Origin of the sequence: Trichocoleus sp. FACHB-591, assembly GCF_014695845.1 — a bacterium.
Lineage (GTDB): Bacteria > Cyanobacteriota > Cyanobacteriia > FACHB-46 > FACHB-46 > Trichocoleus.
Map to the genome: position 1 here is coordinate 56,664 of NZ_JACJPA010000110.1, position 56,981 is coordinate 113,644.

Here is a 56,981-nt window from a genome sequence, read left to right on the forward strand (position 1 = left end):
CACCGACAACTAATAACTGCATGAAGGGTGAATGATAGTTTGTTAACTTTTTATAAGATGTTATCAGAAATTGTTGGTTTCTTGACAGCGATTACAATTCGCTATCTCAATGGCATCGTCTACCCTCAACGTATGAGGCTGCCTTTAGGGATCAGGAGTCGATTAAGATGAAAAATGAGAGGATATAACAGGCGATCGCTGTTAATTCAGCTTGTAGAGTTTGGTGCGGAGTTTTATGGTAGCTTAGCCTGCGATCGCAGCGCTGATGTAAATAGAGCCAGCACGATTCGTTGGCTTCCTGCGATAACGTTAGACTGGACAGAACTGCTGGTTCCTACTGGTCCCTGAAACAGCAGAAAACAAATAAAAATTGAGCTTTTTCTGTAGCCTTAGCGTTGCAAAAGTTTATTCTTCGAGCTCTACAATCAATCCACGACTGAGTTTTTAACCCGCTATGTCTAATCTTGAGTCTCTGTCTGTTTGCTCCGCCCCAGCTACTACAGCACCAGTGGCAGACGATCTCAATTGCAAAGACCAGCACCCGGTGAATCTGAGCCATGTGCGGCAACTACATCGAGATATTCTAAGCGTGGATAAAGCCCAACGCATGGCAGAATTTTTTGGGTTATTAGGAGATGCTAACCGCCTGCGAATTGTCTCGGCTTTGGCAGTCCAAGAGTTATGTGTGTGCGATCTCGCTGCTGCTGTCAAAATGAGTGAGTCAGCGGTATCGCACCAGTTGCGGGCTTTGCGGACTATGCGCTTGGTGGGTTATCGAAAGCAAGGTCGCAATGTTTTTTATTGCCTCAAAGATAGCCACGTGCTGAACTTATATCGAGAGGTGGCTGATCATTTGGATGAACCGGAAGACTAAATTAAGCTCCACTATCACCGTCTTGTAAAGAGCAGTGAGCTATCTCAGAGGGCCAGACTTACTCTTCGCCGCCTTGGATTTTGAGCAATAGGAAACCCATGCCTAACCCGACCAAGATCAAGGTAAAGGACAAAACAGCTGCATTGAGAATTTCACCATTCATTGCTTTAATGCTCCTTGTTAAACCCGCAGTCAGTATTTTAGAACAGTTTGACCCCTAATCCTTGCTCTGAGTATCGGCAAGCTCCCAGGTTCTATGAGGATTCAATCTACTCCAATTGCTCTGCCTACAACAGCGTTGCCACAGCGTCCTCGGTTGGCTGTAACGTTAGGTGATCCGGCGGGAATTGGTCCCGAGGTTGTTTTAAAAGCATTGGCTGACCCTAGTCTGACCTCAACCTGCGAGATCACGGTGGTAGGCAGCCAAAGATTACTACGCCAAGCCTATCTGCAATTGAAGCGGCAACAGAGTTTGGGCGATCGCGAAGCTGAACCCCTAGCAGATCCAGATCAACTTTTGATTTTAGATTTGCCTCTGGATGAAGCAACTGAGTGCCAAATCACGGTAGGAACTGGCAATGCTGCTAGTGGAGCTGCAAGTTTTGCTTATTTAGAAACGGCAATCGCTCGGACGTTGGCAGGAGAGTTTGATGGTATCGTCACAGCTCCCATTGCCAAGTCAGCCTGGAAAGCAGCAAGGCATGAGTATCCTGGGCAGACAGAATTGCTGGCAGAGCGCTCTGGAACTCAACGCTTCGGGATGTTGTTCGTAGCGCGATCGCCTCACAGTAATTGGACCCTACGAACGCTGCTTGCAACCACTCACATCCCGCTCCGTCAAGTGCCTGATGTTCTAACGTCAGAGTTGATGACCGCTAAGTTAGAGCTATTAGCAGCATGCTTACAACAGGATTTTGGTCTCAGTAACCCTCGAATTGCGATCGCTGGTCTTAATCCTCATAGCGGTGAGCAAGGCCAGTTAGGTCGAGAAGAGCAGGAGTGGCTGATTCCGTGGTTAGCGCAAGCCCGTCGTCAGTGGCCGCAGTTACAACTCGAAGGTCCAGTCCCTCCGGATACGCTTTGGGTGAAGCCTGGACAAGCTTGGTATGGTGCCGCTGGTGCAGATTCCTCGGCTCATGATGCTTACTTAGCGCTGTATCACGACCAAGGCTTAATTCCTGTCAAGTTGCTAGCTTTTGACCGAGCTATTAACACAACGATTGGTCTACCCTTTGTCCGCACGTCTCCCGATCACGGTACTGCTTTTGATATTGCGGGTCGAGGAGTTGCCAACGCTAACAGTATGAAAGCTGCGGTGCAATTGGCAGCGGAATTAGCGAGGCGCAGAATGAAGTCTTTTCCATCAACCTAAATAAACGCACCTGATCTGGGTATTGCTAATGAAGCCCAGACAATGATGGCAGTACTAGCTCGATCCAGTGCAGCGATCGCCCTGCCATTTGTTAAGACAGATTGAGTGCGGTGTAGATATGTTAAGTTGGCGCTAAGTTTTTGGAACTTGAGGTCATTCTAGACCCATAAGACTCATAAATCTGAAGCTGCAAACTTGCTCCAATCAAACTAAATCTGTCTCAAGACAGTGTAATTGCGAAAATAAACATGCAGAAAACATCAACCTTTAATGACTTTTGCAATGTTTATTAATATAATCGAGTAAAAACTAGCGTGAAAATAAAAAACATTCAGTATAGCTGATTACAAAGTTATCTGAGCTACAAATTTTCTAACTACGTTATTTTGTTTGGATCCTTTGTAGTTTTCCAGTTGCGCTCAAAAGGGTAAATATGATTCAGTCCATTCAATACTCTATTAACTTGATTCAAGATGAAGCATTGCACCTGGTGCAGCAAGGCGTTGTAAGTCGTCAGCAGCCGATTTATGCCCTGTGCAAATACATTCCAGCCCGTGAATGGGCCTTGGTGGAATGCGAACTAGAGCGCAGCAATTTCTTGCTCAGAGACCGCATTGGAGATCTGATTAGCTGCGAAAGTTGGGAAAACGACTAAATAATCCCTAAATATCAAGTCTAGACGTCTGATCCGAAGACGCCTCACTCGCTATATTTCTCCTGTGAGATGAGCCAGTTAATTTGAAAAGGCGATCGCTACAACCCTACTATTCGGCTGGGTTTTGACTCCTAAGTTTCTCCAATTCAGTTCGAATTGCAGCAATTTGGGCAGTTAATTCTTGCAACTCAAGCTGCACATCTGGAGGGGCAGCTGGGGTAGCTGTACCAGTGCTTGTCTGAGCTTGAGTCGTAGCATCGTAAGGCGGCTGAGCTTGTTGACGCTGGCGCTGCTCTAAGATCGTATCAACAAAGTTGCGGGCTTCTTGCTCGGTCATAGCGCCCTTAGCATCCCATTCCTCTGCCAACTGACTGAGGTCAGTTCTTAGCTGGCTCAAGTTTTGCTCCCGCTTTTGGGGATCTTGCAACACTTCAATCAAGGAAGTAGTTGCCCCGAGGGTCACCCGTAATCCTTTTTGCAGTAAGTAAGTCAGATTATTAGAATCCATTGGTAGGAATTAAGTGCTAATGGTGATTGGTTGCCTCGATTTTACTGTAAGTCACGATTAGGCAACCTGCTCTAGGTACTGATTTACGTCTTCGACTAAACGCGTTAGTTCTGTTTCGGTTGTTAAACGAATGCGATCGTCGCGTAACGTGACTAGTACTTTGGCGGCAAAGGGAGTAGGCCAAATGTTGGGATTACAAAAGATTTCTAAAAACACATCCCCGGTGTAACGATACTCGACTGATTTCTGTGGATTAGGTCTGCCACCTGGAGTAGTAGTTGCTGAAACAGTTTTCAAGCTTTCTAACAGTCCTGTTAAAGTAGCTTTTAACTCTTGGGCCGCCTGAGCCGTAAAACTAAAAGCAACAGAGCCTTCGCCCAAATTGAGAGTGAGTAGAGTCGCAGCCATAATCGGTCTATTTTGAGAGTCTGAGTGTTTATCGTACCGGGGAAACGGTCTGCACAATACTAGTGATCTGAACAGATATCTCATTTAGACTGAAGGCCAGAGAACTCTGATCCGGTTTCAGGAGAGTTCGATCATGGTCGTTGACAACCGTTCACAAGTTCGCAAGGTATTGCTCATTACCTTGGTGCTCAATCTATTTGTGATGCTCTTAAAGGCAGTGGTGGGATGGTCCACAGGTTCGCTGAGCTTGCTGGCTGATGCTTTGCATAGCGTCACAGACAGCGTCAACAATGTTTTGGGATTAGTAGCTAGTCGTTTTTCCTCTCCCGAACCCGATCGCGATCATCCCTATGGTCATCAGAAATTTGAAGCTGTGGGTGCTTTAGGAATTGCAGCTTTTTTGGGGATCGCTTGCTTCGAGATTTTGCAAGGAACGGTCGAACGATTACTCCAAGGTAGTCAGCCCGTCACAATCTCAGCCTCCGAGTTGTGGCTCTTGCTGGCGGTATTGGGGATCAATATTTTTGTCACTTTTTATGAGCGGGCAGTCGGGCAACGAGTCAACAGCCCCATTCTGATTGCTGATGCCCAACACACCATGAGCGATGTTTGGGTAACGATTAGTGTACTGGCTGGTTTGGTCGGGATTTGGGCTTGGAATCTGCAATGGCTAGACTTGGTATTGTCGTTTCCAGTGGCGGTTCTAGTATTTAGTAGTGGTTGGTCAGTGTTGCGGTCTAACTTGCCTTGGCTAGTGGATGAAATGGCGATCGCTCCAGAAGCCATTCACGCGATCGCGGCCCAAGTTCCTGGCGTGATCAACTGTCACAGTATTGCTTCAAGAGGAGTCTTAGGTCGGCAAGTCTTCATCGAAATGCATTTGATTGTGGATGCTGCGGATGTTGAAACCGCCCACCAAATTACCGAAGCCATAGAAGCACGACTCGAAGAACGATATGGTCCAGCGCGAATTAATATTCACGTGGAGCCTCCTGCCTACATGTCTAACCAGATTAGTTACGAAAATGATTTGTCTTAATTACCGACTTGGTGCTTAAAAACAAAAATCTGCATCTCATGAGGAAAGGCAAGGGTTAGATTTCCCATGGAAGCTTTTAATTAATTTTTAATAAACAGTTAATAAAGACTATAGTTTTCCACAGATCAAGGGGTTTTTCCACAGATTTAGCCCTGTTTTCCACAAAAAATTTATAAGAGTTATGGTGCCGCTATTTATTTCTTTAATAGCAGCACCCTATTTATTAGCAGTGATTAGCGAGATGGATCTGTAGAGTAGAACCTAGCTGATAAGCAGAATTAGCTATCTCGGGTCATCTCGGCATCGCAATAAGTGAACCAGTAGAAGCTAGAGCGCATCTATTCCCACTCGATTGTGCCGGGGGGCTTAGAGGTAATGTCATAAACTACCCGATTGACGCCGGGTACCTCGTTCACAATCCGATTGGAAATGGTTTCTAGCAGATCGTAGGGAACGCGAGACCAGTCTGCGGTCATGCCATCTTCGCTGGAAACCAATCGCAGGACAATGGGGTAAGCGTAGGTTCTTTGGTCACCCATGACACCCACACTGCGAACTGGCAGCAATACAGCAAAGGCTTGCCAGAAATCATGGTAAATGCCGCGCCGATTAATTTCTTGACGCACAATTAAATCTGCGTCACGGAGAATTTCTAAGCGCTCTTCGGTGATTTCTCCTAGGATGCGGATGGCGAGACCAGGCCCAGGAAAGGGATGCCGCTGCACAATTTCTTCAGGTAAACCAACGGAGCGGCCCAACTTCCGCACTTCATCCTTAAACAATTTGCGGAGGGGTTCAACCAGCTTGAAGCACAAGTCTTTAGGTAAGCCACCGACGTTGTGATGACTCTTGATTTTGACTGCTACCCGTTCGCCTGTCTTTGGATCGACATTAGTATCCGCAGACTCAATCACATCCGGGTAGAGAGTACCCTGAGCTAAGTAGTCGAAAGGCCCTAGCCGTCTGGATTCTTCTTCAAATACGCGGATGAACTCATGACCAATCCGCTTGCGCTTTTCTTCGGGATCGGTAATTCCATCCACTGCGGCTAAGAAGCGCTCGCGGGCATTGACGTAGGCAACATTGATGTGGAATTGCTCCTCAAACAGCTTCACCAATCGTTCTGGCTCATACTTCCGCATGAAACCTTGATCGATAAACATACAAGTGAGCTGATCGCCGATGGCTCGGTGCATCAAGAAGGCTAACGTCGAAGAGTCAACGCCGCCAGAGAGAGCCAGCAACACTCGCTTATCACCAACTTTGGCCCGAATTTCCCGAATCGATTGCTCAACGAAAGCAGCCGTGGTCCAAGTCGGTTCGGCTTGGCAGATGTGATAAACAAAGTTGCGAATCAGCGGCATGCCGCCGAGGGAATGCACCACTTCTGGGTGGAATTGCACGCCATACAGCTTCCTCTCGTGGTGAGCGATCGCCGCACAGGGAGTATTATCTGTGTGCGCCAGCAACTCAAAGCCATCTGGTAACTTGGCTACCGAGTCACCATGACTCATCCACATCGTGGTGCCATCGTCCACATTGGTCAGCAAGTCCGTGGGATCATCAATCACGAGGGCTGCTTTGCCATATTCCCCGCGCTCGGCCCGTTCCACTTCGCCACCGAGCTGTTGCACCATCAACTGCATGCCATAGCAGACTCCCAGAACTGGGATGCCTAACTGCCAAATCTCTGGGTCACAGTGAGGAGCGCCCTGGTCATAGACCGAGCTAGGACCACCAGAGAGAATAATGCCTTTGGGGTTGAGCTGCCGTAGCTGTTCTGCCGTAGTGCGATAAGAGATCACCTCAGAGTAAACCTGAGTTTCGCGAATCCGACGAGCAATCAGCTCTGAGTACTGAGAGCCGAAGTCTAAAATGACAATAATTTGCCGATCCAGCTGTTTTAAATCTTCAGCTTGAATCACTGGTTCAGTCTGTAGAGTCACGGACGTATCCTGATGCAGTTGGGGTAGATGTAGAGTAAACCCTTGCTATGGCGTGCCTAAAGCACAAAAGCAATGCCAAAAACGAATCCTAAAAATTTCTTTACTTTTAAATCAAGTGTACGCGCATTTAAGCTAGATTAACAGACTTGGGACAATAATTTCTGCGCGATTTCGCTTTGCACTAAAATCTGGCGATCGCGACCGAACAAAATAGAACCAACTTCGACTGGACGCTCGCTGTGGGTGTAGATGTAGGCTTGACAACGTTGATCAATTTGTTGGGCGATCGCGCCATAAACTTGTTGCACCCAATTAGTGCCAGAGCTGGTGTCGAGCGATCGCAAATGGTTTAAGGCAGCTTCAGCCGTAGCGCTGGCAAATATGGTGGGTAGAGTTTGACTGGGTAGGCCTAGATTAGCGCAGTGAGCGGTCAAGATTTCTAGTCGTCCGTCAGCAACGTGGTGATGCGTGTGAAAAATGCCGCCAGCCAACTTGATCAACTTGCCGTGGTAGCCAAATAACAACACCGCTTGCACTCCTGCTAAGCCTGCTTCAACTAGCATGGGGCCAATCCAATTCGCAGTTTTAACCAAGCGATTCCGATTAATGCCTATCTGAGTGGCTAAGTCCAAGCCATTTTCGCCCACGCAAAAGACCAAACCATCGAAATAAGATTGCTTGGCATGTAGCGCTTCCCGAAAGGCTTCAAGTTGTCCGGGAGCGCTCAAGGGCTGGGAAATACCTGTGGTGCCAAGAAGAGATAATCCTTCCACAACCCCAAAAGCCGCGTTAGAAGTGCGTTCTGCCAAAGTCCGTCCCTCTGGCAAAATAATCGTGACTCGAATTTTTTCACCTGACGTTAACTGCCGCTCCAAGTTAGTGTGCAGAAGCCGCTGAGCATAGGCATAGATCGCCGCCTGATTCTCTTGGTCTTCTGCCTTAATCTGTCGCCCTACCCCTTCTCCACCCTGGAGCACAACTGCCTCTGGCTGATTTGGCTCTCCCCGCTCGACTAAAGCCCAAATAGGGGTATCGCGAGTCAGGTCTAAGTTATCGCCGGGGTCACTATGGGCGATCGCTAGAGCCGCGTTGGACGTGAGTCCAGCCACCTGAGCAATGGGAATTGTCACCGTTTCAGCAGGCTCAACTAAATCTAGGTCAACGGAAGGGATGCTTTGAGGGCCTCGGTGGAGCCATCGTAAGGCAGCGATCGCGGCAGCGGTAGCAAAAACAGGCAGCGTGTATCCAGCTCGTAATTCGGTCAAGTAAAAAATCCTCAGTCCAACTCCGTGAATATACTTTTGTGACAAAAATCACGAAAAGTAAGTGATTGATCACAGTTTCTTTATAAGAATTTTAGGTTCAGATTGGATATGGAGGAGTCTGTCCTCTGGCAGTTGGGGTTTCAACGTCCAGCCTCAATGCCGCCTCTCTTGTGACGTTTCCTGGAGACCCCAATGAAAACCGTCATAAACTCGACTACGAATACTCTTAACTCCGATGCGATCGGCGTAGAAGAGGAGGCAACAACCCATACTGTTGTGCTGCAACCCCAGGGTTGCTTAAACACGGCTAGTAGTCCAGGATTTCAACAGGAGCTAGAGCAGGCACTGGCAGGGACAGCGAGTGCAGTGATTGTAGATTTGTTGCATGTAGAGGCAGTAGAGCCAGCAGGAGTGAGCGTCCTGTTAGCAGGAATTAAGCTGGCGACGAGCTTGAACAAATCTCTATCTATCTGGTCTATGAGCCGGGTGACGCGGGTGGCCTTGGAAACGGAGTGGGGCCGTCAGCGTGCCGTGACTTTGGGAACTTGGAGCGACTTGTGCAAGCAGGAATTTGAGCTGTTTTTGCGTACCAACAGTTGGGCTCGGAAACAATCAGTGGCAGCTCAAGCAGTAGCGGCTCAATCGGCGGCTAAAATCCCGGTAAACATCCCTGTTCCGCGACGCATGAGTTATGTAGCTGGCAATACTGACCTAGAAATGCGAACGCAGCAGACTGCTTAGGACCATGTACAGCCTAGAACCTTTGGGCAAGCGGCTGAGAGGTTTAGGAATTATTGCAATAGTTTGAGAAAGATATCTTTCGCCTGGATGGTGTTTAGGAGCGATCGCCCAAAATACTGTCAAAAGAATTGAGCAGCCTTAACCACAGGCTGATGGTATTGTGCCTACAAACTTAGTAAAAATATTTAACAAATCAAGATTTCTAGCTTCAGCATGCTGAGACAAGCAGTGGATTTGACAACTGTTGAGGTGGCAGCGGTTCCTGTGTCTGGGATTTTAGATCCGGTTGCCTATCCGGAACCTATAACGATCTCTCGCAAACCTTCTAAGCAAGCAATTCGGACTAGCCTCAGAGCCTCCACCCTAGATGGTGTTTTTGCGACCATCTTCTCTAATGTCGCAGGTGGGGTTTTACTCAGCAACTTCTTGGTAGAGCTGGATGCCAGCCCTGTCGAGCTAGGAATGTTGGCCTCAATTCCACTGCTAGCAAATCTGCTGCAACCTTTGGGAGCTTACTTAGCCAACCGCACTACCAGTCGCCACCGCTACGGTTTGTGGATTTATGCTCCGGCTAGATTGCTCTGGTTAATTCTTGTCCTGGGCATTGGAGTCGCCAGTCTTCAGCCAACTCCTCCCCATCTTTTAGTGCAATGGGCTTTGGCGATCGTCGTGCTGACTCATTTCTTAGGGGCTCTGGGGGGAGCCTCTTGGTTCAGTTGGGTGGCAGCTCTAGTGCCTCGGCAATTGCGCGGTCGCTATTTTGGCATTCGCAATAGTGCCATTAGCTTGACTAACCTGCTTAGTGTCCCTTTAGTGGGGCTGGCGGTGACGGCTTGGCCAGGAGGTAGCATCCAGGGATATGGAGTGTTGCTATTCTTGGGCGTGATTGTCGGGCTGGTTAGCATCGGGTTTCAGTACTGGATGGTGGATGTCAATCCTCAAGCGCAGCAACAGGAACATGCTGAGTCATTGGCCCAGGAATCTGCTGATTTGGATGCAGTTGCAGCTGAGACTTCTAAGAGTAAAAGCTTTTGGCAAGACAGAAACTTCTTGATGTTCTTGCTCTACTTTGCCTTGTGGAGTTTCTCAGTCAACTTAAGCGCTCCTTTTTTTAACATTTATCTGTTGGATACCCTGTCCTTAGATGTCAATTGGGTGACTACTTATACGAGCCTGGGAGCGGGAGCTAATTTACTCATGCTGGTGCTGTGGGGCAGATTAGCCGATCGCATTGGGAATCGACCCATCCTTGTATTAGTGGGCATTTTAGTTGCGGTTACTCCCTTGCTGTGGCTGGGGACAGGGACTGATTTAACATCCCTACTCGTTTGGTTTCCGCTACTGCATATTCTGGCGGGAGGTACTTGGGCCGCGATCGATCTGTGCATCAATAACATTCAGCTAGGAGTTGCACCCGTCCAGCATCAGGCTACCTATTTCGCGATCGCCGGAGCCGTAGCAGGAGTCAGCGGAGCCTTAGGAACAACCGCAGGAGGATTTCTGATCGAGTTCACCAACTCTGGTGGCATCTTGGGACTGTTTGCCCTCTCCAGCGTCATTCGCTTAGCGGCAATTTTGCCCTTGCTGTTTGTTCGGGAGCAACGTCCACGTTCAGTTCGCCAGGCGGTGCAAGCTCTCGCACAGGGTTTGAGTAACGCCTTGAGAATACCAAGGCGCTCGCCCTTGCTCCTCAAACCACAAGCTGTAGCAGTAGAAGCCACGACCTTCCCAGATCAGGCACAATAAAGACATCCATTACCTATTCCTGACTCAATAGAATAGGTTGTCTGGGGATACCAGTTGTAGATGAATCAGGTAGATTACCTTCGCATCAGCTTGATCGATCGCTGCAACTTCCGGTGCCTTTACTGCATGCCGGAGGGTACAGACTTAGAGTACGCACTTCAGCAAAACTTGCTAACTCATGCTGAGTTGCTCACTTTAATCAACGAAGTGTTTGTTCCAGTTGGGTTTACTCGGTTTCGCTTGACCGGAGGCGAACCCTTGATTCGTCCAGGGGTGGTGGATATTGTCAGGGCGATCGCGGCTTTGCCAGAAACTCAGGATCTGTCTATGACCACCAATGGTTTCTTGTTGGCAGATTTAGCGCAGGATCTTTACGATGCGGGTTTACGGCGAATCAATATTAGTTTGGATTCTCTAGAGCCAGAAACCTTTGACAAGATTATTGGCCATCGGGGGCGATCGCGTTGGCAGCAAGTTTGGGATGGTATTCAAGCGGCTCATCAAGTTGGGTTTAACCCACTGAAGCTGAATGTCGTGGTGATTCCGGGCGTAAATGACCAAGAAGTTTTAGACTTGGCGGCTCTGAGCCTCGATCGCGAGTGGCACATCCGGTTTATTGAATTTATGCCGATTGGCAATGCTTCTTTGTTTGGCGATCGCGGTTGGATTGCTTCAGAGGAATTAAGACAGCAGATTCGCGATCGCTGGGGTCTGACGGAAGGGGAAGTGCGAGGAAATGGCCCTGCTGATGTCTTTCGCATTCCTGGCGCGCAAGGAACCCTGGGCTTTATTAGTCAAATGTCTGAGTGTTTTTGCGATCGCTGCAACCGGATGCGACTCTCTGCCGACGGTTGGCTCCGCCCCTGCCTGCTGAACGAAGATGAGCAAGTTGACTTAAAAACTGCTTTGCGTTCTGGGGTCCCTACCGCTCAGCTACGCGCCCAAGTCAGAAAACTTCTGCAACTGAAGCCCGAAATTAACTTCAAGCAACGCGACTCTGGAACTCAATCGGGTGCTTATAGTCGCACCATGTCGCAAATTGGCGGCTAATCCAAAATAATCCAAAAACTAAGGTTTAAAAAATCAAAAGCTCCCAAATGACGGTTCGGGAGCTGCTGATCAAATATTTCAATGCCGCGGTAACACAAGAATGCTGAAAAGAGTTCTGAACGATTAAGCTTGGCGAGAGTAGTACTCAACCACAAGCAGTTCGTTGACTTGGAGTGCGATCCATTCCCGCTCAATCACACCATTCACCTTGCCAGTGAGTTTGCCTTTGTCGAACTCTAAGTGGCTAGGTAGGTGAGCGAGGCCAGGATACTGTAGATTTTGTTCAATCAACTGACGAGAGCGATCGCGGTCTCTAACACCAATGACTTCGCCGGGACGGCACTGGTAGCTAGCAATATCTACGGGACGACCATTCACAGTGATGTGACCGTGGTTGACCAACTGACGTGCAGCAGGAATCGTAGGAGCCATACCGAGACGAAAAACGGTATTGTCCAGGCGCATTTCTAGCAACTGCAACAGGGTTTGTCCGGTAGAACCCGCAGCCCGACGAGCTTTCCGCACATAGCGAAGCAGCTGTCTCTCGGTGATACCGTAGTTGAAGCGCAGCTTTTGCTTTTCTTCTAGACGGACACCGTATTCAGATTTCTTCTTGCGTTCTTGACCGTGCTGTCCAGGTGGATACGCCTTTCTGGGAGACTTCCGAGTCAAGCCAGGTAGGTCACCCAAACGACGCACAACTCTGAGGCGAGCGCCTCTATATCGCGACATGTAGCTTCCTCAAACTAAAATTTACCCAAAGATCCCAGTATAGACCCTGTTTTAAGAACAAGAAAGAGGCTATGTCAAATTAGTCTGTAGCTGCTTGTTGTGCCGTCGTTCAGGACTGTCAGCGAGAAATACAGACAAAACCAAGCGACTTAAAATGGAATTTATGAAGCGCTTAGTCATCGGCTTGATCCGGGGTTATCAGATTTTAGTTTCGCCACTGCTGCTGCCTGCTTGCCGCTTTCACCCGACTTGCTCTCAGTATGCGTTGGAAGCGGTAGAGCGGTTTGGCCCTTGGCGAGGTGGTGGATTAGCACTGCGCCGAATTGCTCGCTGTCACCCTTTCCATCCCGGTGGCTATGATCCAGTCCCTCCCGTAACGCCTGCTACTGATATCAATACTGATGCAGATGATGAACCCAGTCTCTGAGCCGATCGTCAAAGACTTGGTGCTAGTGGGTGGAGGTCATAGCCATGCGCTCGCCTTGCGCATGCTGGGTATGCAGCCTCTTTCTGGAGTGCGGATTACGCTCCTGACAGAAGCCTCAGACACTCCCTATTCTGGGATGCTGCCTGGACATATTGCAGGCTTTTATGGCCACGATGAATGCCATATCGACCTGCGGCCCCTCGCTCAGTTTGCTCAAGCGCAACTGTATCTCGATCGCGTGGTGGGCTTGGACTTACCAAACAAGCGAGTGATTTGTGCCCATCGTCCGCCTGTAGCTTTTGATGTCGTTTCTATTGATATTGGCAGTACCCCGACGATTCCAGATATTGCTAGGGCTGTGGAGTCGAGCATTCCGGTCAAGCCAATTCGTCGCTTTTTAGAACATTGGGATCAGCTGATTGAACAGGTGTCAGAAAATCCTGAGCAACCAATCTGCATCGGAATTATCGGAGGTGGTGCAGGTGGCGTGGAACTGTCGCTAGCAGTCCAGCGGCATTTGCACAAAGTTTTGAGGCGATCGCAACAAGCCACAGAAAATCTAACCCTACACCTATTTCAGCGTGGAACCGTCTTGATGCCAGGATATAGCCGTTGGGTGGGCGATCGCTTCCACAAAATCCTGACTCAGCGAGGCATTCATCTCCACCTCGGAGAAACGGTCGTTGAAGTTCAGGCGCATCAAGTCAAGTGTGAGTCGGGGTTGACGGTGGCTTGTGACCATACTTTTTGGGTCACGCAGGCTGCGGCACCAAATTGGGTCAAAGCATCTAGCTTAGCCACCGATGCTCAAGGCTTTATTGGAGTAGATGAAAATCTGCGATCGCTCTCTCATCCCTTTGTGTTTGCGGCAGGCGACATCGCCACAGTGAAAAATCATCCCCGACCCAAAGCTGGGGTGTTTGCAGTGCGTCAAGGCAAGCCACTGTTTGAGAATTTGCGCCGCACCTTACTGGGTCATCCGCTCAAGCCCTACATTCCCCAGAAGCGTTACCTCAGCTTAATCGGCACCAGTGAGGACTCTGACTCTAATCAACACAATCGCGCGATCGCCTCATGGGGATCGTTGGGGTACGAGGCTCCTTGGTTGTGGCAACTCAAAGACGCGATCGATCGGCGGTTTATGGAGCGCTTCAGTCAACTGCCAGAAATGACTCACCAACCAGCGACAGGTGTAGCAGACCCATTGGTGCCAGAACCTAACAGTAAAATTCAAAATCTCATGCGGTGTGGTGGGTGTGGGGCCAAGGTTGGTAGCAGCGTTTTAGAGCGAGTCCTCCAGCGCATTCAGCAAGAATACCCCCAGCCCAGCGATCGCGCCGATATTCTCATCGGGTTAGATGCCCCGGATGATGCAGCCGTCTTGCAAATACCTGCTGACTGCGTTTTGGTACAAACCATTGATTACTTCCGTTCCTTAATCAACGACCCATTTGTGTTTGGTCAAATCAGCGCCAACCATTGCCTCAGCGATATTTTTGCGATGGGAGCCATGCCTCAAAGTGCTTTAGCGATCGCGACGGTTCCCTACGCCCTGGAAGCCAAGGTGGAGGAAACGCTCTACCAGTTGCTAGCGGGTGCTTTAAAGGTTTTACATCAGGCAGGAGCAGCTTTAATTGGTGGTCACACGACAGAAGGAGCAGAATTGGCTTTTGGCCTAACTTGCAACGGTTTGGCTGAGCGCGATCGCCTTTTGAGAAAAACGGGAATGCAGCCCGGACAAGCTCTGATTCTGACAAAAGCGTTGGGGACGGGAGCCTTGTTTGCAGCAGATATGCAGCGCCAAGCCAAAGGTCGTTGGATTGATGCCGCCGTTGAGTCGATGTTGCAGTCGAATCAAGCGGCGGCTGAGTGTCTGATGCAGCACCAAGCCAGCGCTTGCACAGATATTACGGGGTTTGGGCTGTTAGGACACTTGGCTGAGATGACCCAAGCTTCTCAAGTTGCGGTGGAACTAAAGCTGGAAGCGATCCCATTGTTGGCAGGGGCCAGAACGGTTGTAGAACAAGGTATTGTCAGTTCTCTGCAACCCCAAAACGTACGAGCCGCCTTGAAGGTGCAAAATTGGTCTAAAGTTAGCGATCGCCCAGAAGCCACTTTATTATTTGATCCCCAAACTTCCGGGGGTCTGCTTGCTGCTGTTCCGGCAGAACGAGCCAGCGATTGTATTAGCGCTCTCCAGTCATTGGGTTATCAGCAAAGTCGGCCGATCGGCGGCGTTCTCTCCTCCATTTCATCCCCTGAGCCGATTACGATCGAACTGTAGGGTTGCTTGCTGTTTGGTTTGATTCATGCCCCAAATCGTTGATGTTGCTGAGTTTTTGCATTGCCCTGGCCTGATTCTGGATGTTCGCAGTCCAGGGGAATTTTTTCAGGCGCACGTTCCGGGTGCGCAGAGTTTCCCGTTGTTTAGTAATGACGAACGGGCCGAGGTGGGTACGTGCTACAAACGGCAGGGACAAGAAACAGCGATTGAATTAGGACTGGCGATCGTCGGTCCCAAACTCGCTGGTTTTGTGACTCAAGCCAAAGCCCTAGCCCCTGATCGTCGGGTGCGATTGCACTGCTGGCGAGGCGGGATGCGGAGCAACAGTATGGCTTGGCTCTTGGAAACGGCAGGATTTCAAGTCACTCTGCTGCGCGGTGGCTATAAAGCTTTTCGTCATTGGGTGCGCTCCACCTTGGCTACTCCAAAAACTTTGGCAATTTTGGGAGGGATGACAGGCACTGGCAAGACAGAAATCTTAGCGGCCCTGGCAGAACAGGGAGAGCAAGTTCTGGACTTAGAAAACTTAGCGAACCATCGAGGCAGTAGCTACGGCAGTTTGGGGTTGCCCGCTCAACCCACGACGGAGCAATTTGAGAATCACATTGCTTTGGTTTGGAGCCAATTTAATCACCAACGGCCTGTGTGGATTGAGGCGGAAAGTCGGCGGATTGGGCTGTGTCGGATTCCAGACGAAATCTTTCAGCAAATGCTCCAAGCCCCTGTGTTGCAAATTCTGCGATCGCGCCCTAAACGAATTGAGATTTTGCGCCAGGTCTATGGTTCGGTCAAATCAGAACAACTCATAGAAGCCACGGAACGTCTACGAAAAAAGCTAGGTGGCTTGCGGACTCAACAAGCCGTTGAAGCGATTCATCAAGGTGACTTGACTACTGCAATTGATTTAGTTTTGGACTATTACGACAAAACCTATACCCATGATTTGCAACGGCGAGGTGTCCCGATTCATTCGATAGACATTGCCGATGCTTCCCCAGCCACTAGCGCCACGCTGTTAATGGAAAAAACTCAGGATTGGTTGATCACTTCTCAAACAACGCCTATCAGTATTACTGCCACTTAATGACCTCAGACGTTAAAGTCCACAATCTACCTCTGGAATCGCGCTTCTCTCTTAGTGATTTAGCTATATTGATTTGGCTATATAGGGTGTTATGGAAAAGCCTTCTAATCTGTTGGTTAAATTTAGCCAGCGCTTATTCAAAGATGAAGTTTATCAAGAGAAGTTTATCGATGCTTTGGTGAATCCTAAGCCCTTCAATCCAGCAATTTTGTGGTGCCAGTCCCAGCCTGAGATATCACCATTTAAATTAGCGCCACCGACGCTTTGGCAACCAAAATTCATTGAACGATTGGTCTTAGATGAAAAGCCAGGCAAGCATCCTCTCCATGATGCTGGAAATTTCTATTGCCTAGATTTTTCTTCAATTTTTGCTGCTTCTACCTTATTGACCATCGAGCAACCTGTTGATCTAATTTTGGATATGTGTGCCTCACCGGGAGGCAAAAGTGTCTTTGCTTGGACTGCACTACAACCTCGGTTGCTGATTAGTAATGAGGTGATTGGTAAGCGTAAGGGAGCTTTGATTTCTAATCTAAAACGCTGCCATATTAGCCCTGCGATCGCCCTTAGTTTAGATTCGCAAGTGCTGGCTGAGCTAGCTCCTAATACTGCTCAAGTGGTGTTAGTAGATGCGCCTTGTACAGGTCAATCTTTATTGGCAAAAGGAAGTAAAGCCCCTGGCTGCTTCCATCCGATTTTGATTAATAAAAATGCCAATCGGCAAAAGCGAATTCTGGCAAACTCAGCAAAGTTGGTCGCTCCTCAAGGCTATTTAGCTTATATGACTTGTGCTTACTCACCGGAGGAAAATGAGCAGGTGAGCGATTGGTTCTTAACTAAATTCCCTCAGTTTCAAGCTTTGGTCGTCCCCCATTTGGTTGCGGCTCAGTCCCACTTAACAGATATTCCTTGCTATCGCATGTGGCCACATTCAGGTTTAGGGGCAGGAGCCTTTACAATTCTGTTCAAAAACATGGAAGAGGGCACAAGGAGCGAGCTTCCTACCGAATTTTTGGAACGTCCTGACTTTATTTATCTTTAGCCACTCGCTGAGGCAATCCCAAAGGACTGCCCCATAGTTTTGCCCTCAGCTTGCCAACCAGTAATTAACTAACTATGGCTGCTAACTGAGCTAGCCAATCGCTGGTATCTACCAGTAGAACGGGGCCGAGTTGGAGTAGTTGCTGTAGGCCATTTAAGTTAATAGGGGTTGCAGAATCTTTGAGATGGAACTGGAGTTTATCTCCGTTCTGCCCCTGAGCCTGTCGCTGCAGTAAATCGACACAGACAGGCAAAATGTGACTTTGCAAAAATGAGAAATAAAGCTCTTGAGCCCGGTCGATTGAGAGGGCCAGTTTCAGTTGCTTCCCAGTTGTTAGCAAGCGTTGTAGTTGCTTCATCTCATCTGCGATCGCTTCTGGAGTGAAGTTGTGCAGCATACTCCAGAGCGATCGCAAGATTAAGCGCTCCAGAATTTCTTTGCCTGCGGTCAGGTTCAAGTGGCAGTGCAAATGGTTCGCTTCAGTCGCGATCGCTTCTAGTTCAGCGATGTGACTGAGACAAGGGGGCGGTGCAGTTGTAGGATCGCTCATTTCCTGCTCTAGGGCTTGGAGGGACGCGATCGCTCGGTTCGTCAAGGCAATCTCTGCGGCAACTTGCAATTCTTGAGGTACCTGCAATTTGTCACGATGGAAGGCCATCAATACGCCGTAGTTATCTCGATAAACCTGCGTATAAAGCTGATCTAGACGGAGCAGAGTTTCTTGGGTCAGCAACTGCATAATCCGGTGGCGCTCTTCCTCAAACAGGTTCTGTAAGTTGTAGGACTGATCCCCAAAAATGCGATTCATCGCCAAAATCGTCTGAGCAGCGCTGGCCTGTTTCAAGGCAGCAAACAAACTGTCTTTGAGCCGACTGTAGTCCCGCCGTCCCGAAAAGTTTTGAATGCAGCAGTGGAAGTCCCATCCGCCTAGATGCAGCACTGCGAAGGTGAGGTGAGTGCTTTCCCAGGTGATTTCAGAAACTAACTGCACCTGCCCAACAGCCAGAGTCAGCGATCCCATGCGCTGCAATTGGTAGTCGAGTTGATGAGCGGTGTAGCAGTAAACTCGATGCTCTGAGGGATAAGTGGTGAACAGAGAACTAATGGCATAATGGGCTGCCACCTGCTCTAGGGTAATTTGCGCGGTTGTCACCAAATGGCGGTACACGCCCGACCCATGCCGGAAGTACTCAATATTGCTAGGCGCTGTGCCTAAGCGCTTGATAAATCCCTTCTCTAGCTGCACACCCGCAACATCACCTGCCAACTCTAGCGCTCGCGCCGCATAGCGAAGAATTTGCACTCCTTCCGGTCGGGACAACTCTTCAAAAAACCAGCCGCAACTGGTATACATCAGAAGAGCGTGACGCTGCATTTCTAACAGGCGCAGGGCATCCACTTGGTCGGCAGCGCTTAGCTTGCGGGTGCGATGGCGGATCATGAAGCGCTCAATATTGCTGGCACTGCGATCGCGCATCACCTGAATGTATTCATCTCTGGCAAGCCAGGGGTCACGGAAAAACTTTTTGCCGCTGTCCTCGTAGACCTTAATCAACTGCTCCCGTAGCCAATCTAAGGCATCGCGCAAAGGTCGTCGCCATTTTTGGTGCCAAACCCCACCTTCACCACCACAGCCGCAGTCGTCTTGCCAGCGATCGACCCCGTGGGCACAGCTCCAAGCAGTCACAGGCTTGAGTTCTACTTCCCAAGTCGGGGGATTAATACTGAGGTAGTGAGCAAAGTTAGTGACAGTCCAACCACGATTGGCGAATTCTTTCAGGAAGGCATAGGCCAGGGTTTTTTCTGTGCCGCCTTTGTGGTGGCCGAAGGTTTCGCCATCGGTCGCAACCGAAAGGACTTGAGCAGGCCGTTGATCCCCACGTACGGCTTGACCAATCCGCCCCACAAAATGGTTCGAGTTGTAGAGCACGTCGCTAAAGCCCATATCCCGTGAGATGGGGCCGTCGTAAAAGAAGATGTCGATGTAATCGTAATTGGGATTGCCCCCCGGTAAAAAGCAACGATAGGGACGGGTGGGATCGATCTGACCACCGCCCACTTCATGCCATTGCGGGTGCGGTTGATGCTCACGAGGGAAGGGGCGGCAACGTTCTGCTTGGGAAGGAGCCAACACAATGAAGCGAATCCCTTCGGCAATCAAAGCCTCAACAGTCGGGTAATCTACCGCTGCTTCTGCCAGCCACATCCCTTCGGGATCACGACCAAAGTGAGAACGAAAATCTGCTTTGCCCCACCGAATTTGGGTGTACTTGTCTCGTTCATTTGCCAAAGGCATGATGATGTGGTTGTAGACCTGAGCGATCGCATTGCCGTGACCATTCAGGCGATCGCAACTTTTGCGGTCTGCTTCCACAATCCGTTGATACACCTCCACGTCATGCCGCTCTATCCAGTTCATCAACGTGGGGCCAATGTTAAAGCTCAAATACTCATAGTTATTGACGATCCCAGTTACTTCACCCTGGTCATTCAGCACTCTGGCAAAGGCGTTGGGACGGTAGCATTCATGATGAATCCGCTCATTCCAATCGTGAAAAGGCCCCGCACTGGGTTGCCGCTCGATCGCATCTAGGTAAGGGTTTTCTCTGGGCGGCTGGTAAAAATGACCATGAACTGTCACGTAGACTCCCAATGCCGTTTGCAGGGGATCATTTCCAGGAGACACCTGAGCAGCAACGGAGCCAGAATGAGTGGCTTCACCCTTACGAGATGGTGAGAACTCAGCTAAATCCATCAGCCCAGATTCCTCATACTCTGAGGTGAAAGCATCGGAGTGTGAAGTCATCTTAGGTCTATCCAAATAAAGAAGGGAGCGAGACAGAAATAACTTACCTAGCCACCACGGAACCACGGTGTTATGGCAGGAGTTAGCAATCGCAGCAAGCCTTGTGAGATGTGCTCCTGTGAGATGTGAAAGGAATAACTAATGGGTGTTGGCTTGGCTTGACCCGTGGTTTCTGGAGAAGGTAACGCACAGAGAACGACAGGTAAGCTGCGATCGCACCACGGCTGTTCGGAGATTCAGGTAGCACTCTATCTAAGAGTAAACGACTAAACAATCTGACTAAAAGCACAATCTAAGCGTTCTGAAACTGAGCCTTGAGAATTAGGCTTTTCGGGGATCAAAGACCAGACAGCGATGCAAGGCGCGAAAGTTAGCAAAGCACTGCTTGGCAACATAGCCCGATTGAACCGCAAAGGCTAGATAAATTTAACAGTCAGTTAAGGATTCGCAATAAGAATTGCGCGTAAAACACCAAAAGCAAGGTTTTGTTACTTAATTTGGTCTTGAAATAGTGGCTTGTGGGAAGATAATGAGCCGAAATTAGCACGCGGTGCGGTGTTGGGTATTCTAGAGTCGGGATTCGTTCACCTAACTGCAAATCTATAGCGTTCAACCTTAATGACAATTAAAGACATAGTTTTTACTGGATTACTGATCTTTGTGCCCATTTCGATCGCCGCTCATTTGTTGGACTGGGGATCGCTAGTGGTTTTTATCACCGCTGGGTTAGCAATTCTACCCCTAGCCGCTTGGATGGGCACCGCTACTGAAGAAATTGCGGTAGTGGCTGGGCCTTCTTTGGGTGGGTTGCTCAATGCTACCTTTGGCAATGCCACGGAACTGATTATTGCTTTAGTCGCCTTGCGGGCAGGATTGATTGATGTCGTTAAAGCCAGCATTACGGGATCAATCATTGGCAACTTACTCCTCGTCATGGGCCTCTCGATGCTGCTGGGTGGGTTGCGTTACAAAGAGCAGGAATTTCAACCTATTGTGGCGCGGGTAAACGCGTCTTCGATGAACCTAGCCGTGATTGCTCTGCTGCTACCCACCGCAGTGAATGTCACCTCAACCGGGATCAGCCCCATCACTATTCAGAAGCTATCGATCGCTGTGGCTCTAGTTTTAATCGTGGTTTATGGCCTGACTCTCTTGTTCTCCATGCGGACCCACACCTATCTCTACGATGTGGGACTGGCAGAACTGGCCCCCGAAGAACTTGCCGAGGCAAACTTAGCCCCGGATGGCTCTGAGCATAAAGTCAATTTACCCTTGTGGATCGGAGTCTTGTTAGGTGCCACGCTTCTAGTTGCTGTGGAATCAGAGTTGCTAGTGGACACCCTAGAAGTCGCTACAACTCGCCTGGGCCTGACTTCTCTCTTTACAGGAGTGATTTTATTACCCATTGTCGGTAATGCCGCAGAACATGCAACGGCTGTGACCGTGGCCATGAAAAACAAAATGGATCTTTCGGTATCAGTAGCGGTCGGTTCTAGCTTGCAAATTGCTTTATTTGTGGCTCCGGTGTTGGTTTTAGCCGGATGGCTGATGGACCAGCCGATGGACCTAAACTTCAATCCTTTTGAGCTAGTTGCCGTTGCCGTTGCTGTTCTAATTGCCAACTCGATTAGTTCGGATGGTCGCTCTAATTGGCTAGAGGGGACTTTGCTCCTAGCTGCTTACTTAGTTCTAGGATTTGCTTTTTACTTTCACCCTGTAGTCGAGGGTCTGATCTAGCGAAATTACAAGACGAGCTATAGCTTCTCAATCTATTTCTGGAGGTAAAGACGCAACTTAATGTCTTTGCCTCCTAGTTTTTAGGAACAATGTCTCATAAGGACAAACTCATGAGTCTGGCACTGAGTTGCTTAGTAGTTTATTAAGTCAGTAGTGAAAAATTTAGGTAGCAGATTTTACTAATTTATTGGGAAACATACATATAGTTTGCCAGGTGTGTTTCTGACAAAAACCTGGCTGAGCCTTTAGAAAAGCTCTGAAGCGTGTAAATCTTAGCTGAGCGCTCAAATGCGATCGCCGAGTAAAACCGGATACTCATTGTTCAGGCACCCAATCTACTTCTGACTAGTGAGTGGCTCAGGGCATTTCTTTGAAAGTCTGTCTTCCTCACCCTTGATTCATTGGAGTAACGAGCCTGAATGACTGGTAAGCAAATTTCTCAGAAGAGTGGTCTAGTAAGTTTAAAGGCTTGGACTGCTTCAGAACTAAAGTCAGGAATGACTCAAGCCGTTCTGGATGCCCTAAAAGGCAATGGCTCAGTGGTTGGGAACCAAGTAGGTTCAGCTTGGCAACAGGCTCAGCTCCAGTCCACCTTCTCGGTCTATCCAGCCTTGGTGTCATCTGTTGCTTTTAGTGCAGATGGACAGACCTTAATTTGTGGTCATTCTGCCTGGGGTGGGCAACCTGGTCACACCATTAAAGTGTGGCACCGACAAACCCGAAAACTTCTTAATAGCTTTCCGAGTCATATTGGTTCTGTCAGTTCCATCGCTGTTAGCTCTATAGCTATAAACGCTAAGCTAGCCAGTATTGGCACCGCTCCAGATGACCAGCTAGAAACTGGCCAAGGAGTCCATCCCTGCTTAGTGAGTAGTAGTGCTGAAGAGGACGCCATTAAAGTTTGGGATCTACGAACCAGGACTCTATTACATACCCTCAGGGACCATACAGCTGGAGTTAAGACTGTCGCGATCGCTCCCGATGACCAAATAGCAGCTAGCGGCAGCTATGACAATAGCGTTAAACTCTGGGATCTCTCTACAGGCACGTGGCAGCAAACTTTCTTGGGCCATACAGATACAGTCAGTGGCGTCGCGTTCGATCCCCAAGGCCAAGTTTTGGCGAGTTGTAGCTATGACCAAACTATCAAGCTTTGGGATCTTAAGACAGGAGAACTCTCAAGTACGTTAGTCGGTCATTCCCATCGAGTTACTTCTCTTGCCTTCAGCCCCGACGGTTCTATCTTGGCGAGTGCTAGTGAGGATAAAACAATCAGGCTGTGGAACTGGGCCAGCGGTGAACTGCAAATAATTCTGAATGGACACGCAGGTGATGTTCTATCTGTTGCCTTTAGCCCTGATGGACAAACCGTAGCTAGTGGTAGTGCCGATGCAACGGTGAAGCTTTGGTGTCCTCTAACTGGCAGATTACTTCGAACCTTCGGTAAGTCTTGGAGCCGTCTACTGCCTGGTCATGCCAAATGGGTGAGTACAGTTAGCTTTAGCCTGGATGGTTGTTCTTTAGCCAGCGGTTGTACCGACGGCAGTATCAAAATCTGGAGCTGTACTAAATAAGCGGCAACACAAAGCGATCGCCCACTGTTTACGTTGAAGTTACGTTGCAGGAGGCGATCGCTTACCGTTAAAAACCTTGAGTTCAGTTAAACCGCTTAACGATGCATGTGCTGTTCTAGCAATTGCTTAGCTCTGGGTTTAAAGAGTAGGTAGAACAAAGACTCCAAGTAGCGGAGCATATCTTCTCGGTCTTCCTGAGAAGTGTAATTCCAGAAGCCATAAATCTTAGCCAGCGACAACAAGCGCGTGGTATGAATTCTCCAAGTGTAAGTACTGTAAACCCGCTCTACGCCTCGGCTAGAGATTTCTTGCCAGTAATCAGGATTTTGCTCGCACTTAGAAACAAACTCCAGAATCTTCTCAGCCATTTCGTCTAGTTTTGTCGGGTTGATGTAGAAGCCATTCACCCGATCCTGAATAATTTCTAAAGGTCCACCAAACTGAGTGGCAAACGTGGGTATACCAGAAATCATGGCTTCTAGAATCGTCAAGCCGAATGCTTCAAACAGCGCTGGTTGCACAAAAATGCCTTGGTGATCCGCGATGACGCGATAAATTTCACCGGAGTCAGTCTTGGGCAAACGCACCCCCAACCAACGAATCTTGCCGTGAAGATTGTATTCATCAATGATGCGATAGAGCTTTTCCATCTCGCTAGCTTCTTCGCGATCTGCTGTATCCTCTACCCGCAACTTACCTGCCACCAAAATCAGATTGCAGCGCTCCTGTAGTTCTGGACTGCGACCAAAACACTCGGCTAACCCAGTCAAGTTTTTAATGCGATCGAGTCTCGCCATGGAAAACAAAGGCTGTTTGCTCGGATCATCAAGCTTGCCATAGACCTGCTCTGGGTCATCCAGCGTGAAAAGCAAATCCTCTAAGCGATCGCGATCGTCAGGTAAGCGATCTTCGCTGCGGGTATAGGGGAAGTAAACCGCTTCATTTACTCCTGGCGGGACCACATTAAACTTAGGGCTGAACAGCTCCACACCATTCACCACATGGTAAAGCTCTGGCATAGTAAAGCACTTGTAAGACTCATACTGACCAATGCTGTCAGGTGTCCCTACAATTTCCTGATAAGTGCTACTGATAATGAAATTCGCAGCGTTCATGGCAATCAAGTCTGCCGTGAACTGGAGCGAGAAGTGGTATTGCTCCTCGGAATCTTGCCAGTAGAGGTTGCTGAACAGGTACTTTGACTTTTCCAAAGCATGGGCAACATTACATTGCGTGACTTTCAGACGACGGGCTAACAAAAAGGCCACTAAATTGCCGTCTGAATAGTTGCCTACAATCAAGTCAGGTCGGCCTTCAAACTCTGCCAGAAGCTCTCTCTCAGAATCGATCGCGTAGGTTTCCAAATAAGGCCAGATTTCAAAGCGGGAAATCCAGCTTTGAGTCAGATTTGGATTGAAATCCCGGAAAGGAACTCGCAAAATCCAAGCATTATCCGTACCGTGGACTTTTTCTAAGCGCTGATTACAACGAGTGCCATCACTATTGGGGATTAACCGACTGAGAATAATGACCTTAGGTTTTACCTTTGTCACATCCAATCCAGCCAGACACAAATCCTCTTGGAGTTGCTTCTCTAAACTTTTGGCTTGGTCGAGCACGTAGACAACTTGACCGCCTGTGTCTGGTCGTCCCAATACGCCTTCTTGACCAAACCAACCGTGAGGAGACACTAAAACCACCCGGAACACCATTGGAATCCGAGAGATGAAAGCTTCCAAAGTTTGGTGGTCTGGGGAATCAACTAATTCGTCTAAAAGCTCTAGAGTCTCCTTAACCCGACCCGCTGTGTTCCCCCAACCGGGTTCAAAACCCATTGATTGAAAATCAAAGCGAAAGGTTTCGTACGCAGCCGTATCTGGACGCCCACTGACAAATTGCAGAGCCTTTTTGACCTGGGAAGAAAGCTCACCCTGACTTTTGATGCGTTCGTTAATTAAGAGCTGGGTTCCGTTGTGACGGTGGAGACTCAAAAACTTAAATAGCGCTTCTAACCATTCCTGAGGGTCTTGAAACAACTTACTGGATAGAAAGCGGTTGAGAAACTGAACGCCTTTACCAATATTCTTGGGATCGCGAATGCTTGGCGAGTAGTCGTAAAAAGGTTGGAAATCTAGCTCTAAGACATCCCCTTCGTTGGGATGGAAGCGATTAACCAAGAGGTCACGAATATCTAACAACTCTTGTACCGTCATCACATCAACGGTGAGGTCATCTTCAGAGAGGCGAAAAACTTCTTGGCTGGCAATTTTGGGACGAACAATGAAACAGAAGCTGCCCTCATCCAAAATAATTTCTTGCGTGTAAGCAATCAGCTTACCGAGATGAGAACCATGGCAAAACTGTTCAGGTTTTTCATGATGGCTACAATAAGCCGAAAATGCATTCAAAATCTCGTTGCGTAATAGGTAGCGCTGCTCTTGCTGGCGTAGGTCCCTAAGAAATTGGCGCAGATCCGTCTTCTCATTGTTGTCTAGAACGGCCTGAATCAGTTCTGACATGTCAACTCCCTTTACTCCCTTGTATCAGTGTCAATAAATATGTATTGATGTTTTGCTGAAGTAATTTTTAGCTAGATGTTGTCTGAGAAAGCTTGAGAGTCTCCAGCCTCGCATCAGCGGCAGCACATCCCTTGATCAGCAAAACAGATAGCCGATGTTACGACTCAACCAAGTCCTAATTAGGTTTAGTTCTCAACCCTGGCAGTAGAACACTACAAGAAGCGTCTTGCAGGAGTCACCCAGACTCGAGTCTGAGATCAGTGTTTTTGGGGTGGCTTACCTTTGCTATGAGAGATGAACCCTGCGCCTAGACCAAAAATAAGGCGGCACGCCTTGCTTTGTAACTCTAGAGCGAATAAACTACCCTCCCTCTAAAGTTCGAATTCAAAACGATTGAGGGCTAGGCGCGCCGTCGCCTGAAGTATTACAGCGACCCTGAAGTGAAAGGTGACCTACCAGGATGCAGAGCGGTGAATTGAGTAAGTTCAGGCTCTGGTTGCGTAAGTCCAACATCTCACAGATTGCTGGTTTGATCCGTAAAGCTACTAATAAAAGGGTGGACTTCTAATAAAGAAAACACGAAGAACAGCCGCCTGCAAGTATTAATCCGGACTAGAATCCAGTGGTGGTTGGGGTGAAGTAAAGTACAAAGCTCGGACTTGAGGTCCGAATACCACAACATCGTCATGAGCTAAATCCCACGCTCGATGCTTACGACCGTTAATCATTAGGCCATTTGTGCTGCGTTTACCCCCTAAGGCACCATCTACAATCTGGTAAATATAGGTACCGTCATCTCGAAGAATCTTGAGCAAAGTTGCATGTTGCCGAGACACAAACTGGGAGTGTAGGCAAATATCACTTTTAGGGTCGCGACCAATGGAGTAGGAAGATTTCTCAAGAGTGATTTCTCTTGTTCCCTGCTCATCTTCTAGGACAAAAATTGGTTGCTGCTGGGTATGGTTGGTGCCTGGATGAGCAATAAAAACAGATGTTTCATTTGCTTCGATCGCAGCTTCATCTAAGGGGTTTAACTCTGAATACCCCCGACCATACCAAACAGGATTGGTAGTTGGTTGCTTGTAAGCTAGACCCGATCGCTCAAGGGCACAGCTACGACCATAACTAGCAGCTTGGTCGTTAGGTTCAATTTCTAGCGCTCGATCATAGCTGGCGATCGCCTCACTATATCTAGTAAGTTCAATCAAAGCATTACCGCGATTGCGCCAAGCTAAGTAATAATCTGGCTTGAGCTGTAACGCTCTATCATAGCTAGCGATCGCCTCGGCATATTGGTTGAACCCATATAAGAGAGCATTGCCGCGATTTTGCCAAGCTTGGTAGTGTTCTGAATTAACTTGTAATGCTCGGTCATAGCTGGCGATCGCGTCGGCATACTGCCCCAAACCATATTGCTGGGCATCGCCGCGATTTTGCCAAATTACGCAAGCTACATCTTTGGGGGGTTGCAGTTGTAGTGCTCTATCGTAGCTGGCAATCGCGTCGTTGTAAGTACCTAAGTTTTCTAATGCCAAACCACGTTCATACCAGACATCAAAACAATCTGGTCTGACTCTAAGAACGCAGTCATAACTCACAACCGCTTGCTCGTACTCTTTTTGGGTTGCAGAGAGAAGACCCTGCTGAAACCAGAGTAGAGGTTCGCCACTGAGGGGAAGTTGACCTGTGTCAAGCATGGCTTGAATTATTCAGTAAATCTGAGCTGAATGCTAATAGGGCAGTAAGGCTCAGATGGGACAAATTTCTATCAAAGGAAGTTAATCCTGACAGAAGCAAAACTTGCCAGGGCTTTTACGTCTTTACCAGTATAAGTAAACCTGGAGACTACTGTCTCTGCCTTAGGTCACTGCTTTGACTGTCACAAATACATTAATTTATATAGCGATCGCGATTCCACATGGGGTGTGCCTCTCACAGCCCACCAATTTTATAAATCATTTTAAGACTGCTATAGTCGCTGAGTGACTGCTTTAACAGGAAAACTTAGCAAGAGTTGAGTTTTGGATCTAAAAAAGTACTTAAAGCTAACCAATAAAACACTTCTTTAAACTAAGCAACCTGAAAGTTGAATAATCTGGCCGATAACTAGAGCCGATAACCAGAATTGGCCAGCAAAGAATTCTGACTCATTGCCGAGCCTAGCCTGCTCAAGTAACTGATCAGCAGCTCGTGCTACAAACTTGCAAGCCTCAAAATAGCGCTTGATACTCCGCATATTGCTGCATCTCGTTAAAAATGGGCTCTGTTTTAGCCATCAGTCGATGCAGGTTGGGGCTAAGGTCAAAAGCTCGATACAGATTGTTGATGGTTAACTCTACATCCCCTAACAAAGCGTAGCAACAGGCTTTGCCATACCAGGCATTTGGATTAGAGGATTCACTGTTTAGAGAGTGCTCGAAGCTAGCTAGAGCCTCTTGGCAACGTTCTAGCTTGATTAGCACAATGCCCCGGTAGTTCCAAGCATAGTGACAACGGGGTTTGATCGTCACGGCATTTTCAAGGCTGGTGAGTGCATCCGAGTAGCGCCCTAGATATGCCAACGCTACACCGCGCTTGTACCAGGCCTGGTACTTGTCAGGCTTAAATTCTAAAACTTTGTCAAAAGCCGCGATCGCTTCTTTATATTGGCAAAGATGACTGAGAGCATTGCCTTTGTTGTACCAAGCTCGGTAGTCATCGCGACTCCATTTAATAATGCGATCGAAGCAAACCACCGCTTCTTCGTAACGGTTCAGTCTACCTAGGGAAATGCCTTTGCCATGCCAGGCTGGAGCAAATTTAGGGGCTAATGAAATAGCTCGCTCAAAACTTACAAGTGCTTCTTCGTAGCGCTCTAAATGTTCTAAAGCATAGCCGCGATCGCACCAAGCCTGATAATTGTCTGGTTTTAGCTCCAACACGCGATCGTATCGATCGATCGCGCCTTCATAGCGTCCGAGTTCACTCAAAACATGCCCTTGACTATACCAAGTCTGAGACCCTTGACTCTGGTCCATATCACCGAGATTGGAATTAAAACATTACTGAGTCAATTCCTGTATAACATTATCCCTTCCGGATTAATTATTTCTTCCTAACACTAAAATTTGGAAGTCTAGACTTTGGCGGATTGGCTTAAAACAAGCGTCTATCTTAGCCATTGTTCGGTATACATTCGGGCTTTGCTCAATTGCCTTCTGTAAACATTTAAACGCTTGATTGAGATTTTCCTGGGCAATGTAACAGCGGGCCATGCTGTACCAAGCTCCTGGATTATGCGACTTCGCCGCAAGTGATTGGTCAAAGCTATCAATCGCTTCGCTGTAACGTTTTAATTTCGCTAAGGCAATCCCCCGGTAATTCCAAGCGTAGTAGCAATTCGCTTTAATCATGAGAGCCCGGTCGAAATTGCTAATCGCATCTTCATAAAAAGTCAGCTCGGCTAAAGCGGTTCCTCGGTGATACCAAGCTCTGTAGTAATCAGGCTTGAGATGTAGCGTGCGATCAAAGCTGAGGATGGCTTCGGCATGTCGGCGCAGGCGCACTAAAGCATTGCCGTGGTTATACCAAGCTTTCGGATCTTCTGGTTCTAGCTCTAAAGCTTTAGTAAAGCTCTCGATCGCGCCTTCATATTGATGGCTTTGAGCTTGAGCAATGCCTTTGCCATGCCAAGCCAGGACAAAATCTGGTTGCAGAGCAATGGCTTGGCTAAAACTGGCGATCGCATCTACATAACGCCGCAAGTGGGACAAAGCATACCCGCGATAACTCCAAGCCTCAAAATCATCCGGTTGCTTCTCTAGCACTCGGTCATATCTAGTGATGGCCCCTTCATAGCGGCCTAACCCATAAAGGGTATTTCCGTGGTTATACCAGGCACGAGAGTCTTGATCTGGACTCATATTGCACCGCAGCATGGGGTAGAGCCTGCCTTAATCATAAGAATGTTTGGTGGTGACCGAAAGCTAGACTTCAAATTTAGCCTAGGTTATATCAGTTTAGTGGTGGGGCTTATAAGCTTAAGCTACCCAACTTATATGAGTATCCAACAGAACTTATACCTTGCTTAGAGCTTTCAGGTTCGCTGCGTGTATTTACAGGTTCTGCTAACAATTCATCGGGCTAGAGAATGCAGGAAGGGACCCCGAAGCGATCCGAGCTGTTTCAGGGTTAGGTTTTGGGGCTAAGGCGATCGCTTGGAGCAATTGAGCAACTGTTTGAGCAGTTTCGGCGTGAGAGAGCGTTGCTTTAGCGATCGTTTGCATTAATTGGTCAACCTGGTGAGATGCCTCCAAAATCTGTTCTATGCTGCTGCGCTGGGCATCTTCCATCTGGATACCCTTCATTAAGTTCATTAACTCCATGTCCAGTTCTATTGATGCAGGATGCAGTTCCAGACCCCCAACTTGAGGCGGTGCTGTCTCCAAAGTAGGGTTGATGCTCAATGAGGAGGTTTGTTGCGCAATTTGGTGAATCAACGAAACGACTTGCGAGATTTTCTGAGAAGACTCATCAAGTTGCTGCACTTTATTAGCTGTATGAGCCATCGTTTCGCGTAGTTTGAGGAGACGCTTGACAGTTTTATCTATGGCTGTTCCTTGCAGTCCAGTCGACGTTGCAATTTCGGTAGCTTGCTGAGCGTTGACAGCTACTGCTTGAACAGATTGTGTGATTCGTTCCCCAGCATTAAGGGTTTGAGCAAGCTCTGCGGTCTGTCTCGTTGCAACCTGAGTGAGCTGAAGAGTAACAGATTCATGCTCGCCTGCGGCAGGATTAATTTGCTCTGCTGTTCTTACCATTTGAATAATCATGCTCCGCAGTTCTTTGCCAAACCTATCTAGTCCTATCAAATCGGCTCTGTCTGTAGCCTTCTAGAGATTACAGGTAGGTGCTTTGGCGCCAGGCCCATAACTCCAGATCGGGCATAAAGCTCACACCTGATTGAGCCTGAAATTTTAGATACAGCTTGGGTACTTCTATAGTGCAGGCGGAGACAGATAAACTAATCAGACAAATGTCTCAACTGTCTCAGGCATTTTGCGGATTTTAAGCTTTGGCCGCTGCTTACACCAGGATTGAATGGGGAAGTCATGATGAATGCACTAGGGAATATGTCTTTCCGGATTGAGCGCGACTCGATGGGAGAGCGACAGATTCCAGCAGAAACTTATTATGGAATTCAGACTCTACGAGCGATCGAGAACTTTCCCATTAGTGGTCTCAAACCCTTACCAACTTATGTTGATGCTTGCGTGCTGATCAAAAAGGCAACTGCGATCGCCAATGGTGAGCTAGGTTGCATTACGCCAGAGGTCGCTCAGGCGATTGTGCAAGCAGCCGATGAAGTGCTGTCTGGGAAGTTGCGCGATCAGTTTGTGGTGGATGTGTATCAAGCAGGCGCAGGCACCTCGCACCACATGAATGTGAATGAAGTCTTGGCGAACCGAGCCTTGGAGCTTTTGGGTGACGAGAAAGGCAATTATAAGCGGGTCAACCCTAACGACCACGTCAACTATGGCCAATCAACCAATGATGTCATCCCCAGTGCTATTCGGATTGGTGGATTGCTGGCGCTAGAGCATACTCTGTATCCTGCTTTGTCTGGGGCGATCGCGGCACTGGATACTAAAGCCGAGGAGTTCCAAGATATTGTGCGATCGGGTCGCACCCACTTACAAGATGCGGTTCCGGTCCGCTTGGGTGAAAACTTTCGAGCTTGGGCGCAGATCCTCAGCGATCATTTAACTCGTCTAGAAACTGCCTCGCAGGATCTAATGGTATTAGGTTTGGGCGGCAGCGCTGCGGGTACTGGACTGAATACGCATCCCCAGTATTGCGATCGTGTAGCTCAGATTTTGTCCCAATTGCTCGATCAACCGCTGCGTCCTGCGCCTCACTTGATGGCGGCGATGCAGAGCATGGCTCCGTTTGTGAATGTTTCGGGAGCTTTGCGGAATTTGGCTCAAGATTGCGTCAAAATCTCTCACGACTTGCGCCTGATGGACTCTGGCCCTAAGACTGGCCTTAAGGAAATTCAACTTCCCCCAGTGCAGCCTGGTTCCTCGATCATGCCTGGGAAGTACAATCCGGTGATGGCTGAGATGACTTCGATGGTTTGCTTTCAAGTCATGGGCTACGACACCGCGATCGCTCTAGCCGCTCAAGCGGGACAACTGGAACTGAATGTAATGATGCCGCTGATTGCTTATAACCTGATCCAAAGCATCGAAATTCTAGGCAACACATTGGCAGCTTTGACAGAACGTTGCATCAACGGCATTACTGCCAATCGCGATCGCTGTGCCTACTACGCCGAAGGTAGCCTCGCCTTGGTGACTGCTTTGAATCCCCATATCGGCTATCTCAATGCCGCTGCTGTCGCCAAAGAGTCTTTAGAAACAGGCAAATCCCTGCGTCAGATTGTGCTGGAGCAAGGTTTAATGAATCCTGAAGAATTGGCTAAAGTTCTAGATCTAGAGCAAATGAGCGCCATGCCTAACCAGAAAGTGCATGATAGCGATCGCCTTCGTTAAGCTGCTTAGAGAATCGTGACCGAGAAAGCCCATAATTCCCAAAGAAAAGGTACGAAAATCCCCATCCCCGAACGGTTCAACCTAAGATGAATCATTTCTGGATTGCAAACACTAGTAAGAGGGCCTATGTATAGCCAGGAATCCGAGCCAACTCCGACTTACATTACCTTTCACTACTTGAACGGTCAGTCAGACTCTTTCAATATTCATCACTTGACTGAGCCTGGCGTAACGCGACAAGACATTCGGCAAGAAATTCGGCGGTTTCTAAGTGAAGGGTGGTGGGTTGTCAAGCTTCCAGACGAAACCCTCTTCATCAATGCCAGCCAAGTAGTGAAAATTGAGATGAAGCCACCGATTACTTCGCTCGAAGGGGAAGGGGTACTCTCAGAAGCCCAGTGGGTGACTGCGCTAAATCGGCCTCGGTAGGGATTGACTGTCGAGATGGATCAGGGCTGAAATCTAGATTGGCTCTAAGCTATCTAACAGCCCGTTCTCTCTGTTTCACCCCTTATTCTGCTTCACTATGACGCCATTACAGCCTTCTGTCAGTTTATTGAGAGCTGACTCCTACAACTTGCAAGAACTCCGAACCAGTTTGGAGCAATTACTAGAGCCTCTAGGTGGCATGAACGCCTTCGTCAAACCGGGCGATCGCGTCTTGTTGAAACCCAATTTGCTGACAGGGGCACGTCCTGGCAAAGAATGTATTACTCGCGCCGAACTGGTTTACTGTGTTGCTGAAATGGTTCAGGCCGCAGGTGGTCAGCCATTTTTAGGAGATAGCCCCGCCTTTGGTAGCGCTAGAGGAGTTGCCGTAGCCAATGGCTATTTGCCCTTGATTGAAGAACTGAATCTACCCATTGTGGAATTTAGTGGCAAACGGTACGAAACCGTGAGCGAAAACTTCAATCATTTGTTGCTGTCTAAGGAAGTGATGGATGCAGATGTGGTGGTTAACCTGCCAAAGGTGAAATCCCACGTCCAACTGACTTTGACACTCGCAGTCAAAAATTTGTTTGGCTGTGTCCCTGGCAAGATGAAAGCTTGGTGGCACATGGAAGCAGGCAAAGATAGCCAGCGCTTTGGTGAAATGTTGGTCGAGACGGCACGAGCGATCGCCCCTGACCTCACGATTGTCGATGGCATTATCGGTCACGAAGGCAACGGCCCTAGTGGTGGTGAACCTCGCCATCTGGGTGTGATTGGGGCCTCCACCAACGTCTTCGCCCTCGATCGCGCCTTGCTGGAGATCCTCAATGTTGATCCAGCGACAGTGCCCATTACAGCAGCAGCGCAGCGGCTAGGGTTAAACGTAGAGCCAGCCGATATGCAGTTTCCGCATTTGTGCCCCGAAGACCTCAAGATTCTAGATTGGCAGCTACCCACTCGCATGATGGCGATCGACTTTGCCATGCCCCGCGTGCTCAAGTCTACGTTTAGGCATTTCTACATTCGCTTCATCAAGGAGCCAATGAGTGCGTATGCTGGACGCTAAATCTGAGCGCTAATTCATGGAATACTCCACCGCTTTCGCGTAATCTCCCAAGGCATAGCAGGCGATTTTTAAGCTGCCAAGGGCTTGACGCTCTGCCTTAGAGTCACAGAGTTGTCTGGCGATCGCTAAGCGTTGCTCATAATATTCCACCGCTTTGGCATAGTTGCCGAGGGATTCGTGGGCAACCCCCAAACTACCCAGCGCTTGTTCCGCGCCCCGATGGTCTTTGGCTGCTTGAACGAGCGCCAGCCGCTTTTGCAGATACTCGATCGCCTTAGGGTAGTTCTCTAAGGCAGAGTAGGCACTCCCAAGATTCCTTAAAACTTGTCCCTCAGCCTTCCGGTCTTGCGTGGTTTGAGCGATCGCTAAGCGCTGTTCGTAGTAGGCAATGGCTTGTTTGTAGTCACCAAGCGCGTAGTAAGCATTGCCCAAGTTGCGCAACACTTGGCCCTCAATTTGGCCATCTTGGAGGTCTCGTGCGATCTGCAAGCTTTGCTGCTGGTATTCAATGGCTTTACTGCAATCTCCTAAAGCCTTGTAAGCCAAGCCTAAATTGTTGAGAGCTGCCACTTCGGCGCGACGGTCTTGAATTCCTTGAGCCACTCGTAAGCTTTGCTGAGAATATTCGATCGCTTTAGGGTGATCTTTCACGTGGCGGTAAGCATTACCGAGATGGCCTAGTGCTTGGCCTTCGGCGCGGCAATCTTGAAGTTGACGGGCGATCGCTAACCTTTGCTGAGCATACTCAACCGTTTTGCCGTATTCGCCCAAGTCGTAATGAATATTGCTAAGGCTACCTAGGGCTTGCCCGATCCCTCTTAGATCTTTCAAATCTTGGTAGAGGGTCAAAGCTTCGTGGCAAAATTGCAAAGCTATACCAGGCTGATTGACCTGGAGCTGCTCAACTCCTTGCCTGAGTAAATTGTTGGCAACTAGCTGTTGAGGGTTATCTCCAATGGTTTGAATCCCCTCATTCCACTCGGTTGCTGTCAGAGTTCCTTGAGCATCTCTCACAAGATCACCCATTAGCATCTAGCGCCTTGGTTAGTAGTAGCACTATTTATACCCGGAGCATAACTTATACTCAGAGCGTAACGCGTCGGATGAAGCCTAGAACTCAGTACCATCCTCAGGCTTGATCATTAAGTGTTTGTCAAATCGCTAGTATTTATACTGAAAACCCTAATTTTTGGCTCCTGAGATTGCGATTCTCTCTGTACTTATAACTTAGAGCGCGATCGCCAGTGGGGTAATACCGGAAGCCTCTAAGTGTGAGACGCTTGCCAATATAAAGCGCACTCAAAACTATGAGTAAAAATTAAGTAGTCTTGTAAATGAATCTTAGAAAACTTGAAAAGTAAGCCTGCAAGGGCAGGCTAGTTGGCTCCAACTCGGCCTAAGTGAGAACTCAGCACCTGTCTGGCTCCTCCGACAAACTCTAGTCTTCGTGATCTTCAAAGGGATCGCTCAATTCCTTTGAAGGCGGACCAAAAGAGGTATAGATTGAAAGCCCTGTAATGGCGATGACAATGGCACAAACGGAAATGCTAAGAACTGTTGCGGGTTCCATAGGTTCGATCGATTATGAGGACTCTCCCTCTATAATATTACGAAGCATTAAAAAGTTCTGTCGAGATCCACATACAGGTGACCCATGGCTCAACGCACTTGGTTGGGAGATGTTCTCAAACCTTTGAATTCTGAATATGGTAAGGTCGCGCCCGGCTGGGGTACCACGCCATTGATGGGCGTTTTTATGCTGCTATTTTTTGTCTTCTTGTTGATCATCTTGCAGGTTTACAACTCCTCGCTGTTGATTGAAAACGTCGATGTGGACTGGAGAAGCTTAGGCGGCTAGGGCTAGCGAATGCCTAGAGCTTAAAGTTCAGTATCTAGATGTTCCCGGCTTCGACCGGGTTTTTTGTTGGCTTTATACTATAAAGAAGGCCAAACTGAGCAATGCTCCACAGAGAAACTGAGCCGTCCGGGATTTGACTAGGAGGAATCTGCGTGAATATTTTTGGCATCGGTCTACCGGAGATGGCGCTGATTATGGTTTTGGCTCTGCTAATTTTTGGGCCAAAGAAGCTGCCAGAAATCGGTCGGAGTTTAGGAAAGGCGATTCGCGGTTTTCAAGACGCCTCTAAGGAGTTTGAAAATGAATTTAAGCGAGAAGCCGAACGACTGGAGCAAATTGTCACTGAGCCAATGGAGGCCAAGCTGGAACCTCCATCTCAGCCCGTGCTCTCTCCTGCTGTTACCGAAACTACCGCTCAAGCAGAGACGGATGAGGTCGTGGCAGCAGTTTCTCCAGACGAAGTAAAGAGCTAGCCTGAATTTTTAGCGTCAAGATTTACTGCCTGTAGATTAGTAATTGAAAGCCAATGACAGAGCCTGCTTCGACACCCAAACTGGTGGTGCCGCAATTAATTGTGGGGTTAGGAAATCCGGGCGCTAAGTACGAGCAAACCCGCCATAATATTGGTTTTGCTGCTATTGATGCTTTAGCCCGCACCTGGCGCATTTCGCTATCGGAAAATCGTAAGTTCCAAGGTGTATTTGGCGAAGGGCCAGGTCTTCAAGGCAATAAAATTCGCTTGCTCAAGCCGCTGACTTACATGAATCTTTCAGGACAGTCGATTCGAGCTGTGTTGGATTGGTATAAGTTGCCCCCAGAGTCCGTGCTGGTGATCTATGACGATATGGATTTGCCTGTGGGTAAAATCCGTTTGCGTCTGTCTGGCTCGGCGGGTGGGCAAAATGGGATGAAGTCAGCGATCGCTCACTTAGGTACCCAGAATTTCCCGCGTTTGCGAATTGGCATTGGTAGTCCCAAGGACGAAAATACGGCTACTCAAGATGCCGTGTCTCACGTCTTAGGTCGGTTTGCGCCTACCGAGGCCCAAGTCATCACTCAAGTTTTAGAGATGACCGTAGACGCTGTAGAACTAAGTCTCAAGCAAGGCTTTGAAAAAGCCATGAGCCTCTACAACGGTCGTTCTGTTGTAAGTACCAAAGTTTGAACGACTTCTGTATTAGACGCTGAATCTGTGTTTTAACTGTTGGCTGAATAAACTGAACTCCGGTACATTGGCATTTACTGGATGGCCCCACTAAGTCGAACTAGCCTCAGATGGGGGTTAGTTCAATTCGTACCAAAGGCAGATCAAATCAGGTCTTTGGTTTTGCCACCATTGCAGGAGAAGCCTTTATGCTGGATAGTTCCGATCCTCTCTTCATGGCTGAGAGCGCTGCTACATCACTGGCGATTTTAGATCAAAGGCTGGTGAAACGGTGCCATATTCAGCTGCCTGACATGCCTAATCCGATGAGCGCCATTTTTTATCAAGGGTGCTTTTATAGCTATGTTCGGTTTTTTCCCTCACTGGAAACAGCTCAAAAGGCGGCTGGACGTTTGCTTACCAAAGGTAATGCGGTTGTCTTTACTCAGGTAGCGAAAGGTTTGGTATTGTGGGTGCTGGAAGCGGAGGCCCAGTTGGCTAGTAAGCCTGTAGTGAGATAAGTAGAGACTGTGAGTGCTAACCGTCTACCTGAAACCATTGCTCATGTCCGGATCACGCATCAGTCGTGGAATCAGGGCAAAATTGAGGGGGAAGTCAGAGCTAACCAATTTGAGTGGCAGTTTCAGTGGTGTTTTAAGCAAGGCAGCTTGTTAGTGCAGCCTTCTCTCGGTAGAGCTTTGATCCAAGAACCTCTAGGGCGCTTTTTAGAGAAATGTGACTATCAGCTAGAACCGGGTGGTGACTACTCATTCACGATTCGCGCTCAGCTCTAAGCTTAAGTTTAAGCAGATGCGACTAAGCGTTCTAAATAACGCTCAATCAATAGAATTGCCACAATATCATCAAGCGATCGCGGTGGGGTTCGCATCCCTTGAGGAATTAAACGATACAAGCCTTTAGGGGGGTACATCTTCCAGTAGCGATCGCGAGCTTCTAAGCTGCTGTAACGCTCGTCTACCAAGACGACCCGGAGCGGATCGGGTAAATCATCACTTAGCTTTTGTTTCCAAGTTTTCGCAGTCGTTTGATCCCCCATCACTACGATCGAGATGGGTAGCTGTTTTTGGAGCTGTTGAATCGTAGCTACCACTTCATCCGCTGCAATAACTTGGTGGTAATGTAGCGTCCGGTCTACTCCCATCGCAGCTAAACCACATTTGTGGCGACCAGGATCGAAGCCTAAGATGATCGGCTGATCAGGATTGGGGGGAGGATTTAAGACCATGAAATTCTAATCATTTGCCAGCAGAGCGAGGAAACAGTTCAACTTGTCAGCGTTACTCTGCTTTATTGTAACGAGCTGCCGTTACAAATCGTCAGGACTGACGAAGGGACTGGGAGAGGAATCTGACGGCTTGGAATTGGGGGCCTTTCCAGGGTAAGGGTCTGAATGTTGAAACTCAAAATTAGCGTCCTCTTGAGTCACGCTGTTGTTTGGATTGTTTGGATTAGGAGTGGCATTGTTGGGTTGAGGAGATGGACTGCTGTTGGGTATAGGACGATTGGGTTGAGGAATGTCCCGACTAGTGCTCAGCACCACTTGGCCATTCTGAATCGCTAACAACTCCACCTTCAGCGGACCTGCTGTGTAGATCACACCCGTGGTTACAACCTTTAAATCCAGCGGCTGGCGATACTGCTTCAACTGCTCGGCAAAGCTCAAAATTGCCGTGACGCTAGGACCATTCGCAGCGATCTGCACTCCTTCCGTGAGTACTCCCGCGCCTCTGGCTCGAAACTCCGTGGCGGCTAGCAACAGTTCGATCCGCTTTTGAATGTCGGCTTCAGTTAGGGTAGATGGATCAACTGAAGCGGCAGCAATGACATCACCAGACAGAAATGCCACTTGGTTGAGCGTAGCGCTCGCCACCACCTGAACGCTCTTTTCTCCTAGCACATAGTTACCCGCTGAGAGAATTCTAATGACGTAATCGCGACCATCTTCAATTTGGTCAACCAGTTGTTCTACTTCCGGTCTGGTGATTTGAATAATCTGCTCGCTGACTTGACCAGTACCAGGACGGGTCAACTTGATAGCGTTACGATTTGCTTCTCGCAGTAACTGGTCTATTGCTTGCTGAGCGCCTGTGGGAGAAACGATCCGCACGATGCCTGCTGACAACACTTGTCCTCGGAAGAGAGCGACGTTGCCTTGGCGTAAGGTTTCATACTGCGCTTGATAGTACTGGTAGTACCGCTGCAAGGTTTGGACAGCTTTCTCTAGATTGGCCTGTTGAACCTCTAAATCTTTAGTTTCTTTAATCAAGTTTTGGCGCTCGCTATCCAGTCGGTCGATCTCGGAGCGGAGTCCCGTTGCTTGCTGAGAAACAGTGCTTAGTTGCGTTTGAGTTCGGTTTAGTTCTGCTTCGGTGCGGTCTTTGGCATCTTCAATCCGATCCTTTTCTGCTTCCGCGCGGCTCAGTTGGCTCTGAGTTTGATCGAGCTGAGCTTCGGTTCGGGCTCTTTCAGCCTCGACTCGGCCTAGCTGGGTTTGGGTACGATTTAGCTGTGCTTCTGTCGTCGCTTGCTTGGCGATCGCGGCCTTAAGAAACAAATTAATTCGATCCAGCCGTTGTTGGGCCGAAACTTGCTCGGCGCGAGCTTGGGTCAGCTCTTGCTCAACTTGATTTTTTTGGACCCGCGTCTTTGCTAAATCTTCTCGCGCCCTAGAGAGGTTTTTCTGAATTTTGCCCAATTCAAAAACGCCAGTCCGGAGTTGATCGCTCACAGCAAACAAAATGGCGAGTGTAGAAGCAGAAATGATGCCACCCGTGACAATCGTCACTAAGACCGCGGTTTTGCGGGGACGCAAGTTAAACAAGCTGAGGCGAGCCTTGCCTACGCGCGTGCCGATGCGATCGCCCACCGTTGCGATCACACCCCCCAACACCAAGATTGCCACAATTAAGATGTACCCGCTGGTCATCTACCCTCAGGAAGCCATTTGGCTCACACCCAACTCAGATACAGCCTATCTCATGCCCTGGAAGTTTTGTGTGCCATCACACCTGTAGGACGACAACAAGTAGACCCAGCTCGCAAAAGTGGCTGCCTTGCCTCAGCGTCAGGAGAGCATCACGGCTCTCTTTGTTTCCTCGCAGGAGTGCCATGAAGCACCTTCCTAGACCAGAGAGCTGTATTCAAGTCGCTGTAAGCGCTTGTTATTACTAGAGGTTAACCATAGCAGATCAACTGAACTGTTGACTGAGGGCGACGGGATTATGAACCGTAATTTTTTTCTTATGGATGGAAATCATCTTCTCCTGCCGCAGATCCCCGAGTAGGCGCGTGACTGTGACCCGTGTGGAACCAATCGCCTCTGCGATCGCCTGATGCGACAATTTCAAGTCAATTGTGATCCCGTCAGGGCCAGGAACGCCAAAGTCACGACAGAGGATGAGCAAGAAGCTGACCAAGCGTGATCCCATATCCCGGTGGGCCAAGGTTTCGATCATCATCTCAGTCTGCAAGATGCGCGAAGACAACCCTTGCAACATCAGCATCGACAGCTCTGGGTTATCCTTGAGGGCTTTTTCCACTTGCTCAATGGGCACCGAGAGCAATTCCGCCGGAGTGAAAGCAACTGCGTGATAAAAGCGATCAGAACGATTGCCTGTAATCAGCGAGAGAACCCCAAAGACACTATTTTCTCGCAGCAAGGCTACGGTGATTTCTTCGCCCGCTTCATAAACGCGAGACAGTTTGACCGCACCTCGGACCAAAAAGTAGACACGCTCCGCTGGATCACCGGGGAAGAAAATCGTCTTGCCTCGATCAAACGTTTCAATCACGGGAGGAAATGCTCCGCCTCCCAATTGACGAAACACAGATGCTAACGGCCTATCCTGCGTCATTACCATATCCTTTTACCTTTTCGATGCCCTTCTCCAACCTTCATGGGCCGCTCGTCTGGAGATGAACCTTACGAAGGTGAGCCAACTGTAAGCAATTGATGACTTTAGAACACTTAAACTTACTCTAGAGTCATTTTTTGTTCTATTTGATACACAATCGGCCAGCGATCGCCAATGGCTGAAGAATTTGGCTGCTGTTTCGAGGACTACAAACGAACGGATCTTAGCTGTAAGCGGTCTATTTAGACCCTATCTTACTCCCCCTAAAGACAGATATCTTGTGATAGGACTCAAGGCAGCGTATCACCCTACAAGCGACAGTCGATGTCAATATCTTTAAGCCCCCATCTTTGAGTATTCTCGTAATTGCCCTTAACGAAGAGATTGCCATGCTGGATCTGACCGGAAAAAATGCCTTAGTCACAGGCATTGCTAACAATCGCTCGATTGCTTGGGGAATTGCCCAACAACTCCATAAAGCGGGTGCCAACCTAGGGATTACCTATCTGCCCGATGAGCGGGGCAAGATGGAAAAAAAAGTAGCAGAACTGGTTGAACCGCTACAACCCAGCTTGTTTGTGCCCTGCAATGTGCAAGATGATGCTCAGATTCAGTCCACCTTTGAGACTGTGAAGGAGAAGTGGGGCAAGCTAGATATCTTGGTTCACTGTCTGGCCTTTGCCAACAAAGATGACTTATCTGGCCACTTTAGCAACACTTCGCGGCCAGGATTTACCACAGCCTTAGACATCAGCACTTATTCGTTGATTCAGCTCAGCGGTGCCGCTAAACCCCTGATGACAGAAGGCGGCAGCATTGTCACATTGACCTACTTGGGCGGGGTGCGCGTGGTGCCCAACTATAACGTTATGGGCATTGCCAAAGCGGGCTTAGAAATGAGCGTCAAATACTTGGCGGCAGAACTCGGACCCCACAATATTCGAGTCAACGGCATTTCTGCTGGCCCGATTAGAACTCTCGCTTCCTCTGCGGTTGGGGGAATTCTGGACATGATTCATCATGTGGAGGAAGTGGCACCCCTGCGTCGCACTGTGACTCAACTAGAAGTTGGCAATACAGCGGCGTTCCTATGCAGTGATTTGTCCAGCGGTATGACAGGGCAAATCCTCTATGTTGATTCTGGCTATGAGATCATGGGGATGTAGTGGTTGCCCTTGAGTGACTACAACCGTTTGGCCTGCCTGCGCAGGCTCAAAGTTTCTTACTTCCTGTTTCTACTTCTCAGTTTTTACTTCCCAGTATTGAGTAGGGCCTATGCAGACTAGCATTCATGAAGCGTCTTCCCAAGAGAACCGCACAGCCTTCGAGCAGGCCAACGGAGCATCATTAGAACCCGTATTTTCAGGACGAGTGGCCTCAGTCAGCCGCAAAACGGGTGAGACAGATGTGCATGTCACCATTAATTTGGATGGACAGGGCCGCTGTGTAGCCGCCACAGGTATTCCATTTCTCGACCACATGTTGCATCAGATTGCTTCACATGGGCTGTTTGACCTAGAGGTGCGAGCGACGGGCGACTTAGAAATTGATGACCATCACACCAACGAAGATGTGGGCATTACCCTGGGTCAAGCTCTGGCTAAAGCGTTGGGCGATCGCAAAGGCATTGTCCGGTTTGGTAACTTCCTCGCGCCCTTGGACGAAGCTCTAATTCAGGTAGCTCTAGATTTATCTGGTCGGCCTCACATTAGCTATGGCCTGCAAATCCCCACCGAACGAGTCGGCACTTACGACACGCAACTAGTACGGGAATTCTTTGTGGCAGTGGTGAATCACAGCCAGATGACGCTGCACATCCGTCAGCTAGATGGCATCAACTCACACCATATTATTGAGGCTACTTTCAAAGCCTTTGCCCGTGCTTTGCGCGTTGCTACAGAAACCGATCCCCGTCGGGCTCACACCATTCCCAGTTCCAAAGGCGTTTTGTAATCTATCCTTGCTCTGGGGATTGGGCTCGGGTGCGATTGCTCAAAAACTTTAACTGTTGGTAGAGCATGGCAATCTGCGGAAGCTGCACTCCTGCGGCTTGGGCAGCTCGGAGTGGGTTGCCAAAAATTGCCTCAACTTCCAGAGATCTGCCTTCGTCATAGTCAATTTTCATGCTGGTGCGGTAGGGCTTCATCTTCACCGTGTCATCCAGCATTTTTTGAATAAAATCATCAGCGATCGCGCGACTCTGCACTTTTGCTCCTAAGGCAACTTCTCGCATCAATTGCTCTGCCAAAGCATAAGTGTAGCGATCGGCCATCAGCGCATCAGTTGTGGCGTTGAGGACCACTGACAAGCCGTTGAAGGGAATATTCCAAACCAGCTTGTGCCAGCGGGCGAGTAGCAGATCTTCAGCCAAGTGGATCGGGATACCAGCTTGGGTAAAGTCTTGAGCGATTTGGGACATGCGCTCTGTGATACCACCCGCTTGATAGTTCGCTGCGTACTCGCCTAAGGTGATGGCTCCATAGTCCAAGTGGCGAATGTGGCCAGGACCTACTTTGTTGGAACAAATAAAGCACAGCCCACCCATGACGCGCTTCGCACCTACGATTTGAGCCACTTCTGCTTCTAAGCCCAAGCCATTTTGCAGCACTAAGACAACGCCATCTTCTTTGAGCACCCGAGGAAGTAGGGCTGGCAACAAGTGATTGTGGGTACTTTTGAGTGCGACCACCACTACATCGCAGCGAGGCATCTCCTCGACTCGACGGTAAGCATAGACCTGAGACAGTGTGAAATTTCCCTCAGGTGACTCGATCACTAATCCTTGCTGCTGCACCTGTTCGTAATCACTTCTGAGCAGGAAATGAACTTCTGTGCCTGCTTGCTGAAGCCGCGCCCCATAGAAGCCCCCTAATGCTCCTGTACCTAAAATTGCATAACGACGATTGGACGCAGCACCCAAAGAGGCCCCCATTGCTCCTAACTCCCTGCTTGCTCCTGTTCAAACATACTGTAATGAGGGGATGTGGCCCTAGGCTGACTAGAGCTTTATGGGTCGCAAGGCGGATTTAGAGACAGCCTAGAGAACAGACGGCTATCATGGTAGGCATTGATATTTATGAACAATTATCAATGATTGTTTCTGAATCTGGTTGGTCCAAAATCAAGTCATCTTTCACAGAAAAAGTTTTCTTTGGGCAGGAGCCAAGCGCAGAGTTAACAGCGATTTTGTTGGTTTACTTTGTGCAAGGCATTCTCGGCTTGGCTCGCTTAGCCATTAGCTTCTTTCTCAAAGATGAGTTAGGGATTGGTCCAGCGCAAGTATCAGCTTTGATGGGGATTGCGGCGCTGCCCTGGATGATTAAGCCTGTCTTTGGTTTTGTTTCCGATGGGTTGCCCATTTTTGGCTATCGTCGCCGTCCCTACCTAATTTTGTCGGGGGTGCTAGGAGCAAGCTCCTGGATTGCTCTAGCGACGGTGGTGCATACACCTTGGGCTGCAACGCTTGCGATCGCCCTTGGCTCGCTGTCTGTAGCGGTTAGCGACGTGATTGTGGACTCGCTGGTGGTAGAACGGGCCCGCGAGGAGTCGGTGAGTACTGCGGGCTCGCTGCAATCTTTGTGTTGGGGCTCTTCGGCGCTAGGGGGGCTGTTGACTGCTTACTTTAGTGGCTCCTTGCTACAGCGCTTTGATGCTCATACCATCTTCGCTATTACCGCTTCATTTCCTCTAATCGTCTCAGCGGTAGCTGGCCTGATCGCTGAGTCCCGCGTCAGTGCTAGGCCTAACTGGTCAGTGGTGAGTCATCAATTAGGTCAGTTGCGCCAAGCAGTGACGCAGAAGGCAATTTGGTTACCCACAGCTTTCCTCTTTCTTTGGCAAGCCACCCCCACGGCTGATTCTGCTTTTTTCTACTTCACAACCAATGAGCTGGGATTTCAACCTGAGTTCTTGGGGCGGGTGCGGTTGGTCACGAGTTTGGCCTCTTTGGTAGGAATCTGGCTATTTCAGCGTTTTTTCAAAGAAGTACCGTTTCGCGCCTTTTTCGGCTGGACGACATTGCTCTCGGCTGTGTTGGGCATGAGTATGCTGCTGCTCGTAACCCACGCCAACCGAGCTTTAGGAATTGATGACCATTGGTTTAGCTTGGGCGACAGCTTGATTCTGACGGTGATGGGCCAGATTGCCTACATGCCCGTCTTAGTGTTAGCGGCGCGTCTCTGTCCTGCGGGGGTAGAAGCGACTCTGTTTGCCTTGCTAATGTCAATTACAAATCTAGCAGGGCTGGTGTCCTACGAGCTGGGAGCCGTGTTGATGCACTGGTTAGGGATTACCGAAACCAATTTCAGCTCTCTCTGGTTGCTGGTGCTAATTACCAATCTCAGTACCTTGTTGCCACTGCCATTTTTAGGTTGGCTGCCAGGAGCTGACCCGAAGACAGAGTCTGGGACTGCCAGTTTGCAAGCCAAACCCGCTATGGAGCGAGACCTAGCGACTACCAAGCAATTAGGTCAGCCATTTTTGCCAGATTTGATGTCGGAATGGGTACCGCAGTCGATGCGGGAGCCTGTGGAAGAAACCATTGATTAATCATTTGGTTTGCAAGTTTTGAACTCGTTTTAATTAAACTTCGCTGATTACGGACTATGCAAAGTTTTCAGCTCCAAGAGCGCGCCACAACTGTCCCAATTGATCCTTACAATCCTCAGGATTGGCAAAAAGGCTATCGTTCCTTACCTAAGGAGTACGACTACCGCATTGATGAAGTGGAGGGCGAAATTCCTCCCGAGCTCCAAGGTACTTTGTTCCGTAACGGCCCAGGATTGCTTGACGTCAATGGTCAGTTATTGCATCATCCTTTTGATGGCGATGGCATGATTTGCGCGATCGCCTTTAAAGACGGTCAAGCCCATTTCCGCAATCGCTTTGTTCGTACCGAAGGTTTCCAGAAAGAACAAAAAGCTGGCAAGATCCTCCATCGCGGCGTATTTGGCACCCAAAAGCCAGGGGGACCACTGGCGAATGCATTTGACTTCAACCTCAAAAATATTGCCAACACGCAAGTGATTTACTGGGGTGGCAAGCTGTTGGCACTATGGGAAGCAGCCGAACCACATCGGCTTGATCCGCAGACGCTAGAGACTTTAGGCAGAGAATATTTGGATGGCGTCTTGTCTCCGGGGTCAGCGTTTGCTGCTCACCCGTGGATTGATCCGGGCTGTGCTCAAGATAATGGCGCTCCCTGTTTAGTCAACTTCGCGATTAAACCTGGGCTATCGACCAACATTACGGTCTATGAGCTGAATCCAGACGGTAAAGTCGTGCGGCAATCGGTCCACTCAGTGCCTGGATTTGCCTTCATTCACGATTTTGCGATTACACCAAACTATTGTGTGTTTTTCCAAAATCCGGTGCACTTTAATCCCTTGCCCTTTGCCTTGGGTTTACGCGGAGCCGCTGAGTGCATCACTTTCCAACCAGAGCAACCGACCCGAATCTTGGTAATTCCTCGACGCGCTTCAGAGTCGATGCAGATCTTAGAAACCAAATCGGGATTTGTCTTCCACCATGCCAATGCCTTTGAGCAAGATGGGTCGATCTACATTGATTCGGTTTGCTACGAAGCTTTTCCAGAAGTAGAACCTGGCTCGGATTTCCGAGAAGTGGATTTTGCCAGCTTAGCGCCGGGTCATCTGTGGCGATTCCACTTAGATCTCGTAGGTAAGCAAGTTGAGCGGCAACTTATAGAGAGTCGTTGTTGCGAGTTTCCCTTTGTGCATCCATCCAGAGTAGGCCGTCCCTACCGCTATGCCTATTTAGGTGCAGCTCATGCAGCGATTGGGAATGCGCCTTTGCAAGCGATCCTGAAAGTAGATTTGGAGTCGAGCGATCGCCAACTTTGGAGTGCAGCGCCCCAAGGCTATGTCGGTGAACCCGTGTTTGTGCCCCGCTCGGGTTATAACGAGCAAGGATTACCGCAGGCTGAGATGACTGGGGAAGAAGATGACGGTTGGGTGTTGACCTTGGTTTATGACTCGAAGCGGGAGCGATCGGATGTCGTGATTCTGGATGCTCGTGACCTCAACCAAGGACCCGTCGCGCGGTTGCATCTGAAGCATCATGTGCCCTACGGCTTGCATGGTACCTTCACCCCTGCATACTTTGGACGCGATCGCTAGCCTGGAATGCCTCGCACGCGCTGGTTTCTACCCAGTTGCGATCGCCTAGCTGGCACCACCTCAAGGTCATTAGCACTGATGGCTTATCTTAAAGAGTTGATGAACTTTGTGTGCCCGCTATGGCTGATTCTCGGTACTTGGATGAAGATGGGACAGAAAAGCCCGTATAGATACTTAGGTATTTGTAGCTAAAGCAAGGTTAGAAAATAACTGCTTGCTGCTAGTAGGGTTTCAGCGCCATAAGGGCTGCTTCTAGAACGAGTGAGCTGAAGATGTGTTAAGACAGTGTTACGAAATTCTGCCTCGCTAATTTAGCCCAGCTCAAGCTAAGGTCCAACCCTGTCCTTTCGTACTGATTGAAATTCCTCAGGTTGCCGCTATGAGATTCAGCATTGTGATCACAACTTACAACCGCTTGTCTCTGTTGAAGCGAGCGATTGCTTCAGCCCTAGACCAAACGGTGCCTTGCGAGGTTGTCGTTGTCGATAATTGCTCCTCAGACGGCACTGAAGCGTATGTGCGCAGTTTAGGCAACCAGGTTGTTTATCATCGCAATTCCGCTAACTTGGGCCATTCCGGGGCAGTAAATACTGGAGTCAAAGTTGCCAAGGGTACTTGGATTAAACCCGTAGATGACGATGACTATCTAGCGCCTAACTGCATTGAGGAAATGGCCAAGGCGATCGCTCTGCGCCCCCAAGCTGCCATCTGTTCTTGCCAAGCAGCTCAAGTCGATGACAACGGAGTTGAACTGAGCCGAACGCGACAGGTGGGGCCAGGGCAAGCCTTCTACATCCCGCAAGAAGATATTCATTATGGGATGTTGCTGGAGCAAGTTCCCTTCGGTACCCCGATTCAGGTTGCCTTCCGGAGAGACGCATTTTTAGAATCTGGGGGTTGGGATACCAGCTTAACGAGCTGTGACGATATTGATTCGTGGATCAGAATTGCCAAATATGGCGATGCCATTTTCATCAATCAGTGTTTGACCTACCGGACCGTTTGGCCAGGTGGATACGACCAAAAGATTGCCCTAGAAACTCGCATGAATACAAACATCCTGATGAAGGAAAGAATTCATGCGTTGGTGAATGAGAAATATCGCTCAGCGATTCCAGCCATTCAAGATATCCGTCATTATCTCTGCCTGCATTGGGGCTTAGTCGCCTTGAAGCAAAAGAAAATTGTGAATGGTCTTCAGATGGTGCTACCCGCTACGGCATCTCCTGCTGCTTGGAAATTGTTGTTAGGAGCTCGCAAGGGACATCAACCAAACCCAACCGTTCGCAAGTTGGTCTTAATGGATGTTCACTCCTCTGCGCCAGCAGCAATGCTGATGAATTCTTAGATTCGCGTTTCTGATTTCAAGACCGTTAAAAAACACAAGAGAAAGCAGGGGTATCTTTGAACCACCCCTGCTTTTATCGATTTAAAGACACTTGGGAGGCTAGATCCGGGCTCCTTCTGGAATAGGTCTGCCCTTGGGTTCTGGCAAAGCTGGCCGCCGTTCATAAGGCGTAGGAATGTATTGAACGGTAGGTCTGCCGCCTTGAGGTTGAGGATAAAGCTCCATCAAGTTGTAGATCGAGGTGGATAAACCTACAGTTATCGGTAAACCCAATTCAGTGGCTTCTTCCACGGTAACTGGGTAATCGTGAGTGACTTTGCCAGTGGTCAAGGTGTCAATAATCAATTCAATTTTGTCATCTGCAATTTTCTGCTGAGGCACATTGTCTTTGAGCAAGGCTCTGACAAACTTTTGCACTTGCTGAATTGCCTTACGAGACAAATCAGCCATGATCAAAGTTTGATCATCAATGTCACTAATTGGTTTTTCTTCGACCACCTTTAGGACACTAGCGGCTGGAAAGTTACCCAACTGCGGGTCTACGGGGCCGAGTACTGCATTGGCATCCATGACAATTTCATCCGCAGCTAAAGCTAGCATGGTGCCGCCACTCATGGCGTAGTGAGGCACAAAAACTGTCACTTTGGCAGGGTGACGAATCAAGGCTCTAGCAATTTGTTCTGTCGCCAGCACCAGACCACCAGGAGTATGCAAAACAAGGTCAATGGGCATATCGGGTGGAGTGAGGCGAATCGCCCGTAGGATTTGCTCTGAATCCTCAATCGTGATGTAACGAGATAAAGGAATTCCTAATAAATTGATTGATTCTTGACGGTGAATTAAGAGAATTACTCGACTATTATGTTGTTGCTCTAGCCCCCGCAAAGCTTGCAGGCGAGAGGATTCAATGCGGCGACGCTGCCACATCGGTTGTAGCGAAGAAATTAATAGAAAAACCCAAAATAGGTCTAGAAAACTAAAGGTCATTTGAAAAATTACTCATCAATAGAACTTAGCGTGAAGCCCTTTTATTATTTCAATCGCGGTGAGAGGTTGAGTCTATCGGAAGCATTAAAATAGCTTTCTAGCGACCCATGGGGCGATCGCTCTATTCAATCTATAAAAGCTATAAAAATTTTCAAACTAATACTAAATAGATTCACCTCTAGTTTCTGACTTCTATTTTTATCTTATTCAAGCGAATCTATCTTTAGATGCAGGTTCTTTAGAGCGCGTACTATAGCAGGGTTACATGCCTGAATTCAGCTTGAAGATTTCATCTAAGTTGAGGAATTCTATCGATTTGTTTACCACTTTAGAGCGAGGGTATAATTTTTTCTCTGTCCTTGGGTTAATAGTTTTCGACTGATTGCGTCGATTAAGCTTAACTTGTATCAGTCAACACTTTTAATCTTGTTTGAGGATAGATTTATGGATAATAAAACAGATAAAAATTCACCCGCTGTTGATAGTCAAGGTCGTGCTGAAGTAGATACCTACGATCGCGGCATTGTGCCCGCCGAAACAGCTGCCCGTAAAGAAAGAGAAGGTAGTGCATTTAAGCAACACCCAACTGAAGCTAGCCAGCAGCAGGCTAGAAATGATGATGAAACCGATAGCAACAGCATCAAAACAACTGAAGGTTACACCTCCGACAAAGAAGGCTTAATTAATAACTACGCGATTGAGCCAGAAATGTATGTGGATGAACCAGGAGATTTAAGAGAAAAAGAAGCACAGCTAAAAGCTGAGCGTACGGGAGAAATCAACGAAGCCAATCAAGACAAGGACGGTCAACTGTCAATGGAACATGACAGTCGTGGTAAAGGCCCTGGCATGATCTAAACCTACGGCTCAGGCTTGAAAGAAAACGCTCAAGAGAGGGCGGGGGTGTAAAGCTACACCCCTTTTTTTGTTTGCTGTTTAGCTGGTTTAACTGCGGGCAACTCCATCTTGGCGAGCCGCCCGTTGCACTGCTGCCGCTACAGAAGTTGCGACTCGCTCATCAAAGACAGACGGAATTACATGTTCTCGATCTAGGTCAGAAGGCTTAACCAACGAGGCGATCGCTGCTGCCGCTTCTAGATACATGCTGGTGGTTAAGGCGGCAGCTCGACAATCTAGGGCACCTCGAAAGATACCGGGAAACGCCAAGACGTTATTAATTTGGTTGGGGTAGTCGCTGCGGCCTGTCGCCATCACCGCAACATCATTCACGACAAGCTCGGGTTGAATCTCTGGAATCGGGTTTGCCATGGCAAACACAATCGGATCACTTGCCATCGAGCGCACCATTTCAGGCGTTAAAACGCCAGGAGCACTAACACCTAAAAAGACATCTGCCCCAACTAAAGCATCGGCTAGGGTGCCACTTTGGGTGACGGCAAATTCTCGTTTCTCTGCGGTCAGGTCAAGGCGATCTAGGCAAAGCAAACCTCTAGAGTCGCACATATAAATCCTGGTCGCCCCGGCTTTACATAGCAGACGAGCGATCGCCACTCCTGCCGCCCCCGCGCCATTAATCACAATTCGCACTTGGTCTAGGGGTTTGTGGACTAACTTTAGAGCGTTGGTTAGGGCTGCCAGGGTGACAATCGCAGTGCCATGCTGATCATCATGAAAAACCGGAATATCGAGTTCACGCCGCAGGCGATCTTCAATTTCAAAGCAGCGAGGAGCCGAAATATCTTCTAGATTGATCCCGCCAAACACAGGCGCGATATTCTTCACGGTTTCAACGATCGCATCCGTATCTTGGGTTGCTAAGCAGATCGGGAAGGCATCAATTCCAGCAAATTCTTTGAACAGCATCGCCTTGCCTTCCATCACAGGTAAAGCCGCTTCAGGCCCAAGGTTGCCCAACCCTAAAATGGCACTGCCATCTGTCACCACGGCGATTGTGTTTTGCTTAATGGTTAGGTTATAAGCTTGCTCTGGGTCTTGGGCGATCGCATGACAAATACGGCCCACTCCTGGGGTATAGGCCATCGCCAAATCTCCTTGGTTTTTGAGCGAGATTTTGCTTTCTACCCGAATTTTGCCGCCTCGGTGCAAGTTAAAGGTGCGATCGTAAACGTTGATGAACTTGATGTCTGGCAAATCTTTGACTGCTTGAACAATGGTTTCCGCATGCTCAGTGCTGGCTGCATCAACGGTAATATCGCGCAAAGAAAACTGGCGGGTCTGCTCGATCAAATCAATGTGGCCCAGGTTGCCTCCAGCCCCGGCGATCGCTTGGGTGACGCTAGCCAACATGCCCGCCCGGTTAGGCAGTTGGAAACGAATCGTTAGGCTAAAACTAGGATTAGGAGTTAAATTCACCATAATGCTGTCGTTTCCTCTGCTGGCTCAAAGACGTTGTTAGATGGAGTGGGAGAGAGGCAAAAGTCTTGTGGTCATTTTTAGCTTAAAGAAATTAGAGACCCACGATTGTACTGAGTCACACTGATAGGTTTGAATTGCAGCTATGCCAAGCCTCTACACTGAAATTGAAATTGATGCCCCCAAACCAAAAGTGTGGCAAGCGCTCGTGCAAAAAGATCAGTGGATGTACTGGAATACGTTTTTGTACGACTGTGACGCGTCGCGCCCCTTCAAGCAAGGTCAGGAAGTGCTACTTTCTCTACGACGAATTCCAGGCGAAGAAGAAACCGAATTTGAACCTTTAGTCACTTTGATTCAACCGGAGGTGTGCTTGAAGTGGTTCTCGGCGATTCCAGGCTTGCAAAACGAGCATGTGTTTGAACTTCAGGAAATTGATCGAGAGCGCACTAAGTATATTCATCGAGAAGCTTTTTCAGGTTGGCTGGCTCGCATATTTTGGCCGTTTATTCGGGCTGACGAGCAGCAGGGCTTGAGACGAATGGCACGAGAGCTAAAACAATATGTGGAATACCGTTGAAATGACGACGCTTCATTAAAATACAGTCAGAACTTAGTATCTGCCTCATCTAAGTGGGCATACTGAACTCATAATAAATGGGTTACCAGTATCAATCAGGCGCGAGAGAAAATTCTGGTTTAGAGCTGATCCGGCTTGTTAGTTGGGAAAGAAGGCTTAGAGGTTGCTTGAAGCCAGCGACTATCTATTCCTTTAGCACTTAGTTTGTATCGTAATTTCAGTGAGCCTCCTTAATTGTTGTATCCCCTCCACCAACGATTCAGTTCCGATTATCTGGTTCATCAGTGACTATGAACTATAAAGACGGATGGGCTTTAAAGCACTTCCGATGGTTGCGATATGGTGTGGCCGTATCAGTGGTTGTAGCGGCAACTGTAGTGCGATTACTGCTCAACCCGTTTTTGGGCAATGCAGCACCATTCTTGCCATTTATCTTAGCTGTACTATTTAGTGCCTGGTATGGCGGTTTGCGGCCAGGTTTGCTATCGACTGGCCTGAGTGCCGGGATCATCCATTACTTCTGGCTACGGTCAAATGGTACAGACGTCGTGGGGTTTAGAAACCTGATTCTATTAGGGCTGTTTCTCACGGCTGGGATTGGCTTGAGTTGGGTAAATGAAGTTCTGCACCGATCGCGCAGAGGCAGTGAAGCCACTCTAAAGGCTTTGCGCTCTAGCGAAGAGCAGTATCGGCTTTTGGTCGATGGCGTTAAAGACTGCGCCATTTATCTGCTGGATGCTCAAGGCTATGTGATGAGTTGGAATGCGGGAGCTGAGCGGATCGAAGGGTATCGGGCCGAAGAGATCATCGGCCAACACTTCTCCCGTTTTTGCCCTCCAGAAGATGTGGCCCAAGGGAAGCCAGAACGAGTCATAGCGGCAGCGATCGCCCAAGAGCGCTTTGAGGAAGAGGGGTGGCGGGTTCGCAAAGATGGTTCTCGATTTTGGTCTCATCTCCTAATGACTGCTTTATGGGATGAAGCAGGAGAACTGCGTGGCTTCTCGAAACTTGTACGCGACATCAGCGATCGCCAGCGTGCCGAAGCTGAACGTCAGCAGTCAGAAGCTGCTCTACAGCGAAGTGAGGAGCAATTACGCTTGGCACTGGATGCTTCTCAAGCAGGAATTTGGGATTGGAATTTGCCCACCGGAACTGTAAGTTGGTCCAGTAAAACCGAACAATTATTAGGTTTGATTCCAGGCACTTTTAGCAAAACTTACGAAACTTTTCTAGAAGCTGTTCATCCTGGCGATCGCGACCAAGTTGTCCAAGCGGTAGCTAAGGCACTGGAGACCAAAAAAGATTACGCTCAGGAGTTCCGGGTCACCTGGCCCGATGGTTCTATTCACTGGATTGCAGGAGCAGGCAAGCTGCTCTTGAACGATCAGGGCGAAGTTGTGCGGATGCTGGGCACTAACATGGATGTGACTGAGCGGAAGCAGACAGAACTGGCCTTGCAGCAGCAAACCGACCGAGAACGCTTGATTGGGGCGATCGCTCAGCGATTACGCCAGTCTCTCAATCTAGAAGAGATCCTCAACACAGCAGTTGCTGAGGTGCGACAGTTCTTACAAACCGATCGAGTAATCATTTATGAGTTTCAGGCTGATCAGAGTGGAGTCGTTGTTGTAGAGTCGGTCGCTCCAGAGTGGACTTCCCTTCAAGGCACAGTGGTACCCCCCTTGGAGGAACCCTTGGTGCAGCTATACCGAGCAGGCCAAGTATCCTCACTGTCAGATATTTATGCAACTCCTTTAGAACCAGATTGCCTGAACTTGTTAACGCAGTTCCAAATCCGAGCAGACTTGGTCATCCCAATTTTGCAAGGCGAGGAACTGTGGGGCTTATTGGTTGTTCACCATTGTGCTTCAGCGCATGAATGGCAAGCTTTAGAAATTGATCTGCTAAAACAGCTAGCGGCTCAGTTAGCGATCGCCATCCAACAATCCCAGCTCTACCAACAGGTTCAGCAACTCAACTCCAACTTGGAACACCAAGTCCAAGAACGGATGCAACAGTTGCAGCAAGCGCTCAACTTTGAGGCAGTACTAAAACGGATCACTGATAAGGTGCGAGATAGCTTAGATGAGGGCCACATCCTGCAAACTGCCGTCCGAGAACTGGCACTTGTGCTACAGGCAGATAGTTGTAACGCGGCGCTTTATGACCTGGAGCAAGGGACGGCAGACGTTTGTTATGAGTACACCACCTCAACCTTTGCTTTCCAAGGCCGACGTCTGCACCTAGAATCCTTTCCAGAAATTTATCAACCTTTGTTGCAAGGTCAGTGTGTGCAATTTTGCTCCATTATGTCCTCCTCTCGCCAAGACCAAGCGGCCCTGCTGGCTTGTCCGGTCCTAGATGACCAAGGGGTGTTGGGTGATTTATGGTTGCGGCATCGGCCAGAGTACATCTTTACGGAGCAAGAGATTCGCCTAGTGCAGCAGATTGCCAATCAGGGGGCGATCGCGCTTCGCCAAGCTCGACTGTATCAAGCCGCTCAAGCGCAAGTCGAAGCCCTAGAAAGACTGAACCAACTCAAAGATGACTTTCTCAGCACGGTCTCTCACGAGTTGCGGACTCCAGTCGCCAATATGAAAATGTCAATTCGGATGTTGGAGTTGGCGCTGAAGCAAGAAGTCCCCACCAGCAACCAGCCCCAAAAGTCTGAGCGCTATCTGCGGATTTTGCAGGATGAGTGTGAACGGGAAATCAGCTTAATCAATGACTTGCTCGACTTGCAGCGCTTAGAAGTAGGAGTTCAACCGCTCACTTTAACCACGATTGATTTATATACCTGGATCGAGCAGTTGGTAAAACCTTTTGAAGACCGGATGCGAGCTAGACAGCAAACTTTACAAGTAGAGATCGCGCCTGAGCTGCCTCCTTTGGTTTCTGACTTGTTAGGCTTGGAACGCATTCTTGGCGAGCTACTAAATAATGCTTGCAAGTACACACCACCGGGCGATCGCATTTCCGTGAAGGTGCAAGCCCAAGCCGAGCGGATACGGTTTCAGGTAATTAATCTGGGAGCAGAAATTCCTGCTCATGAACTGTCACGAATTTTCGACAAGTTTTATCGGGTTCCTAGTGCGGACCCCTGGAAGCAAGGTGGCACTGGCTTAGGCTTAGCCTTGGTGCAAAAACTAGCTAGGCATCTGCAAGGTCAGGTCTATGTAGAGAGCGCTAATCACCGCACTGTCTTTACCGTTGAAGTGCCTATGACACTCGCGGCTGAGCTAGCCGGAAAGAAGTCTAATCGATAACGATATAACGCAACGGGACGACTATTGCTTAATCCTCCAGCCTTGAAATAATCAGGGTCTTGGGGAGAAAGATAAACAGCGGTGATCTGGTCAGCTACGATCGCTGGGGCTTCAGCATCGGCAGATTTTTGAGCAGATTTTTGATAAGAGGTAGTTGTCTCGACTTGATTGAAGTAAAGCTGCGGTGCCCCGCGAAATTGCTGTTGAAACACCTCAGTCGTAATAAATTGATCAGCCTGGGGAGTTTCAGTCGCTCGTCCAGTCACAATCGAAACCAATTGGCGATCGCCCCGTAACAAGGTGATTTGACGATTAGGAGAATGAGGGTCCACTCTGACTGCTAAGACAGCGCGATCGCCCAAATAAGCTTTAGCAATATTCAAGCCATTAAAGGCGCGATCGGCCACCACCCCAACTCCATTTTTAGGTCTGGTCATAGGCAGGAGCAAAGACTTAGGTTTATTGGATGTTGCTGCTGGCGCAAATCGCACCCGAAATTGCACGGGTTGTTGCAAATACTGACGATTGCTCTCAAAACCTGGGGTGATTACCTCTGGAGCTAAAGGTGCCACTAAATCTACCAGTGTGCTAGTCACATCCCAGTTGCCCGCCAACCATTCCGGATAAACCAAATCTCCCTTAGCCGCTTGAACGGGGGGTTGTTCCTGCCACTGCGGAAAAGCTGCGATGCGATCGCCTAAAGGCCCTGCTTGCGCGATCGGTTGCCACAGCATGATCAAGATGCTGAGACAACACCAAAGCAGATTGCGCCAATCAAAACTCCATTGCTTCAACTGCGATCGGCTCCTAAACTTCCCTACGCTAATGGCTAAGTTGAACCAATCAATTATTGTTCGTACTGTTCGTAAGCAGCAACAATTCGCTGGACTAAAGGATGGCGCACCACATCGGCTTGAGAGAAGTGGCAGAAAGCAATGCCTTCGACATGTTGCAGAATTTTCTGAGCCACCGCCAAACCCGAAGTCTGTTGAGTCGGCAAGTCCGTCTGAGTCAAATCGCCCGTGACTACCATGCGCGATTTGAACCCCAGCCGAGTCAAAATCATTTTCATTTGAGCCGGAGTTGTATTCTGCGCTTCATCCAAAATCACAAAAGCGTTGCTGAGAGTGCGGCCTCGCATATAGGCGATCGGAGCGACTTCAATCACCCCCCGCTCCATTAAATTCGGAATCTTCTCCGGGTCAATGAACTCATACAAAGCATCGTAGAGGGGCCGCAAATAAGGGTTAACCTTCTGCTGCAAGTCTCCTGGCAAGAACCCCAACTTCTCACCCGCCTCTACCGCCGGACGAGTCAAAATTAAGCGTTCGCACTGATTAGAAAGTAACGCTTGTACCGCTAACACCGCCGCTAAAAAGGTTTTACCCGTCCCCGCTGGGCCAATACAGAAAGTGAGATCGTGGGTGCGGACTGCCTGAATGTATTGCCGTTGCCGAAACGTTTTAGCTCGAATATCTTCCCCTCGACGAGTCCGCGCTAAAACGTCATGCTGCATCTCGTTGAACTCATCTTGGCGATGGGTGTCCAAGGCTTGACGAGCGGTGAGAATGTCGGCTCTAGAAATACTTTTACCTTTGCTCCAAAGGTCTTC

At 48.9% G+C, this 56,981-nt stretch carries 53 protein-coding genes (2 of these 53 cut by a window edge); 30 read left to right on the forward strand and 23 right to left on the reverse strand.

The genetic code is table 11. The features are described from left to right. Nucleotides 1-22: the 5' end (the start) of an SDR family oxidoreductase gene (locus H6F90_RS23670; protein ID WP_190554570.1), read on the reverse strand. The gene continues 968 nt to the left of window position 1, outside the view; the window shows 22 of its 990 coding nt (coding positions 1-22); the start codon lies at nt 20-22; the stop codon falls past the left edge of the window. A 152-nt stretch (nt 23-174) separates the two neighbouring features. Here H6F90_RS23670 and H6F90_RS23675 point away from each other — a divergent pair, with 152 nt between their 5' ends. Together H6F90_RS23675 and H6F90_RS23680 are read left to right on the forward strand one after the other, a co-directional pair. After that, entirely contained in the window at nt 175-348 is a 174-nt protein-coding gene (locus tag H6F90_RS23675; RefSeq protein WP_190554571.1) for a hypothetical protein, read from the forward strand. Between the two features lie 106 nt (nt 349-454). Further along, the gene (locus H6F90_RS23680; RefSeq protein ID WP_190554572.1) at nt 455-874 is read left to right on the forward strand and encodes a helix-turn-helix transcriptional regulator; all 420 of its coding nucleotides are present in this window, start codon (nt 455-457) and stop codon (nt 872-874) included. 58 nt (nt 875-932) lie between these two features. Here H6F90_RS23680 and H6F90_RS23685 read toward each other — a convergent pair whose 3' ends face one another. Beyond that, a complete protein-coding gene (locus H6F90_RS23685; protein ID WP_190434035.1) occupies nt 933-1,037 on the reverse strand; it encodes a PetM family cytochrome b6-f complex subunit 7 in 105 nt (34 codons plus the stop codon). Nucleotides 1,038-1,130: 93 nt separating this feature from the next. Between H6F90_RS23685 and pdxA the strand changes: the two genes are divergently transcribed. Continuing rightward, nucleotides 1,131-2,246, forward strand: a complete 1,116-nt coding sequence (gene pdxA, locus H6F90_RS23690) for a 4-hydroxythreonine-4-phosphate dehydrogenase PdxA (protein ID WP_190554573.1) — start codon at nt 1,131-1,133, stop codon at nt 2,244-2,246. A 433-nt stretch (nt 2,247-2,679) separates the two neighbouring features. Beyond that, nucleotides 2,680-2,901: a DUF4327 family protein gene (locus tag H6F90_RS23695; RefSeq protein ID WP_190434031.1), complete on the forward strand. Its 222-nt coding sequence runs from the start codon at nt 2,680-2,682 to the stop codon at nt 2,899-2,901. A 109-nt stretch (nt 2,902-3,010) separates the two neighbouring features. Here the strand turns inward: H6F90_RS23695 and H6F90_RS23700 are convergent, their stop codons facing one another. Together H6F90_RS23700 and H6F90_RS23705 are read right to left on the reverse strand one after the other, a co-directional pair. Then, on the reverse strand, nt 3,011-3,409 hold the full coding sequence (locus tag H6F90_RS23700; RefSeq protein ID WP_190554574.1) for a hypothetical protein: 399 nt from the start codon (nt 3,407-3,409) through the stop codon (nt 3,011-3,013). 57 nt (nt 3,410-3,466) lie between these two features. Further along, nucleotides 3,467-3,817: a hypothetical protein gene (locus H6F90_RS23705; protein WP_190554575.1), complete on the reverse strand. Its 351-nt coding sequence runs from the start codon at nt 3,815-3,817 to the stop codon at nt 3,467-3,469. A 133-nt stretch (nt 3,818-3,950) separates the two neighbouring features. Here H6F90_RS23705 and H6F90_RS23710 point away from each other — a divergent pair, with 133 nt between their 5' ends. Beyond that, on the forward strand, nt 3,951-4,856 hold the full coding sequence (locus H6F90_RS23710; RefSeq protein ID WP_190554576.1) for a cation diffusion facilitator family transporter: 906 nt from the start codon (nt 3,951-3,953) through the stop codon (nt 4,854-4,856). A 338-nt stretch (nt 4,857-5,194) separates the two neighbouring features. Here H6F90_RS23710 and guaA read toward each other — a convergent pair whose 3' ends face one another. Together guaA and cbiD are read right to left on the reverse strand one after the other, a co-directional pair. After that, nucleotides 5,195-6,754, reverse strand: a complete 1,560-nt coding sequence (gene guaA, locus H6F90_RS23715; protein ID WP_206756204.1) for a glutamine-hydrolyzing GMP synthase — start codon at nt 6,752-6,754, stop codon at nt 5,195-5,197. 185 nt (nt 6,755-6,939) lie between these two features. Then, entirely contained in the window at nt 6,940-8,067 is a 1,128-nt protein-coding gene (gene cbiD / locus H6F90_RS23720) for a cobalt-precorrin-5B (C(1))-methyltransferase CbiD (protein ID WP_190554578.1), read from the reverse strand. A gap of 192 nt (nt 8,068-8,259) precedes the next feature. Between cbiD and H6F90_RS23725 the strand changes: the two genes are divergently transcribed. The 3 genes from H6F90_RS23725 to moaA all read left to right on the forward strand — a co-directional run bounded on the left by H6F90_RS23725 (nt 8,260) and on the right by moaA (nt 11,604). Further along, nucleotides 8,260-8,808 (forward strand): STAS domain-containing protein, encoded by a 549-nt coding sequence (locus tag H6F90_RS23725; protein ID WP_190554579.1) that lies wholly within the window; start codon nt 8,260-8,262, stop codon nt 8,806-8,808. A gap of 213 nt (nt 8,809-9,021) precedes the next feature. After that, nucleotides 9,022-10,554: an MFS transporter gene (locus tag H6F90_RS23730; protein WP_190554580.1), complete on the forward strand. Its 1,533-nt coding sequence runs from the start codon at nt 9,022-9,024 to the stop codon at nt 10,552-10,554. A gap of 60 nt (nt 10,555-10,614) precedes the next feature. Next, nucleotides 10,615-11,604, forward strand: coding sequence for a GTP 3',8-cyclase MoaA (moaA, locus tag H6F90_RS23735; protein WP_190554581.1), 990 nt, complete (start codon nt 10,615-10,617; stop codon nt 11,602-11,604). A 123-nt stretch (nt 11,605-11,727) separates the two neighbouring features. Here the strand turns inward: moaA and rpsD are convergent, their stop codons facing one another. Then, nucleotides 11,728-12,336, reverse strand: a complete 609-nt coding sequence (gene rpsD, locus H6F90_RS23740) for a 30S ribosomal protein S4 (RefSeq protein WP_190434012.1) — start codon at nt 12,334-12,336, stop codon at nt 11,728-11,730. Between the two features lie 154 nt (nt 12,337-12,490). Here rpsD and yidD point away from each other — a divergent pair, with 154 nt between their 5' ends. The 4 genes from yidD (at nt 12,491) to H6F90_RS23760 (ending at nt 17,173) form a co-directional block, all read left to right on the forward strand. Next, complete coding sequence (gene yidD, locus H6F90_RS23745) at nt 12,491-12,763, forward strand: membrane protein insertion efficiency factor YidD (RefSeq protein ID WP_190554582.1); 273 nt, start codon at nt 12,491-12,493, stop codon at nt 12,761-12,763. Further along, nucleotides 12,744-15,047 carry a selenide, water dikinase SelD gene (gene selD, locus H6F90_RS23750; protein WP_242024610.1) on the forward strand — a complete coding sequence of 768 codons (2,304 nt, stop codon included), beginning with the start codon at nt 12,744-12,746 and terminating at the stop codon, nt 15,045-15,047. The genes yidD and selD overlap by 20 nt, the downstream gene beginning before the upstream one ends. Before the next feature lie 25 nt (nt 15,048-15,072). Further along, complete coding sequence (gene mnmH, locus H6F90_RS23755; RefSeq protein WP_190554583.1) at nt 15,073-16,131, forward strand: tRNA 2-selenouridine(34) synthase MnmH; 1,059 nt, start codon at nt 15,073-15,075, stop codon at nt 16,129-16,131. A 91-nt stretch (nt 16,132-16,222) separates the two neighbouring features. Then, nucleotides 16,223-17,173 (forward strand): RsmB/NOP family class I SAM-dependent RNA methyltransferase, encoded by a 951-nt coding sequence (locus H6F90_RS23760; RefSeq protein WP_190554584.1) that lies wholly within the window; start codon nt 16,223-16,225, stop codon nt 17,171-17,173. A 64-nt stretch (nt 17,174-17,237) separates the two neighbouring features. Here the strand turns inward: H6F90_RS23760 and H6F90_RS23765 are convergent, their stop codons facing one another. Beyond that, on the reverse strand, nt 17,238-19,979 hold the full coding sequence (locus H6F90_RS23765) for a DUF3536 domain-containing protein (protein WP_242024611.1): 2,742 nt from the start codon (nt 19,977-19,979) through the stop codon (nt 17,238-17,240). Between the two features lie 618 nt (nt 19,980-20,597). Between H6F90_RS23765 and cax the strand changes: the two genes are divergently transcribed. Both cax and H6F90_RS23775 read left to right on the forward strand, forming a co-directional pair. Further along, entirely contained in the window at nt 20,598-21,716 is a 1,119-nt protein-coding gene (gene cax / locus H6F90_RS23770; protein WP_190434003.1) for a calcium/proton exchanger, read from the forward strand. A gap of 419 nt (nt 21,717-22,135) precedes the next feature. Continuing rightward, complete coding sequence (locus tag H6F90_RS23775; protein ID WP_190554585.1) at nt 22,136-23,290, forward strand: WD40 repeat domain-containing protein; 1,155 nt, start codon at nt 22,136-22,138, stop codon at nt 23,288-23,290. A 95-nt stretch (nt 23,291-23,385) separates the two neighbouring features. On the opposite strand, the gene H6F90_RS23780 is transcribed toward H6F90_RS23775, so the two are convergent. The 5 genes from H6F90_RS23780 to H6F90_RS23800 all read right to left on the reverse strand — a co-directional run bounded on the left by H6F90_RS23780 (nt 23,386) and on the right by H6F90_RS23800 (nt 30,620). Then, complete coding sequence (locus tag H6F90_RS23780) at nt 23,386-25,809, reverse strand: sucrose synthase (protein ID WP_190554586.1); 2,424 nt, start codon at nt 25,807-25,809, stop codon at nt 23,386-23,388. A 602-nt stretch (nt 25,810-26,411) separates the two neighbouring features. Next, nucleotides 26,412-27,506: a tetratricopeptide repeat protein gene (locus H6F90_RS23785; protein WP_190554587.1), complete on the reverse strand. Its 1,095-nt coding sequence runs from the start codon at nt 27,504-27,506 to the stop codon at nt 26,412-26,414. 513 nt (nt 27,507-28,019) lie between these two features. Then, entirely contained in the window at nt 28,020-28,826 is an 807-nt protein-coding gene (locus tag H6F90_RS23790) for a tetratricopeptide repeat protein (RefSeq protein ID WP_190433993.1), read from the reverse strand. A 63-nt stretch (nt 28,827-28,889) separates the two neighbouring features. After that, nucleotides 28,890-29,711: a tetratricopeptide repeat protein gene (locus H6F90_RS23795; RefSeq protein WP_190433991.1), complete on the reverse strand. Its 822-nt coding sequence runs from the start codon at nt 29,709-29,711 to the stop codon at nt 28,890-28,892. A 204-nt stretch (nt 29,712-29,915) separates the two neighbouring features. Next, complete coding sequence (locus tag H6F90_RS23800) at nt 29,916-30,620, reverse strand: methyl-accepting chemotaxis protein (protein ID WP_190554588.1); 705 nt, start codon at nt 30,618-30,620, stop codon at nt 29,916-29,918. Between the two features lie 279 nt (nt 30,621-30,899). On the opposite strand from H6F90_RS23800, the gene H6F90_RS23805 reads away from it, so the two are divergent. From H6F90_RS23805 to H6F90_RS23815, 3 genes are all read left to right on the forward strand, one after another. Further along, nucleotides 30,900-32,342, forward strand: coding sequence for an aspartate ammonia-lyase (locus H6F90_RS23805; RefSeq protein ID WP_370588078.1), 1,443 nt, complete (start codon nt 30,900-30,902; stop codon nt 32,340-32,342). 126 nt (nt 32,343-32,468) lie between these two features. Continuing rightward, nucleotides 32,469-32,771 carry a hypothetical protein gene (locus tag H6F90_RS23810; RefSeq protein WP_190433987.1) on the forward strand — a complete coding sequence of 101 codons (303 nt, stop codon included), beginning with the start codon at nt 32,469-32,471 and terminating at the stop codon, nt 32,769-32,771. Nucleotides 32,772-32,868: 97 nt separating this feature from the next. After that, entirely contained in the window at nt 32,869-33,840 is a 972-nt protein-coding gene (locus tag H6F90_RS23815; protein ID WP_190554589.1) for a DUF362 domain-containing protein, read from the forward strand. A gap of 9 nt (nt 33,841-33,849) precedes the next feature. On the opposite strand, the gene H6F90_RS23820 is transcribed toward H6F90_RS23815, so the two are convergent. Together H6F90_RS23820 and psbN are read right to left on the reverse strand one after the other, a co-directional pair. After that, complete coding sequence (locus H6F90_RS23820) at nt 33,850-34,866, reverse strand: tetratricopeptide repeat protein (RefSeq protein ID WP_190554590.1); 1,017 nt, start codon at nt 34,864-34,866, stop codon at nt 33,850-33,852. A 412-nt stretch (nt 34,867-35,278) separates the two neighbouring features. Continuing rightward, nucleotides 35,279-35,410: a photosystem II reaction center protein PsbN gene (gene psbN / locus H6F90_RS23825; RefSeq protein WP_190433980.1), complete on the reverse strand. Its 132-nt coding sequence runs from the start codon at nt 35,408-35,410 to the stop codon at nt 35,279-35,281. A gap of 84 nt (nt 35,411-35,494) precedes the next feature. Here psbN and psbH point away from each other — a divergent pair, with 84 nt between their 5' ends. The 5 genes from psbH (at nt 35,495) to H6F90_RS23850 (ending at nt 37,636) form a co-directional block, all read left to right on the forward strand. Further along, complete coding sequence (psbH, locus tag H6F90_RS23830; protein ID WP_190433979.1) at nt 35,495-35,698, forward strand: photosystem II reaction center phosphoprotein PsbH; 204 nt, start codon at nt 35,495-35,497, stop codon at nt 35,696-35,698. 152 nt (nt 35,699-35,850) lie between these two features. Further along, nucleotides 35,851-36,171, forward strand: coding sequence for a TatA/E family twin arginine-targeting protein translocase (locus tag H6F90_RS23835; protein ID WP_190554591.1), 321 nt, complete (start codon nt 35,851-35,853; stop codon nt 36,169-36,171). A gap of 53 nt (nt 36,172-36,224) precedes the next feature. Then, a complete protein-coding gene (gene pth, locus H6F90_RS23840) occupies nt 36,225-36,863 on the forward strand; it encodes an aminoacyl-tRNA hydrolase (protein WP_190433975.1) in 639 nt (212 codons plus the stop codon). A gap of 110 nt (nt 36,864-36,973) precedes the next feature. Then, on the forward strand, nt 36,974-37,363 hold the full coding sequence (locus H6F90_RS23845) for a hypothetical protein (RefSeq protein WP_190554592.1): 390 nt from the start codon (nt 36,974-36,976) through the stop codon (nt 37,361-37,363). A gap of 9 nt (nt 37,364-37,372) precedes the next feature. After that, a complete protein-coding gene (locus H6F90_RS23850; RefSeq protein WP_190433972.1) occupies nt 37,373-37,636 on the forward strand; it encodes a DUF3146 family protein in 264 nt (87 codons plus the stop codon). Nucleotides 37,637-37,644: 8 nt separating this feature from the next. Here the strand turns inward: H6F90_RS23850 and H6F90_RS23855 are convergent, their stop codons facing one another. From H6F90_RS23855 to ntcA, 3 genes are all read right to left on the reverse strand, one after another. After that, nucleotides 37,645-38,088 (reverse strand): pre-16S rRNA-processing nuclease YqgF, encoded by a 444-nt coding sequence (locus tag H6F90_RS23855; RefSeq protein WP_190433971.1) that lies wholly within the window; start codon nt 38,086-38,088, stop codon nt 37,645-37,647. 81 nt (nt 38,089-38,169) lie between these two features. Continuing rightward, entirely contained in the window at nt 38,170-39,789 is a 1,620-nt protein-coding gene (locus H6F90_RS23860; protein ID WP_190554593.1) for a DUF3084 domain-containing protein, read from the reverse strand. A 262-nt stretch (nt 39,790-40,051) separates the two neighbouring features. Further along, a complete protein-coding gene (ntcA, locus tag H6F90_RS23865; RefSeq protein WP_190433969.1) occupies nt 40,052-40,723 on the reverse strand; it encodes a global nitrogen regulator NtcA in 672 nt (223 codons plus the stop codon). Nucleotides 40,724-41,106: 383 nt separating this feature from the next. On the opposite strand from ntcA, the gene fabI reads away from it, so the two are divergent. Continuing rightward, nucleotides 41,107-41,883 carry an enoyl-ACP reductase FabI gene (fabI, locus tag H6F90_RS23870; RefSeq protein WP_190554736.1) on the forward strand — a complete coding sequence of 259 codons (777 nt, stop codon included), beginning with the start codon at nt 41,107-41,109 and terminating at the stop codon, nt 41,881-41,883. A gap of 109 nt (nt 41,884-41,992) precedes the next feature. Then, the gene (gene hisB / locus H6F90_RS23875; RefSeq protein WP_190554594.1) at nt 41,993-42,670 is read left to right on the forward strand and encodes an imidazoleglycerol-phosphate dehydratase HisB; all 678 of its coding nucleotides are present in this window, start codon (nt 41,993-41,995) and stop codon (nt 42,668-42,670) included. 1 nt (nt 42,671) lies between these two features. Here the strand turns inward: hisB and H6F90_RS23880 are convergent, their stop codons facing one another. Continuing rightward, a complete protein-coding gene (locus H6F90_RS23880) occupies nt 42,672-43,649 on the reverse strand; it encodes a putative 2-dehydropantoate 2-reductase (protein WP_190554595.1) in 978 nt (325 codons plus the stop codon). A 158-nt stretch (nt 43,650-43,807) separates the two neighbouring features. On the opposite strand from H6F90_RS23880, the gene H6F90_RS23885 reads away from it, so the two are divergent. The 3 genes from H6F90_RS23885 (at nt 43,808) to H6F90_RS23895 (ending at nt 48,202) form a co-directional block, all read left to right on the forward strand. Continuing rightward, on the forward strand, nt 43,808-45,265 hold the full coding sequence (locus H6F90_RS23885) for a folate/biopterin family MFS transporter (protein WP_190554596.1): 1,458 nt from the start codon (nt 43,808-43,810) through the stop codon (nt 45,263-45,265). A gap of 56 nt (nt 45,266-45,321) precedes the next feature. Further along, entirely contained in the window at nt 45,322-46,854 is a 1,533-nt protein-coding gene (locus tag H6F90_RS23890; RefSeq protein WP_190554597.1) for a carotenoid oxygenase family protein, read from the forward strand. A gap of 379 nt (nt 46,855-47,233) precedes the next feature. Continuing rightward, nucleotides 47,234-48,202, forward strand: a complete 969-nt coding sequence (locus H6F90_RS23895) for a glycosyltransferase family 2 protein (protein WP_190554598.1) — start codon at nt 47,234-47,236, stop codon at nt 48,200-48,202. Between the two features lie 99 nt (nt 48,203-48,301). Here H6F90_RS23895 and H6F90_RS23900 read toward each other — a convergent pair whose 3' ends face one another. Then, nucleotides 48,302-49,189 carry a hypothetical protein gene (locus tag H6F90_RS23900; protein WP_190554599.1) on the reverse strand — a complete coding sequence of 296 codons (888 nt, stop codon included), beginning with the start codon at nt 49,187-49,189 and terminating at the stop codon, nt 48,302-48,304. Nucleotides 49,190-49,633: 444 nt separating this feature from the next. Between H6F90_RS23900 and H6F90_RS23905 the strand changes: the two genes are divergently transcribed. After that, entirely contained in the window at nt 49,634-50,047 is a 414-nt protein-coding gene (locus tag H6F90_RS23905) for a hypothetical protein (RefSeq protein ID WP_190433961.1), read from the forward strand. An 87-nt stretch (nt 50,048-50,134) separates the two neighbouring features. On the opposite strand, the gene H6F90_RS23910 is transcribed toward H6F90_RS23905, so the two are convergent. After that, nucleotides 50,135-51,526, reverse strand: coding sequence for a malic enzyme-like NAD(P)-binding protein (locus H6F90_RS23910; RefSeq protein WP_190554600.1), 1,392 nt, complete (start codon nt 51,524-51,526; stop codon nt 50,135-50,137). A gap of 142 nt (nt 51,527-51,668) precedes the next feature. Between H6F90_RS23910 and H6F90_RS23915 the strand changes: the two genes are divergently transcribed. Both H6F90_RS23915 and H6F90_RS23920 read left to right on the forward strand, forming a co-directional pair. Beyond that, nucleotides 51,669-52,103, forward strand: coding sequence for an SRPBCC domain-containing protein (locus H6F90_RS23915; protein ID WP_190554601.1), 435 nt, complete (start codon nt 51,669-51,671; stop codon nt 52,101-52,103). A 290-nt stretch (nt 52,104-52,393) separates the two neighbouring features. Beyond that, nucleotides 52,394-55,369 carry a PAS domain S-box protein gene (locus tag H6F90_RS23920; protein ID WP_190554602.1) on the forward strand — a complete coding sequence of 992 codons (2,976 nt, stop codon included), beginning with the start codon at nt 52,394-52,396 and terminating at the stop codon, nt 55,367-55,369. Here the strand turns inward: H6F90_RS23920 and H6F90_RS23925 are convergent. Together H6F90_RS23925 and H6F90_RS23930 are read right to left on the reverse strand one after the other, a co-directional pair. Continuing rightward, entirely contained in the window at nt 55,294-56,163 is an 870-nt protein-coding gene (locus tag H6F90_RS23925) for a DUF6816 family protein (protein ID WP_242024612.1), read from the reverse strand. The genes H6F90_RS23920 and H6F90_RS23925 overlap by 76 nt on opposite strands. A gap of 53 nt (nt 56,164-56,216) precedes the next feature. Continuing rightward, nucleotides 56,217-56,981, reverse strand: the 3' portion of a protein-coding gene (locus H6F90_RS23930) for a PhoH family protein (RefSeq protein WP_190433953.1). It continues 189 nt past the right edge of the window; only the last 765 of its 954 coding nucleotides appear in the window; its start codon lies off the right edge, out of view; its stop codon occupies nt 56,217-56,219.

Excerpts from the sequence above, each read along its gene's own strand:
- H6F90_RS23675 (WP_190554571.1), top strand. The coding sequence starts at position 175 with ATGAGAGGATATAACAGGCGATCGCTGTTAATTCAGCTTGTAGAGTTT.
- H6F90_RS23680 (WP_190554572.1), top strand. The coding sequence starts at position 455 with ATGTCTAATCTTGAGTCTCTGTCTGTTTGCTCCGCCCCAGCTACTACA.
- H6F90_RS23685 (WP_190434035.1), bottom strand. The coding sequence starts at position 1,037 with ATGAATGGTGAAATTCTCAATGCAGCTGTTTTGTCCTTTACCTTGATC.
- pdxA (WP_190554573.1), top strand. The coding sequence starts at position 1,131 with ATGAGGATTCAATCTACTCCAATTGCTCTGCCTACAACAGCGTTGCCA.
- H6F90_RS23695 (WP_190434031.1), top strand. The coding sequence starts at position 2,680 with ATGATTCAGTCCATTCAATACTCTATTAACTTGATTCAAGATGAAGCA.
- H6F90_RS23700 (WP_190554574.1), bottom strand. The coding sequence starts at position 3,409 with ATGGATTCTAATAATCTGACTTACTTACTGCAAAAAGGATTACGGGTG.
- H6F90_RS23705 (WP_190554575.1), bottom strand. The coding sequence starts at position 3,817 with ATGGCTGCGACTCTACTCACTCTCAATTTGGGCGAAGGCTCTGTTGCT.
- H6F90_RS23710 (WP_190554576.1), top strand. The coding sequence starts at position 3,951 with ATGGTCGTTGACAACCGTTCACAAGTTCGCAAGGTATTGCTCATTACC.
- H6F90_RS23725 (WP_190554579.1), top strand. The coding sequence starts at position 8,260 with ATGAAAACCGTCATAAACTCGACTACGAATACTCTTAACTCCGATGCG.
- H6F90_RS23730 (WP_190554580.1), top strand. The coding sequence starts at position 9,022 with ATGCTGAGACAAGCAGTGGATTTGACAACTGTTGAGGTGGCAGCGGTT.
- moaA (WP_190554581.1), top strand. The coding sequence starts at position 10,615 with ATGAATCAGGTAGATTACCTTCGCATCAGCTTGATCGATCGCTGCAAC.
- rpsD (WP_190434012.1), bottom strand. The coding sequence starts at position 12,336 with ATGTCGCGATATAGAGGCGCTCGCCTCAGAGTTGTGCGTCGTTTGGGT.
- yidD (WP_190554582.1), top strand. The coding sequence starts at position 12,491 with ATGGAATTTATGAAGCGCTTAGTCATCGGCTTGATCCGGGGTTATCAG.
- selD (WP_242024610.1), top strand. The coding sequence starts at position 12,744 with ATGATGAACCCAGTCTCTGAGCCGATCGTCAAAGACTTGGTGCTAGTG.
- mnmH (WP_190554583.1), top strand. The coding sequence starts at position 15,073 with ATGCCCCAAATCGTTGATGTTGCTGAGTTTTTGCATTGCCCTGGCCTG.
- H6F90_RS23760 (WP_190554584.1), top strand. The coding sequence starts at position 16,223 with ATGGAAAAGCCTTCTAATCTGTTGGTTAAATTTAGCCAGCGCTTATTC.
- H6F90_RS23765 (WP_242024611.1), bottom strand. The coding sequence starts at position 19,979 with ATGACTTCACACTCCGATGCTTTCACCTCAGAGTATGAGGAATCTGGG.
- cax (WP_190434003.1), top strand. The coding sequence starts at position 20,598 with ATGACAATTAAAGACATAGTTTTTACTGGATTACTGATCTTTGTGCCC.
- H6F90_RS23775 (WP_190554585.1), top strand. The coding sequence starts at position 22,136 with ATGACTGGTAAGCAAATTTCTCAGAAGAGTGGTCTAGTAAGTTTAAAG.
- H6F90_RS23780 (WP_190554586.1), bottom strand. The coding sequence starts at position 25,809 with ATGTCAGAACTGATTCAGGCCGTTCTAGACAACAATGAGAAGACGGAT.
- H6F90_RS23785 (WP_190554587.1), bottom strand. The coding sequence starts at position 27,506 with ATGCTTGACACAGGTCAACTTCCCCTCAGTGGCGAACCTCTACTCTGG.
- H6F90_RS23790 (WP_190433993.1), bottom strand. The coding sequence starts at position 28,826 with ATGGACCAGAGTCAAGGGTCTCAGACTTGGTATAGTCAAGGGCATGTT.
- H6F90_RS23795 (WP_190433991.1), bottom strand. The coding sequence starts at position 29,711 with ATGAGTCCAGATCAAGACTCTCGTGCCTGGTATAACCACGGAAATACC.
- H6F90_RS23800 (WP_190554588.1), bottom strand. The coding sequence starts at position 30,620 with ATGATTATTCAAATGGTAAGAACAGCAGAGCAAATTAATCCTGCCGCA.
- H6F90_RS23805 (WP_370588078.1), top strand. The coding sequence starts at position 30,900 with ATGATGAATGCACTAGGGAATATGTCTTTCCGGATTGAGCGCGACTCG.
- H6F90_RS23810 (WP_190433987.1), top strand. The coding sequence starts at position 32,469 with ATGTATAGCCAGGAATCCGAGCCAACTCCGACTTACATTACCTTTCAC.
- H6F90_RS23815 (WP_190554589.1), top strand. The coding sequence starts at position 32,869 with ATGACGCCATTACAGCCTTCTGTCAGTTTATTGAGAGCTGACTCCTAC.
- H6F90_RS23820 (WP_190554590.1), bottom strand. The coding sequence starts at position 34,866 with ATGGGTGATCTTGTGAGAGATGCTCAAGGAACTCTGACAGCAACCGAG.
- psbN (WP_190433980.1), bottom strand. The coding sequence starts at position 35,410 with ATGGAACCCGCAACAGTTCTTAGCATTTCCGTTTGTGCCATTGTCATC.
- psbH (WP_190433979.1), top strand. The coding sequence starts at position 35,495 with ATGGCTCAACGCACTTGGTTGGGAGATGTTCTCAAACCTTTGAATTCT.
- pth (WP_190433975.1), top strand. The coding sequence starts at position 36,225 with ATGACAGAGCCTGCTTCGACACCCAAACTGGTGGTGCCGCAATTAATT.
- H6F90_RS23845 (WP_190554592.1), top strand. The coding sequence starts at position 36,974 with ATGGGGGTTAGTTCAATTCGTACCAAAGGCAGATCAAATCAGGTCTTT.
- H6F90_RS23855 (WP_190433971.1), bottom strand. The coding sequence starts at position 38,088 with ATGGTCTTAAATCCTCCCCCCAATCCTGATCAGCCGATCATCTTAGGC.
- H6F90_RS23860 (WP_190554593.1), bottom strand. The coding sequence starts at position 39,789 with ATGACCAGCGGGTACATCTTAATTGTGGCAATCTTGGTGTTGGGGGGT.
- ntcA (WP_190433969.1), bottom strand. The coding sequence starts at position 40,723 with ATGGTAATGACGCAGGATAGGCCGTTAGCATCTGTGTTTCGTCAATTG.
- fabI (WP_190554736.1), top strand. The coding sequence starts at position 41,107 with ATGCTGGATCTGACCGGAAAAAATGCCTTAGTCACAGGCATTGCTAAC.
- hisB (WP_190554594.1), top strand. The coding sequence starts at position 41,993 with ATGCAGACTAGCATTCATGAAGCGTCTTCCCAAGAGAACCGCACAGCC.
- H6F90_RS23880 (WP_190554595.1), bottom strand. The coding sequence starts at position 43,649 with ATGGGGGCCTCTTTGGGTGCTGCGTCCAATCGTCGTTATGCAATTTTA.
- H6F90_RS23885 (WP_190554596.1), top strand. The coding sequence starts at position 43,808 with ATGATTGTTTCTGAATCTGGTTGGTCCAAAATCAAGTCATCTTTCACA.
- H6F90_RS23890 (WP_190554597.1), top strand. The coding sequence starts at position 45,322 with ATGCAAAGTTTTCAGCTCCAAGAGCGCGCCACAACTGTCCCAATTGAT.
- H6F90_RS23895 (WP_190554598.1), top strand. The coding sequence starts at position 47,234 with ATGAGATTCAGCATTGTGATCACAACTTACAACCGCTTGTCTCTGTTG.
- H6F90_RS23900 (WP_190554599.1), bottom strand. The coding sequence starts at position 49,189 with ATGACCTTTAGTTTTCTAGACCTATTTTGGGTTTTTCTATTAATTTCT.
- H6F90_RS23905 (WP_190433961.1), top strand. The coding sequence starts at position 49,634 with ATGGATAATAAAACAGATAAAAATTCACCCGCTGTTGATAGTCAAGGT.
- H6F90_RS23910 (WP_190554600.1), bottom strand. The coding sequence starts at position 51,526 with ATGGTGAATTTAACTCCTAATCCTAGTTTTAGCCTAACGATTCGTTTC.
- H6F90_RS23915 (WP_190554601.1), top strand. The coding sequence starts at position 51,669 with ATGCCAAGCCTCTACACTGAAATTGAAATTGATGCCCCCAAACCAAAA.
- H6F90_RS23920 (WP_190554602.1), top strand. The coding sequence starts at position 52,394 with ATGAACTATAAAGACGGATGGGCTTTAAAGCACTTCCGATGGTTGCGA.